This is a genomic window from Caproicibacterium amylolyticum, from assembly GCF_014467055.1.
GTDB lineage: Bacteria > Bacillota > Clostridia > Oscillospirales > Acutalibacteraceae > Caproicibacterium > Caproicibacterium amylolyticum.
Window position 1 is genome coordinate 919008 of the sequence record NZ_CP060696.1, and the last position, 57671, is coordinate 976678.

Sequence of the window (57671 nt, forward strand, 5' to 3'; positions counted from 1 at the left end):
ATTGAGCGTCTGCCGGTACTGCGTGTACGCTATGTAATCTTTGCACTGTCCGTGGCAATGTAGCCTGCGCCGCTGGCAGAGATAGCAGGGGTTATCTGACATAATCATTTGTTTGCCCTCCAAAAGGCTTCTGCAAAACCGGGTGGGGTAATGGCTCTGAAATCTGCATCGGTCTGTGGATGCGCCCATGCAAGCTGTGGAATAAGTGCTTGTGCGGATTTGTGCAGATATGCAAAATTGGGCTTGCCACGTCCGGGTCGCGTGTAGAGCGGTAACTTGTCCGGGACGCCGTCCCAGCTACTATATAGCTTTTTGGGTGGCACAAACCTGCCCCATATAGCTGTGCGCTTAGTCCACGGGTCGCTGTATTCCCACGGCTGGAATATTAACTGCGGTCTGCCCATGTAGTCTATCAAGTGGCCTACCGGGTTTTCCAACGCCCACCATTGCGGCTTGCACATTGCGATTATCCGTAAGCAGGCAACCACCGTAGTAAGTCCGACATCAAAATGTCTTTCACGATTTTCCGCTTTGCAATTAAGTAAGCTAAATTCCGTGCACGGCGGTGCCGCTAGTATACCGTAAACATTTTCCGGTGGCTCATATGTACACACGTCGTTATCAGGCAAGGTAATCAGCCGCACGTCGTAACCAGCCTCTTTGTATGGTCTACTCCATGAGCCTGTCCCGCCACACAGGTCAAGGATTATCTTGCCGCTGTTGTTCGGCGCGGTCATGGGGTAGGCTCCTGTGGATTGTCGAGTAGTGACCCGCAGAATGGGCAAATTTCAGCACCATCAAGTTCTGCAAGCATTTTGCTATATCCTTCAATCTCACCTAAGTCGTGTTCTTTATGCCCAGTTATGTCCCACACCATTCCGTCGCGCGAATCATCTCGGAATGTCCATCCGAGCGTTTGGTACAGAAAATTGCTCACAGCTTGAAAATCTTTTGCGTACCAACGCATGGTACGCGTATCTTTACAATCCTTTGCGGCCACGTACTTGCTCCATATGTCCGCAAGCCCGAACGCACACTGCTTTTTGATGTCCTCATCATCAAGGTTTTGCACATACTCAACTTTCATCATTTTCACCTTCTTCCGGCGGGCGGCGGTAAACTGCGCTATCTCCGTTAGTAATTGACGTTTCATAAATTGTACCGTCAACACCTGCCAGACTAATCGTTTCGCGGAACTGCGGCTCTACCCTGTACCAGCCATTAGGGCATAATACGTCTTTTGACTCTACCCATACCCACTGACCTATCATCTTCCGCAGCTCGTCCACCGTCAGCAGTTCATTTGGCTGCTGGGTGCGGCGGTTCCAGGCTTTTGCTGCTGAAATTTTCATGGATTTTTCTATTGCTACCGGGCCAGTAAAAACGGGTGCAGCTGCTCCACATTGTTCACAATCATATCCAACAAGTACGCATCCTTGCGATATCTGTTTTCTGTTATAACGTGCTTCTCCCCCGCAAAATGGGCACGGCTTCAATTCTTCACTCATTGCTTTCCTCCTTTTCGTCCATCTTTGCGCCGCACTGCGGGCAGTAATGCGAGCCTGTAAATGCCAAAGGATTTATTTTTGTGTTTGTTGGTAAATTATTGTTCCTTGCGTGGCAGTTTGAGCAAAGATAAGCACCGAGTCCCCAATCCATTCCGTCTTTGTCATACTCCCAGTGTGCGTGTACCGCTGTCACAGCATCGGCAGTGGGAGTTTGTTTAATAAGTTTCTGAATTTTCAGATGTGCCATCAAATTTGGGAGTGCCAATTCCGTTCCTTCCACTTTTTCAAGTGTATTATTGTAAGCTTCATTATCATTCGTTGCCATTTCATCTGCATCAACCAATCGCATTGTTTTCCTCCTTCTTATCCGCAAGGTCTATTAAAGTGTGCGCATATTTTCGCATCTTGTCACGCTGTGCTTCTGAAAACTTCGAGTTGTCGCATACCTGTTGCATAATGATGGTAGCTGCAAAAATCAGCGCTGTTTCTGTTTCTTTATTCATTATTTTTCCTCCTTCGGCGGTTCCGGCAGTGGCATCCAGTGAGTAAACTTAAATTCTTGAAAATATGATGTAGGTACAAATGCATCTTTGGATTCGTTAAAAAATATTAAATCACGGTGAGACACGTATTCCGTTCCAGTAGAAGCGTTAGCTACAATAATGTCCATTCCGTCTTCCGGCAGCCTGTCCTTAACGCTAATCCAGTGCGGCGCCTTTTCTGCCAACCGCGTATTTTCGGCCAGCGCGGCGGCAAGCTTGTCCTTCAGCACCGCGTTTTCCATGCGCAGGTCAGACAATTCATTGCAGTCTTCCCATTCCTGATTTGTCATTTCCCTGCCTCCATCAAATCAATAAAATCCCGCCGTCTGCGCTGCTTCGCCTGCCGCTGCTCACGCTCTGCGCGGTGCTGCCGTGCTTTGACGGCCTTGTGGATAACGATAACCGCATTGATAATTGCCGAGCCGATAAGGGCTGCTGTGGTGATGCAGCCTACTCCAAACATAAGGGTTTGTGCTAAGGTCATGATTTTGTCACTCCTTTTTAAATTCTTCCGGGATTAACGTGTTTCCGTCTGTACTGTGGCTGCGGCGGTTCCTGTTTGTGGTACGTTTGCCCGCTGTGCTGGTCTATGTACTGCTGCAAACCGGCGGCGGTCACTCGGTATCGTCTGCCGTCGCGGATAACGTCCCCGAACTCGCCTTTATGTATGCGGTCAGAAATCGTTTCGGGAGACAGTTTCAATTTTTCGGAAATCTCTGCAATCGTGTATGTTCCCTGCGCGTGGGGTTGGAACTTGTCCGCTAACCGGTCGGCAAGATACTGTAAATCGTTGTCAGTCAAGCTATGCAGCAGTTCCATGAGGCTGTCATGTGTTAGGCTCAATATGACTTCTGGCACAGGTACCAGTCCTTTCTTGTAAAATTTTCCTTTCTGATGTAGAATTGTGGCAGAAAGGAGGTGGATAAAATGGACATAGAGAAACAAATTTCCAAAGCGATAGGTGAACACGTTGTACACACTACCTGTCCAAATTGTGGTGCACCTATCAGTTACAAGCTGAATCAAGTTGGAACTACAATCGCTTGCCCCGGTTGTAAAGTACTTATCCAGCTTGAAAAGGGTTAGTCAGACGTAATTTTTATGTTTACGTCGTGGAGTGAGCCAATCAGGTTGTTTGCTTTTGCAAGAGCATCATCCAATTGGCTTGCTTTTTTAATGGCTGCGTCAACTTCCGACAAATCAATATGTATAGCAACGTCAGGTGCGCACGACTTTGTACTGTGTACTTTTGGCTGCATAAAGTTTCCTGCCACTCTCGCAATTTCCTTACTGTCAATAGTGATTTTGTGAGCCTGCTCTTCCTGCTGTCCCTGCATCTTCAGTGCGAGGGCGGCTATTTCTTTGGGACTGCCTGCGATTGTGATTTTCATTGTGGTACCTCCCTTATGCCGCTATCTGATACGCAACGTAATATTTTTTGCCAGTTTCGCCAACGATGGGGGACGGCCAGTTATGCTCTTCCAGCCATTGCAACACTTTTCCGCTGACTTTTTCGGAATACCGAACGTCTGGTACCGCTTTTCCGTGACCGTGCGCAGTAGTCTGTGTGATAAAGGTTTCGCTCGCTGGAATATCCAGCATTTTAATGATTGCTGTAATCGCCTGAGCGTGCGGCAATTTTGTTTTTGAAAACACGCCGATATTTCTTGCCATTTCTGTTGCGTCATATGTACGTTCTACGGCAATCGGAAGTTCCGGAACGCATAGGCCATACGGTGCGAGCGCATCCCTTGCAAGCCCCGTTTGCATGGAAGCAATATTTTTCGGGTCAACGCCTGCCGCTTTCCAACTGCGGGTAAGCATTTCAATCATGTGGTTGGATGAAGCGAGGGGGAGAGCTGATTTTTTAGGCTTGTCCTTTACACCGTAAGAACCAGTCTTGCGGATACTGGGTAAAACTTCGGATGTTACCCATTTGCGGAACGGCTTCGCTTCTGGCTTGTCCGAACGAAGAATCACGGCGTATAGGCCGGACTCGGTGACACAAGTCATATTTTGCTTACCGCCAAGGGTGTCCATCTGGCAGACACCCTTTTCATCATCTTCAAGTCGTGCTGCTGCATTACGCGGATTTGCAATATCCAAAATCTCGCATACATCTTTCAATACCCAAAGTGGCTTTTCTTTTGTACCGGTCATACGTACTTGCTGGCCTTTATAGTCCAGCGGAATAATGCTGTTGTTCATGTGTTGTACCTCCTTGTTATAAATTAGAAAATGTTGTAAAATACGGTTGCAAGCCTGTACCTCCGAAAGGAGGTGATAGGGAATAAGATACAAAGTCAAGTCACATAAGATTTTTACTTTTGACGCAACCAAAGCATCACTTTTGATTGCTAAAGGGTTTAAACTTGTGTCGGCAGCTTACTGGGCTGGAACTAACAATTCAGTAAGCTATGTACTAAAGAAATGATTCTAAATTGCAGAGATAAAGCAATTCGGGCTTGCAGTAGTCGTTCCTGTGCCATCAGGGGCGGCTATTTTAATTTGAAAAGAACGGTTACAAAGTTACGGCCATAACGTACTTTGTATCGAATCCGGTATTTACCTATAGAATGGAAAAGTAACTTTCTGCCGCTTTCTTGGCTATGCTGGAATCAATGTGCTATGCCTCCTTTTGGTTATGCTGTAACGCTTAAAGCGTTATTTGGCGATAAAAAAATAATATCGTCATATGGAATGTGATAGGCTGCTTCAATTTTTTGTAGCATTCCAGTACTTGGATATGATTTTTTACGCTCCCAACTACTGATAGTTTCTTTTGCTACACCAATTTCAGCCGCGGCTTGCTTTTGAGTAAGACCCGCGTTTACTCTTGCAGCTTTTAATGTAATTTTCAACTTTATCACCTCTTTTCGTGTGTAATGCTATTATATAACGCTTAAAGCGTAATGTCAAGACCTAAAATGTTATTAATCTTAAAAAAATATTGATTTTTTTCGCTAAAAGCGTATAATACGATTATGAAAAGTGATGGAGGAATACAAATGGCTAATGTAGGGAATAAAGAAGTGATGTCAAAAAATATTAAATTTTATGTTGAAAAAATTAATAAAGATAGAAGAGAAATTTGCAAAGATTTAAATGTTTCTTATTCAACTTTTTCTGATTGGTACAATGGGAACAAATACCCACGGATTGATAAAATCGAAGCTATGGCAAATTATTTTGGTGTCCAAAAGTCAGACCTTATTGAGGAACACAGTAACAGTAATGTCATCAATATCAGTGGCATGATTCCGATAGTGGGCAAGATTCCTGCAGGTTATCCGGTACTTGCACAGGAAAATATAGAAGGCTATATGCCTACTATGGTAAATAATCCTGATGAATACTTTTATTTGCGTGTTTCTGGCGTTTCTATGGTTAATGCAGGAATTCCAGACGGTTCACTTGTACTAATTCATAAACAGCCTTGTGCGGAAAATGGTGAAGTTGTGGCCTGCCGTGTCAATGGCGATGAAGCAACGTTAAAGCGTTTCAAACCGGTTAATAAAAACACAGTAGTGCTTATGCCTGAAAATCCTGATTTTCAGCCTATCATAGTTTCAACAAATGACTTTAATAGTGGATATGCTGAAATTATTGGCGTTGCAAAACAAGTTATTACAAATCTTTAAAGCAAGGGTTGACTGTTCTTTGCTGGAAGATTATAGTTAAAATATCTATAATATTTTAGGAGGAATGACTTATGAAAAAATCAGATAGCAAGCATGATAAGACCTTAATAGCTGTAATTTCTTTGCTTATTGTGGTTGTGGTGTCCAGCCTAATTGCTGGTGTTTGGGGATACTACAACAGTTCAGACTATAAGTTAAAAGAGTCAAACAAGCATCTTGCAGATGCTTATACTGATGTAATATCAGGAGCACAAAATTCCAGTAGTGCTGTAGACACGGGAGACAAAATTTCTGACTCGGAATTGCAGCAGTATATGACTGAATCTCAAAAAGAATTAGTGCAAAAAAGTAGTGAAACTGATAAGGAGCTTAAGGACACACAAAGCCAGATAGCAGAGACTGAAAATAATTCGTAATATTTTAGGAGGGATGACTTATGAAAAAAATAATTGCTATATTGGCTGCGTCTGCAATGGCTCTGTTTGCGCTTACAGGGTGTAGCAGCTCAACAGCAACAAACTCTGCAAACCCCAGTAGCACGGCAGTAAGTTCTGACGGCCTAGAACATGGGATACAAATTCCGGATGACTCTGGAAGCAGTTCAGCAGTTGTACAAACCGCCGGATATTCCGGCGGGTCTATGATGGATGCACAATACAAAGAATATATGGGGCATTGTACGAAGTATATTTCTTCTAATCTTTCTTTGACGGTCACTGGAAAAATTGAAAGCATACGTTCTCCGGACCCCGCAGGAGATATTGTCTTTGTCCTCGACATTTCTAGTGACGGAAAGGGAAACAGAGCAGAAGTATCTTGGACTATGAACGATGGAAATCAACAAGACACAAGCCGAATATTTGCATATAAGAAAGATGATGAAATAACTGCAACCGGAGCATTTACTGGCTCAACTGTAGAAAAGCCGCGTATTATGGCAATTGTAGCTGATACTATTTCAGCAAAATAAAAAAATCCCCGCCGCCGGCAGAAACCGGAAGCGGGGATTCCTTATAAGAGGAGGACTTAATTTATGGCAAAGTTAACGAAACGCGCAGACGGGCGCTATCAGCGCAAAGTTACGCTGCAAGACGGCACGAAAAAAATAGTGTATGGTAAATCCATCGCGGCATTAAAAGCTGCTGAGGACGCTCTCCGGGATGCTGACAGGCAAGGACTGACTGTTAACGACCATACTATGGTAGGGGAGTGGGCTAAGACATGGCTGGAAACGTACAAATGCGGGTTGAAAGGCTCGACTGCAAGGATGTACCGTACTTCCTACAACACACATGTTATGGATGCTATAGGCGATATAGATGTACGGGACGTTAAGCCGGTGCATATACAAAAAATTATGCATAGCTGTGCGGACAAGTCGGAAAGCTTACAGCGCAAGGTACTGCTTACTTGTTCGCAATTATTTGAATCGGCACGATTAAATCATATGATTATTAGTAATCCCTGCGACGGTATAAAAATCACAAAGCATAACACACCACCCAAAAAGAAAAATCTCACAGATGAAGAGCAGCGATTACTATTGTCCTCTCTTACTGGGAGGGCGCTTACATTTTGTGCGCTGGGGCTGTATGCTGGTCTACGTCGTGAGGAAATTCTCGGTTTGCAATGGGGTGACATTTCAGATAATAAATTGACAGTCAACCGGGCAATCACATTTCCGGACAATAACCAAGCTGACCCAGACCAATCCTTGAAAAGTAAATCAGCGCATCGTATGATACCAGTACCGCCGCAGCTGTCACAAATACTTTCGATGTCTACACGTAATAGCCTATATGTTGTGCCAGCAGCAGACGGGAGTATGATATCATTTATTAGCTTTCGCCATTTGTGGAGCAAAGTAACACTGTTAGTTCTGGGCATTCACGCGCATATGCTGCGGCATTCCTATGCCACTAGTTTATATCGTGCGGGTGTGGACTTAAAAACGGCGCAATATCTTTTAGGGCATTCCGACATACGTATGACCGCCGAAGTATATACGCATATTGCGGAGCAAGACGTTGCCAAAAGTGCGGATAAAATCACAGCCTATTTTAGTAGTCAAAAAAGCAAAGGTAGTCAAAAGGTAGTCAAAACCGAAAATGAGTAAAAAATAAACCGCATCAAACAACCGATAAATGGCTGTCTAATGCGGTTTTTAACTTGGAGCTACTGGGCGGACTCGAACCGCCGACCTGCTGATTACGAATCAGCTGCTCTACCAGCTGAGCCACAGTAGCAAACTGAACCCTATTATTATATCGTACAAGCTTCATTTCGTCAAGACTTTTTAGTCAATCCTTGTAGTTCGCGGTTACTTTGGTCCTGCTGCTTAGATTTGCTGTACAATTTGGTGGGGTGCATAATGTATGTCGAAAATTTTTAATCAAGTTCCGCGCTAGCCTCACGCTTGCTTTGGTAGATGTTTCACTCTTTCTCTGCCAATTTGTCTCAGTTTATTAAGTAGAGCAAGATAAAAAAACAAACCCCTGCAAGCGGTTTGCCTGCAGGGGTTTCGTGGTCGAGGTGACAGGACTCGAACCTGCGACATCATGGTCCCAAACCATGCGCGCTACCAACTGCGCTACACCTCGAAATAAACAACATTAGTAATTATATAAAATTGTAAAAAAAAAGTCAAGCCCCTGTGTTCACAAAGATTTCAGATAAAAAACTTATAAACTTTCCTTGAAAGGTGTTCACTGTAATGGTAAACTAAATATATATGCTATTCAGGGGAAAGGAAGTATTATGAAAGAAAAAATAAAGACTCTGTGGAAGTACTTTACTTCGCGGGAAATGATTCTGTACATTGTGTTTGGGGTAGCAACCTCTGTAATCAACATTGTTGCGCTGGAACTTTTCTGCAGACTTGGCGGAATGGAAACTGTGCCAGCCAATACGTTGGCATGGGTCGTGGCTGTTATTTTTGCTTTTGTTACAAATAAGATTTTTGTTTTTGGAAGCAAGGCGACGGGTGCTGCCGCACTGCTGCATGAAATCAGTACCTTTTTGGGTGGCCGCCTGCTGACGCTGGTGATTGAAAATTTTGGTATGTGGTTTTTTGTCGATTACATGCACCGCAACCGCCTTTTCTGGAAAATCATTCTGACCGTTGTGGTGGTCATCATTAATTGGCTGGTCAGCAAATTGGTTACTTTTAAAAAGAAAACAGCCTGATGGTGCTTACTTATGCCGCAAGCTTTTGGCGGTATTTTATAATTATATTCGGAGGAATTTAGAATGTTAGCAACTGAAAAAACCATGGATACGATTGTTTCGCTCTGTAAAAACCGCGGCTTCATTTATGGCGGCAGTGAGATTTACGGCGGCCTTTCCAATACATGGGACTACGGCCCGCTGGGTGTGGAGTTTAAAAACAACGTCAAAAAAGCATGGATGAAAAAATTTGTGCAGGAAAGCCCCTACAATGTAGGTTTGGATTCCGCTATCCTGATGAATCCGGAAGTGTGGGTCGCAACTGGCCATGTTGGCGGCTTTTCCGACCCACTCATGGACTGCAAGGACTGCAAGACCCGCCACCGTGCAGACAAGCTGATTGAGGACTTCACCGGCGAAAGTGCAGACGGCTGGAGCAACGAAAAAATGATGGCTTTCATTAAGGAAAACCATATTAAATGCCCGAACTGCGGCGGCGAAAACTTTACGGACATCCGCCAGTTCAACCTGATGTTCAAAACGTTTCAGGGTGTAACCGAGGATGCAAAAAATACAGTTTATCTGCGCCCGGAAACTGCGCAGGGCATTTTTGTGAACTTCCAGAATGTACAGCGCACCACCCGCAAGAAGTTGCCTTTCGGTATCTGCCAGGTCGGCAAAAGCTTCCGGAATGAAATCACTCCCGGCAACTTCACTTTCCGCACCCGTGAGTTTGAGCAGATGGAATGCGAATTTTTCTGCAAACCGGATACAGATTTGGATTGGTTCAAGTATTGGAAAGATTTCTGCGAAAACTGGCTGTATTCTCTCGGCATTACGAAAGAAAATCTGCGCCTGCGTGACCACCGCCCGGAGGAACTGGCTTTTTATTCCAAGGCAACAACGGACATTGAGTATCTGTTCCCGTTCGGCTGGGGCGAGCTTTGGGGCGTTGCGGACCGCACCAACTATGACCTTTCCCGCCATCAGGAGCACAGCGGCAAAGATTTGACCTACTTTGACCAGGAGGAAAACGAGCATTATCTGCCGTATGTTATCGAGCCGTCCCTCGGTGCTGACCGCGTGGTGCTGGCATTCCTGTGCGACGCTTACGACGAAGAAATCGTGGATGAAACTAAGAAAGACACCCGTGTGGTTCTGCATCTGCATCCGGCGCTGGCACCGTTTAAGGCGGCTGTTCTGCCGCTTTCCAAGAAACTGGGTGAGCAGGCACGCGAAGTTTACGCAAAGCTTTCCAAGCACTTCATGGTGGATTACGACGAAACCGGTTCAATCGGCAAGCGCTATCGCCGTCAGGATGAAATCGGCACACCGTTCTGCATCACCTATGATTTTGAGAGCGTGGACGACGGCTGCGTAACCGTTCGTGACCGCGATACTATGGGTCAGGAACGCATCAAAATTGATGAGCTGGACGCATGGCTGCAGGAGAAAGTGGAGTTCTAAAAAAGTTCTTTCAGTAAAAGTTCCGCCCGTCCTTTCAAGGGCAGTAGGGGTGTGGGGGGCGAAGTCCGCCACGACCTTGTCCTTATCCTAAGAAGCGCTCACGGGTTTGGGAGCCCACATGTCAGGCTCCCAAGGTCTTGCTTGTAAAACAAAAGGCACACTCTTTAACAATGTCAAATTGTAAAGGGTGTGCTTTTTTATGTTCTGATTTTGTACGCCTGTTTGCAATGCTCTGCAGAGCATTGCAAAGGCAGAAGATGAAAAACTCTTAACCCGGAATTGCATCTCGGACCTGCTTCTTAGAATGCTAAGAGCAAAGACCTTGGGGCTTTGCCCCAAACCTACAGCCTTGTGAATAAGGCTGGCGAAAACTTTGTTGAAAGGGCTGCTTTGTTAATTTCCTTTCTTGTCGTGCCGATACAGCAGATAGGCCAGGCCGCCGGTGACTGCTGCGGTTTTAATCAAAATCGGCAGCACCTGCTCCGGTGTAGCAGGGAATTTATCTAAAAACAAATCACGCATGGGGTGTGAAACTTTGTGGCCAAAAATATCATGGTAGCTGAGCAACTTTGTTTCATATTTGCGCGGGTTACTTTCATACAGCGTAAACATTCTGACAGCGCGGTCGGCACCTGGGCCGTAGGTGTTGAAGCCACAGCAGGGTGCATAGCCTGCATCGATTCCGTGCAGCGGGCCGGAAAAAGAGTTGCGGTGGTCATGACCAACGTACAGTCCCAGTACATCGCCGGCCTCTGTTAAAGCGTCCAATTCACCGGAATTGGATTCCGGAACGCAGGGTGCTTCCCCAAGTTCGCCACCGTAAACTTTTTCTTGATCCAGAAGGTAAAAATGTTCTTTGCGGCTGCCGAAAGCCGGAATTGCGTGCGGGGTGCCTTTTGGAACTTCTTTCAGAAATTCATAAAATTCCGGAACCGGAATGTGCTGAAACACCAGAGAGGGAAGATAGGTACCACCGTTTTCTTTTGCCAAACGTTCCCGTGTGCGGCGGTACCACTCAATCTGGTGCGGTTTTACCGGTGCAAAACGTTCCGAGTTGGAGTCCAGAATGTAAAGAGCAAAGGCATTTTTTCCATCTTTGCCAGCAATCGTCAGGCAGCTTGTGCCGCAATCCTCTACATCCTCAATCGGGTTGACACACTCAGGGTACTGCAGATAGTAGTACATTTGCTGGCGATTGGTAAGTCCGGCCTGTGCGTCGTGATTGCCAAATGTTATGACGAATGGGATGTGCTGCTCCGCAAAGGGTGCCAGAATTTTGTGCAGTGTTGTACCGGCTTTCAGTTTGCCGCCGGGCGTGTGGAAGAAGGGACTGTAGCCTTTGAGCTGGTCACCGGTAAAAATGACCAGGTCGGGTTTTTCGCGGCGCAGAGCTGCGTCCAGAAATGTAATGGAGTCACCGCACACCAGGGGGCTTTCCTGTATATCAGCCACCTGCATAATGCGGAATGTGCCGTCTTTTTTAAAGCAAAGCGGTGCAAGCTTTCTTTCCATAAAATTTGTTCCTCCCCTACGGGCTTCCCTGATTGAATTCTCTATCCAAATCTATAATTCACAAAATTTGATATACAATATTACTATGCCACAAAATTGGATTCTCTGCAAGCAAAAACAGGGAAAAAATGCGTGTGCGCAAAAATGAGAAAGCACATGATGTACAGACCAATTATGAAAATTCACGAAATTTGTATTGACATGTGCTTGCTTTAATGCTATATTATGCATAGAAAATCAAATAGACAGAATGGAATCGTAAACAATTTTTATTTTTCGGCTTTTTCCTGTGAGGACAGAACAAAAATGCAGCCTAATTTTTCACAATATGGCTGCTGTTGTCCGGTCAGGTTTTGTGTGGAAAAGTAAAAAAAGAAGGAGCGCTGTTATTTATGGCAGGATTAAAGCAGTATGAATTTTGGTTTGTTGTGGGCAGTCAGGACCTTTACGGGCCGGAAGTTCTGAAAACGGTTGACGAACACAGCCGCGAAATGGTTGACGAATGGAATAAGAGCGCAGCAATTCCCTGCACACTGATGTGGAAGCCGGTTGTTCGCAATGCCGAGGAGATTTACGACACCCTGACAGCGGCAAACGCTGACCCGAAGTGTGCCGGTGTCATTACTTGGATGCATACGTTTTCACCCAGCAAAATGTGGATTCCTGGTTTCAAAGCACTGCAGAAGCCGCTGCTGCATTTGAATACACAGTACAACCGCGATATTCCGTGGAACGAAATCGACATGGACTTCATGAACCTGAACCAGTCAGCACACGGTGACCGCGAGCACGGCTACATTGCTGCCCGTATGCGTCTGCAGCAGAAAGTTATTTCCGGCTGGTGGAAAGAAGAAAAGACCTGCAAGCGTATGGCAGGCTGGATGCGCGCGGCTGTCGGTGCATTTGAAAGCCACCGTACACGTGTACTGCGTATTGGTGACAATATGCGTAATGTTGCCGTTACAGACGGTGACAAGGTGGAAGCTGCTATTCGCCTTGGCTGGCGCGTGGACTATTATGGTGTCGGCGATGTGATTCGTGAGGTGGAAGCAGTTACCGAAGACGAAATCAATGCACAGATGGCTTCCTACGGCGAACTGTATGATATGGCTACCGACAATGTGGAATCCGTCCATTATCAGGCACGCGAAGAAGTTGCACTGAAAAAGTTTATGGATAAGCGCGGCTACACCGCTTTCCACACGAACTTTGAGGATCTGCAGCAGCTTCGCCAGCTGCCGGGCCTTGCCGCACAGGATCTGATGCGTCAGGGTTATGGTTTCTCCGCTGAGGGCGACTGGAAAACAGCTGCTTTGTGCCATATCATGAAAGCAATGACCGCGGACTGCAAGGGCGGCACAGCATTCATGGAAGATTACACTTACAACTTTGACCCGGCGTGCGGCATGAACATGGGCAGCCATATGCTGGAGGTTTGCCCGACTGTCGCCAGCACAAAGCCGAAAATCGAAGTGCACCCGCTGGGTATTGGTGGCCGTGAGGACCCGGCCCGCCTGACCTTTAAGGCAAAGAGCGGCCCGGCTGTTCTGGCAACGATTATTGACATGGGCGACCGTTTCCGCATGATTGTAAATGATTTGGACTGCCAGGAGCAGAAGCATGAAATGCCGAAGCTGCCGGTTGCCGCAGTTCTGTGGAAACCTCTGCCGGATCTGGAAACCAGCGCAGAAGCATGGATTTACGCGGGCGGCGCACATCACAGTGTGATCAGCTATGACCTGACTGCTGAAGACCTGCGTGACTTTGCTGAAATCATGGATATTGAGTATATTCATATCGGCGCGGAAACCAAAATTGACGAGCTGCGCAAGGAACTCACTTGGAACGACCTGGTCTGGAAGCTGAAAAAGTAAGAAACAGCCTACAGCCCAGCTGAACTGAAATTCTCCTATACCAAGCATTTGGCTTTTCTCTAAAATCAATTCAAACACAAAGCCACCCTGCACTTGCTGTCCGCCGCAGCAGATGCGGGGTGGCTTTGTTTCTGCCGGAATTTATGCTATAATAGCGCTGTAGTCCTGCGGCAGAACGCAGAAGTGGAGTGAAAAAGCTATGGCAAAAACGGAAAAAAAGCAGGAAGTACTTCCGTTGGCAGACTGCTTTTTGCAGCAAAGCAAAAGGGTACCGAAAACAGCGGTATTGCCCAAAAGGAAAGCAGAACAGGGTGCAAAGCTGGCGGTTCTCTTTCCGGGTACCGGATACAGCTGTGAGAGGCCGCTGCTGTATTTTGCGCGGCGTGTGGCGGAACAGAACGGCTGCGATGTGCTGCCGCTTTCCTATACAGTTTCGCTGGGGCGTGATGTAAAGAATCTGGGAAAAAATGTGGAACAGTGCCTGCCGCAAGCGCTTGCGTATACGGAAAGAGTGTTGGGGGAACTGCTTTGCCGGCAAACTTACAGTGAACTTTTATTTTTCAGCAAAAGCTTCGGCACAGTTGTGGCGGGAAAGCTGGAGCAGCAGCTTGGGCGGCGTGTGCATCAGTTCTTTTTAACACCGCTGGAGCCGACAATTCTGTATTTAAAGGCACATCCCTGCTATGTATCCTGTGGAACAGCCGACCCGTGGGTACCGGATGCTGTGCGCAGAGAGTTTGCTTCTGCCGCCGGTGTGCGGCTGGGGCTTTTCCCGGGTGCAAATCATTCACTGGAAATTCCGGGGGATGCAGCGGCAAGCATCCGAAATCTGCAGCTGGTGGCCGCTTCTTATGAAGAATTTCTGCGGGAGAAACCGTAAGGCGAAGGGTAGGAAATTTGTGACATTTCTTCTTTTATGTAATATTTTCAGACTGTATTTCAGCGTTGTCTAAGGACAAATGCGTGGTTCCTTTTATAATTTTTATAATAAAGTTTATAGGTATTATGAGACAGAATTTTTTGGAACAGGCAGAAGGAAAAAATAATATGAATTCAGTAATCGAGAAGTTTGGCCGCATTGTGGACGGGCAGATAGCCGACCATCCGGCACGTTCCCGCAGGCTGCTGACCACTGCTTACCGCCTGAACGGCTGGGCTGGCAAGCATATCTTTAAAAAAACAACACCATCGCGGTTGGCTCTTTCCGATGCCTGCAACGGTGTAATTATTCGGCCGTTAGAGCATCCACAGGAAAGCGCGATGGTCAGCTTGTTTACGCCATGCGAACTGCTGCAGACTTTCGGCATGGCACCGATGTTTCCGGAAGCTCTTTCTGCGTATCTTTCCGGTGCGGGCGCGGAGCGCGGCTTTATTGACGCGGTAGAAAGGCGCGGGATTCCGGAAACATTTTGCTCTTACCACAAAATTTTGCTGGGTGCGGCGGAAACCGGTGTGCTGCCAAAACCGCGGTTTATTTTTAACACAACCTTTGCGTGTGATGCCAACACGCTTTCATTTCGCAGACTCGCGGAATTTTACGGTGTGCCGCATTTTGTGCTGGATGTGCCGTTTGAACAGGATGAAACGGCAGTTTGCTACGTTGCAGATCAGTTAAAGGACTGCAGCAAAAAAATGAGTGCACTGCTCGATAAACCACTTCAGGAGGATGTTCTGCGGCAGACGGTGCAGCGCAGCGGACAGACACTTTCTGCATACCAAAAATACCTTGCTGTGCGGGCAGAAAAATCCATGCCGGATGAAATGACTTCTGAAATGTATGCAGCTTTTGCCCTGCACGTACTGCTCGGCACACCGGAGGCACTGCACTTTGCACAGGGTGTTTTAAAAGAAGCAGAAGCCGCACCCGCAAAGGGGGACGAGCTGCGGCTTTTGTGGGTGCATACACTGCCGCACCTTGATTCCGCAATGATTGATTTGCTGGATTTTAATGAAAAGTGCCAGATTATTGCCAATGACATCTGTTTTGATGCGCCGGCGCTTACAGCTGTGGATGACCCGTGGCGGGCAATGGCGCGGCGGCTGGTGGAAAACAACTTAAATGGTCCGGCACAGCGGCGGATTGACGCAGTCTTAGAAAAAGCGAAACAGCTGCAGCCGGACGGAATCGTCTGGTTCTGCCATTGGGGATGCCGCCAGACCGGCGGTGCGGCGCAGCTTGGGCGTGTACAGCTGGAGGCCGCCGGATTTCCGACACTGGTGCTGGACGGCGATGGATGTGACCGTTCCAACTGTCCGCCGGGGCAGATGACCACCCGCATGCAGGCTTTTTTGGAATTGCTGGAGGGAAAACATGATAGCGTACACCTGTAAATATGCTCCGGCAGAACTGTTTGCCGGTTTTGGGGAAGAAGCGGTGAAGCTGAATCCAACCGCCGAGCATTTTGAGGAAGCGGACCGTCTGAGCCACCGCAATCTTTGCAGCTATACCCGCGCATTGCTGCAAAGCTGCCGGGAACAGCAGATTGACAGCCTTGTGCTGACTACCTGCTGTGATTCCATGCGGCGTATCGGGGATGTGCTAGAGGCGGGCGGCACTTCTGTTTTTGTTCTGGATTTGCCGCGGGCAGACGGCCCCTGTGCGCGAAAACGCTATGCGTCTGAACTGCGCCGCTTTCTGGATGCTTACATGAAAGCACATGGCGTATCATTTGATTTACAAAAATGCAAAGCATCTTTCCAGAGGGAACCTGCTGCGGAACCGGAGCCGTATTTTGCACTGCTGGGTGCGCGCTCCAATGCGTCACTGCTGCAAATGCTGCAGCAGGAAATGCCGTTGCCGGTGCATGATCTGACCTGCGTTGGCAGCCGGGAACTGCCGGTGCCGCCGCAGACAGACAATTTGGATGAATTTTTAGACTGGTATGCCGGTGTGCTGCTGGGGCAGATGCCGTGTATGCGTATGACAGAAGTTGCACAGCGGCGCACTTTAACGGAAGATCCGCAGTTAAAAGGAATTTTGTATCACACCGTGAAATTCTGCGATTTTTACGGCTTTGAATACGCCAAGCTACAGCAGACTGCCCGCCTGCCAATGCTGAAACTGGAAACAGACGGTACCACGGGAGCCGAGGGACAGCTGCGTACCCGTGTGCAGGCTTTCGCAGAGGGCTTTACACCGGAAAAACCGCACAGCCGGTCTGCCGCAGCTGCAAAAAAACGTTACACAGCGGGAATTGACAGCGGCTCTACCAGCACTAATGTGGTGATTCTGGACAGCGACAGAAATATCATAGGCAGTTCCATTGTTGCAACCGGTGCGCGAGCGGCGCTGGGTGCGCACAACGCACTGGAACAGGCACTGCGGCAGGCACATCTGACGCGTGAACAGCTGGATGAGGTGGTTGCCACCGGTTACGGCCGCGCGTATATCGGCGCAGGGGGACGGGATGTAACGGAAATCACCTGCCACGCAAAGGGTGCTTATTTTCTGGATTCGTCGGTACGTACCATTATTGATATCGGCGGGCAGGACAGCAAGGCTATTCGGTTGGACGAAAACGGCAAAGTAAAAACATTTGTTATGAATGACAAATGCGCGGCGGGCACCGGCCGCTTTCTGGAAATGATGGCGCGGGTGTTGGAACTTTCCATGGAAGAAATGAGCGCCTGCGGTCTGCACTGGAAAGAGGAAATTTCCATCAGCAGCATGTGTACCGTTTTTGCGGAAAGCGAAGTGGTTTCGCTGGTTGCGCAGAATAAGCAGACGGCGGATATAGTGCATGGTTTAAATAACGCGGTTGCTGCAAAGGCGGCGGCGTTGGCGGCGCGCGTAGACCCACAGGCGCGTTTTATGATGACCGGAGGTGTCGCAGCGAACCGCGGCGTTGTGAAAGCGATTGAAGAAAAAATCGGCGCACCGCTTTTGGTTTTACCGGAGCACCAGTTGTGCGGGGCGCTGGGTGCGGCGCTGATTGCACTGGAAGAATAAAAAAGAGCGGCAGAAAATTTTTATGCTTTCTGCCGCTCTTTTTTGTAGTGGAACCTGATCGTAGTTGCTTTCTGCCGCTCCTTAGAAAGCGATCACCCGTGAGGGGCGTGTAGCCCCGACCTGCCCTTGTCGCTGGCGGATTGCCTGCCGGCAATTTTAAGGCTGCGTAAATCAGGCAGCTCTGTGCGGCGTGGCTTCGCTGCCGCAAATTAACATTGTTGTAAGCCGTTTTCCACAAAAAAGGCTTTACGAGCGAAGATAAGGCCGTGGGCTTCGCCCACACTCACCGCCTTTGAAAAGGCGGGCGAAACTTTTGCTGTAAGGGCTTGCACCTGCGGGGGTATGCGAGTGGCGGAAAGTAATTTTCTGCATTTTCACATAAACTGTACCGCTTCTGTCAGCAGGTCAACACATTTTTCAACTCCCCAGTATGCACTGTTTAGTGAAATGTCATAGTTGTCCTGAATGCCCCACTGTGTATCGGTATAATAGCTGTAATATGTACGGCGCTGCTTGTCACTTTGGCGAATCAGCAGCTCTGCTTCCTGTGCAGAAAGGCCGCGCAGCTTTTGAATACGCTCAATTCGCTTTCTCAGCGGTGCGTGGATGAACACACGCAGCAGCTGTACATCTTCTTCCAGAAGAATGACATCCGAGCAGCGGCCTACAATGATGCAGTTTTCATGCTGTGCCAGCCGACGGATGATTTTGGTCTGTGTAACAAAGAGTGTGTCACTTGTGGAAAGTGCCAGTGATGGGCGCTGCTCTCCGTTTTCAGGAATATTGTCGGAGTGTTCATCGGCTGATTCGAGTATTTCTGTGCTTAGGCCGCTTTCTTTTGCCGCACGTGAAATCAAGTCCTTGTCATAAAACGGAAAGGAAAGAGCACGCGAAAGTTTTTCGCTGATTTCATGGCCGCCGCTGCCGAACTGCCTGCTAATGGAAATAACACGATATGACATACTGAGAACCCCTTTCTGTATTCCTGACATTTGGAATTTCTTTAGTTTGATTATACAATAAAATTACAAAAAATGCACGCATGAAATATTGGCAGAATGAATAAAAAGTAGCCTTAAAATTAGCCGAATGTCCGTATCATGGTATATGTCAGACAGGAGTGGCACAGTAAAAACGAGCGGTATATGGATATTATCCATTACCGCTCGTTTTTACTGTGCCACTAGACAGGGTACTGCCCATAACGTGCAAAGTAGGTTCATTATAAAATGAACAAGAATGTTTTTTTGCTGTCTGACAGTCCATGCAGTGTAAAATACCACAAAAGGTAATTAATGTTGTAAAAGAAGCAACACAAAAGCAATCAAAAGATATTCACAACTTTTTTCCATGTAGTCTGTGCCAAGACAAATTGATTATAGTGTTTTTTTACATTTTTAGAATACTTGTCGAATTCCACCGCAATGTTAAAGAAGCGCTTATCTTGAAAATATTCTGCTAATTTTGGCAGGGTTTGATCCAATGCGGATTTTATTAACCGCATCCGCTGTTCGTATTCTCCCGGCGCAGTAATATAAGTCAGCAATGGCTTATAGCGAACCCAGCCAATGCACGCATTCAAAAATCTTAAATTGACAGTAGCCGAGTCTGTAGTAATTGCTGAAAGGTGTATTGGCAGTGCTCCATCCAGCAGATGCTGGTAAATCGAAAATCCGTCATGAAATGTATAACACGGTATCCTGCGCACAGTCTTGTCTGCCAGTAGAGTTGACAGGAAGGTATCTTCTCCTCTTGCACCCGGGGGATTAAAAAAAGGAAGCGTTTTTTGCGGATTCTTCAGATTGATGCAGAGATTTGCACCGGAAATAAACTTACAGCCGCCAATCAGTGGCACATCCGCCGCTTTGTTGGCAATCAGCACATCTGTCGACGCATATGTTACGCCGCCGGATTCCATAAGTGCTTTAATGCTTGCCCAGTTGATGATATCGTTACTGATTGCTTCAATAAAGCGCTTGAAATTTTCCTCATCCAACACCTTATTAAATCTAATCTGAGGGATTGGCGAGATATACCCGCAGTGAAAGCCGTTTGTGTAATCCGCATTACCAATTTCTTTCAAGTGGGCAAGTAAAACCTGCTGTCCGCTCCAAAGACATGTATCATGATTTTTTGTTACCGCCATTGGATATTCATCATCATCAAGGAAGAGAAAATAATCCATTTGGCTCTCTATTGCTGCAAACAACACGGCATTACGTTTTCCCGCATATCCCGCACCAAAAACGCTGGTCAGTTCGGCTTGTGTAAACTTTCTGCTGTCCCGCAGTTTTTCAAGGCTTCTCAGTGCATTTTTTGTTCCGACAAAAGTAATGCTTTCAAAAGCGTCAACAATTTCCTGAGGAAGATTGGTATAGTCTGTTGACTTTGTATTATGATAATTAACGTCGTAAGCGACGAAAAGATGAAGTTTGACATCTATGTCCGCAGGCAGATTATTTTTTGTTGCTTTCCACGTATGTATATAAGCTGATAAAACTTTCCGAAAATTCCGCCTACCCGTTGCGAATCCGATTCCCATGCGTATTTCCTTCAATGTAGCCGTCCTTCCTTTCGTTTTCTAATCGCAGTTTCAAGCCGCGCATCTGACATGTTGAAATGTTATTCTGTTTCAATTATACAAATTGTAAAGAAATTTGTCAAATTTTGAGTTTACAATGCCATTTGTTTGTTTTGTGAAAACGCGGGCCGTGCGACTTCCAATTCAGAATTATCTAATCACTGCTGCTGAGAGCATGAACAAAGTAAACTATCGTTCACTCTCTTCATGCTTTCTGTTTACGTTCTCCCTTTCCATGCAGTGCAGGAGGGCTTGCCAGAGAAATATGTTGCAATGAAAACTTTTTGTTGACAATTTAATCTTGTATGTTGTATACTCTACTGCGGAATGAATCTATCAAACAGAGTCTTCCACGCAATTTCTTTTGGACCACTCCTTTGGAGTTAAGGCCGGACGGACAGCCGGGTCCACTGCCGATTGACGGTGCGATACCGTCGTTATTGATTGAGTTTGAAGCTCAAATTTTATAAGTTGGTTACTTCATAACCAAAATGCGTAATTTACGTAGACTTGTGAAACGGTCAATAAAGAGTAGTAAAAGTATATTGCTATATAGACTCTGTAAAAACCTATCATTTACTTCAGATCTTTCCTATACCATTGGCAGGCGTACCGTATCGGGAGAAGGATACTCGGACTGTGGCCATATGTTAATAGACAAAGGCAGATTGTCTTTTTTAGGATCGAATGGATAATGACGCAAGTTGTGTAATTACAGCTTGCGTCATTTTTTGTTTTTAGGCGAGGTGCGGTATGGAAAAAATAAAGTTGGATCAAAACAAGGCTCCAATCTATGAGGCTTTGCAAAGGCTCAGAGAAATGCGGGTCGTTCCCTTTGATGTACCGGGACATAAGCGCGGCAGAGGCAACCCTGAATTGGCTGCGTTCCTGGGTGAGCAATGTGTCAGTATAGATGTCAACAGCATGAAACCATTGGACAACCTTTGCCATCCGGTATCCGTTATTCGTGAGGCAGAGCTTTTGGTGGCAGACGCATTCGGAGCAGCTCACGCGTTTTTAATGGTGGGAGGTACCACAAGTTCTGTGCAAAGCATGGTCTTATCCAGCTGTAAACGCGGGGACAAGATCATTATGCCCAGAAATGTTCACCGCAGTGTGATTAACGCCCTTGTTTTGTGCGGCGCTGTGCCGGCGTATGTCAATCCTGAGGTTGACCGCAGATTGGGTATTTCTCTGGGAATGCAGCGGGAACAGGTTGCCAAAGCCATTGCTGAAAATCCAGATGCGGTAGCGGTGTTGGTCAATAACCCGACCTATTACGGTATATGCAGTGATTTAAAAGCCATAGTAAACATGGCTCATGAGGCAGGGATGCTTTGCCTTGTAGATGAAGCCCACGGAACGCATTTTTATTTTGGGGAGAATATGCCCATTTCCGCTATGGCGGCGGGTGCGGATATGGCCTCAGTTTCCATGCACAAAAGCGGCGGAAGCCTTACGCAGTCCAGTTTGCTGCTTATCGGTGAACATATCAATCCCGGTCATGTCCGCCAGATCATCAATTTAACGCAGACCACTTCCGGAAGTTATCTTTTGATGTCCAGCCTGGACATCAGCCGCCGTAATCTCGCACTGCGCGGTAAGGAAGTGTTTGCCAAAGTTGTAGAAATGGCGGACTATGCCAGAGAAGAAATCAATGCGGTAGGAGGCTACTATGCCTTTGGGCGAGAACTGATAAACGGCAATTCAATCTTCGATTTTGATCCTACCAAACTGAGCATTCACACAAGAAATATTGGCCTTGCCGGCATTGAAGTTTACGATATTTTAAGAGATGAGTACGATATTCAAATAGAGTTCGGCGACATTGGCAATATTCTGGCCTACCTTTCTATGGGAGATAGGCCGCAGGAACTGGAGCGCCTTGTGAGTGCCCTTGCCGAAATACGCCGAAGATATCAAAAAGATCCCAGCGGTTTGCTCAGCCAGGAATATATCGATCCCGAAGTGGTGGCCAGCCCGCAGGACGCATTTTATGCGGAGAAAAAAAGTATTCCCCTTCCGGAAAGTGTTGGTTGTGTTTGCAGCGAATTCGTCATGTGCTATCCGCCGGGAATTCCAATTTTGGCGCCGGGAGAGCGAATCACGCAGGAAATTCTTAACTTCATTGAATACGCCAAAGTAAAAGGCTGTTCCATGACCGGGCCGGAAGATCCTGATATTTTGCGCATCAATGTCTTGGTATAAGGAGGAGTATGATGGAAATTTGGTTCAGCGAATTTCACACGCCGGATGTGAAACACAGTATTCGTATCAACCGTCACCTCTATTCGGAAAGAAGTGACTATCAGCAGATTGACATTTTTGACACCCCCGAATTTGGGCGGATGCTGACACTTGATGGAAATGTGGTTTTGACAGAGCGTGATGAGTTTATCTATGACGAAATGATTACCCACATTCCCATGGCAGTACATCCAAACGTTTGTGATGTTTTGGTGATTGGTGCAGGAGACGGCGGCGTTGTGCGCGAACTGGCAAGATATGACTGTATCCGGCGAATCGATCTTGTGGAAATGGATCCGAAAGTGCTTGAAGCATGCCGTGCGTATTTGCCCGAGAACGCAAGTCGTCTGGATGACAGCCGTGTGCATATTTTCTTTGACAATGCGCTGCGGTTTATTCGCCGCAAAAAAGACGAATATGATTTGATTATCGTGGATTCAACTGACCCGTTCGGGCCTTCAGAGGGATATTTCACCCGGGAGTTTTATGGTATTTGCTACAACGCATTGCATGAGGACGGCGTTATGGTCAATCAGCAGGGCAGTCCCTTTTTTAAGCATGATGCAGAGGTTTTGCAGAGAAGCCATCAACGCATCGCAAAGCTGTTTCCAATCAGCCGTGTGTACCAGGCGCATATCCCGACCTATGCTGCCGGGTACTGGCTTTTCGGCTTTTCCAGTAAAAAATATCATCCCATTGATGATCTGGATATCGAGCGTTGGAAGAGTTTAAACCTGGAGACAAAGTATTACACACCCAAGCTGCATATCGGCGCATTTTATCTGCCTGCGTTCCTGGAAAAATTGCTGATGGAGGTAGAAGAATGATGGAACGCAATATAGAAACTTTTATTGGCTGTGACAGCAGCTATGAAGAGGCTGATATCGCACTGTTTGGGGCTCCGTTTGATTCCACCACAAGTTTTCGCCCAGGGGCACGGTTCGGTTCGTCGGCAATCCGGCACGAAAGCGTTGGGCTGGAAACCTACAGCCCTTATCAGAATCAGGATTTAACCGACTTTCACACTTTTGACTGCGGTGACTTGGAACTTTGCTTTGGAAGTGCAGAAGCTGCTCTTTCCGACATCGAGGAAAAAACCGCGGAAATTCTTTCTGATGGCAAACTGCCTATCCTGGTTGGAGGCGAGCATTTGGTAACTCTTGGGGCAGTTCGTTCTGTGGCAAAACGATATCCAAATCTGCATATCATTCACCTTGATGCCCATGCAGATTTGCGCGACGATTACTTGGGAACGAAGCTAAGCCACGCTGCCGTCATGCGCCGCTGCCATGAGATTCTGGGAGACGGTAGAATTCACCAGTTCTGTATCCGAAGCGGGGAACGGTCAGAATTTGAATTCGCAAAAGCCCACACTGAATTGTACAAATTTGATTTAACGGGGCTTTCTGCATTGACTGAGCGGCTTGTGAAGGATGGCAGTCCTGTGTATTTTACCATTGATCTGGATTGCTTGGATCCCTCTGTGTTACCGGGAACAGGTACCCCAGAGGCTGGTGGTATTGGTTTTGTTCAGCTTTTGGATGCTATTCTATCCGTTTCAAAAACCAACATTGCGGGTGCCGATCTCAATGAGCTTGCACCCATGCTGGACGCCAGTGGTGCATCCACCGCGGTTGCCTGCAAGATCCTTCGGGAATTGCTTCTGGCACTGCATAGCAATATCAAGTCTGGGGAGGACAAATAATGGTCCTGAATTGTCTGCAAATTCGGCCGAAACTCTGTAGCTGATATCTATAAACTATAAAAAGAAAAGGAAAAATCAAAATGAGCAAAGTCTTAGTTATCGGTTGCGGCGGAGTTGCCGCAGTTGCCATTCGGAAGTGCTGTCAGGTCAGCGAGGTGTTTTCGGAGCTGTGCATTGCCAGCAGAACCCAGTCCAAGTGCGACACACTGGCCCGGGCGTTGGAGGGAAAGACCGCGACCAAAATCACTACGGCCCGGGTAGACGCTGACAATGTGCAGGAAGTAATCGATTTGATCAACAATTTCAAACCTGATCTTGTTATGAACATTGCGCTGCCTTACCAAGATCTGACCATTATGGATGCCTGCCTTGCCTGTGGTGTCAACTATATGGATACCGCCAACTACGAACCGGAAGATACGGACGATCCCGAATGGCGCGCAATCTACGAGAAGCGCTGTAAAGATGCCGGGTTCTCTGCGTATTTCGACTATAGCTGGCAGTGGGCTTATCGTGAGAAATTTGAAAAGGCAGGTCTGACCGCTTTGCTGGGCTGCGGCTTTGACCCCGGCGTGACTCAGGCGTACTGCGCCTATGCAAAGAAGCATGAGTTTGATACCATTGAGACCATTGATATTCTGGATTGCAACGGCGGCGATCACGGCTATCCCTTTGCTACCAACTTCAATCCCGAAGTCAATCTGCGTGAGGTGTCTGCTCCCGGCAGTTATTGGGAAAACGGCCATTGGGTAGAAATTCCTGCCATGAGCATAAAACGGGAATACAATTTTGACTGTGTGGGTAATAAGGATATGTATCTGCTCCACCATGAAGAGATTGAGTCTTTGGCGCAGAACATTCCTGAGGTCAAACGAATCCGTTTCTTTATGACCTTTGGACAGAGCTATCTGACCCACATGAAGTGCTTGGAAAATGTGGGTATGCTGTCGACCACCCCCATCCAGTTCGATGGACAGGCGATTGTACCCATCAAGTTTCTCAAGGCTTTGCTGCCGGATCCCGCCAGCCTGGGTCCCCGCACCCACGGAAAAACCAACATTGGCTGTATTTTCACTGGTAAAAAAGACGGTAAGGACAAATCCTACTACATCTACAATGTCTGCGACCACCAGGAGTGTTATCGAGAGGTGGAAAGTCAGGCTATCAGCTACACCACCGGTGTTCCCGCTATGTGCGGTGCGTTGATGCTGCTGACTGGCCAGTGGAGCAAGCCCGGTGTTTATACTGTGGAGGAGTTCAATCCGGATCCCTACCTGGATGCTTTGGACAAATATGGTCTGCCCCACAGGGAAAAGCAGAACCCTGTTTTGGTGGATTGATGAGCGGCGAAGTGAAAACCAGAGCTGCCTTTCGCTCCCTTAAAGGTAAATCCCCAAACGAACTGTTTGGGGATTTACCCACTCCCTGCTACATCATTGATGAGGCAGCTTTGCGCCGCAACGGGGAGATCCTTTCCTCGGTAATGCGCCGTACCGGGTGTAAAATTCTTCTGGCCCAAAAAGCATTTTGCAACTATGATTTATATCCGCTGCTTTCTCAATATTTGTCTGGAACAGAAGCTAGCGGGCTTTATGAAGCAAGGCTTGGAAAAGAAAATATGCCCCAAGGAGAAGTGCATGTTTTTTGCGGTGCATATCGGGATGATGAATTTGCGCAGCTGCTGGATTATACCGATCATATTGTGTTCAATTCACCTCGGCAACTGGAAAAGTTCGGTAAATGGGCAAAGGACTGCGGAAAGAGTGTCGGATTGCGTATCAATCCGGAATGCTCTACACAGGACGGCCGCGAGATTTACGATCCCTGTGCTCAAGGAAGCAGACTGGGAACAACCCGTTCTGTCTGGGACAAGCAAATGACAGATGGGCTGATTTCACTGTTGGACGGCCTGCATTTTCACACACTTTGTGAGCAGAATGCCGATGCGCTGGAAGCTAGCATTTTCGCAGTAGAGGAAAAGTTTGGCGACATTTTATCCCGTATGAAGTGGCTGAACATGGGCGGCGGACACCATATTACCAAAGAGGGTTATGATGTTTCGCGCCTGGAAAAATGGATTATTTACGCTCAAGAAAAATGGGGTCTGCAGGTCTATCTGGAGCCGGGTGAGGCGGTAGCACTCAATGCCGGTTATTTAGCTTGCCGTGTACTGGATATTGTGGAAAATGGTGCCGCCCGTATTGCAATTTTGGATGCAAGTGCCGCCTGCCATATGCCGGATGTGATTGAAATGCCCTACACACCGCCTTTATATGGAGCCATTTCTGATTCAACAGGTGAAAATCACTATCGGCTGGGCGGGCCGTCCTGTCTTTCAGGCGATGTGATTGGTGACTACAGCTTCAACCATGTGCTGCGTGAGGGGGACTTACTCCTTTTTGGCGATATGGCAATTTACACCACATGCAAAAACAACACTTTTAATGGAATGCCTCTGCCAAATATCTGGAGAAGATCTGAGAACGGTCAGCTTGAGATTCTCACGAATTTCGGATATGAAGATTTTAAAATGCGCCTAGGGAAAAATTCTTCGGTCATCAGGGAAAAGAATCTTTAAGATGCGGTAGGAGTACTTGAGCTCTGAAAATTATTTATTATACTTTGCTTCTAATGAGTGATAGACCCCGTAAGGACGCACTTCTATGCAATGGTATTGTGCGTCCTGTGCAAAACAGCCCGGACTGATGAAGTCCGGGCTGTTTTGCCGCCACCTGCCATTTCTCGGAGTTGCTTTTTATTGTATTGAGAGGAGAGTAATGAAAAAGAGTGTTATGAAAATCCCCAAGTCGGGGAACTTGTAGGCGCTTGCCGTGCAGGAAAGCACGGCGAAAAAGAGGAGAAAGATTATGAAAAAGAGTGTTATGAAAATCCCCAAGTCGGGGAACTTGTAGGCGCTTGCCGTGCGGGAGAGCACGGCGAAAAAGGGAGGAGAAAGATTATGAAAAAGAGTTAATATGAAATCCCCAAGTCGGGGAACTTGTAAGCGTTTGCCGTGCAGGAAAGCACGGCGAAAAAGGGAGGAGTTATTTATGAAAAGTCCTTATTCCAAGGAGCTTGCAGATTGTTTGTGCGCTTGCCGCTTCGGTAATCCGTCTGTACGGCGGTTGGCACAGGATTGTGATTCCTTCGGAACTCTTGTGTTCCTCTTGGAATGATTAAAGTATAGAAAAAGTTTATGTACGAAGTTTTAATGGGATCCGAAGATTCAGTAAAGCTTAAGTGAAGGGTTTGTGAAGTTTTGCTTCTTTATTTGCGGCTTTTGGAATTTTCTTTGCGCAGGTGTTTGAGAAGTTGTTATTTTCAATTTATTGCGGTATAATGGGAAAAAACATCTGACCCATAAAAGAAGTTAAAAACCCTTTGGAGGAAATCATGGGGAATTCTCACTTTAACAGAAAAATCGGCAGAGCTGTGCGGGATGCGGTACGCTCCGGCCGTTTTGAGGATATTGGCCGTGTTGTAGGGGATACCATGCATGAGGTTGCGGATGAGGTAAACGAAACCTTTGGCGGGCAGCAGCCCACAGGGCATCATCCGCCGCACCCTTATGCACCGGATGGGCAGCAGAATGGTGGATACTATGGTTACACAACGCAAACGCCGCCGCAGCAGGGGCAGCAGGCTCCGCCGCCAGAGGACCCAAACGGCTTCGTTCCACCGGAGGAACAGCCCGGCTATGTTCCGCCACAGGGACGGCCAATGTACCGTGACCCTGCTGCGTGGAAGCCAAGGCACAGCCGCAGCCGTACCCGGCACAACCCATCTGTGCGCGGACTGCCTGGCAGTGTTTCGGGTACGCTCTGCTCGGTACTTGGCACGATTATTGGTGTGCCGATGCTGATTGCAGATGTAGTGCTTGTGGCAACAGCCGCAGCCAGCGGAATCGCACTGCAGACCTTTATTATAGATGGGGCGCTTATGGCACCAATTACACTGGTATCCTTTGGCTGTGCGGGTTACGGAGGCCGTTTGCGCCGTCGGGTGCGCCGCTTTAGCCGCTATCAGGCAGCGCTGGGCGGTGCGGCGTTTGGCCGGGTTGCACAGCTGGCGGAAACTGCCGGTGAAACACCGGCCCGCACAGTGAAAGACCTGAAAAAAATGATAACGGTCGGGGTATATCCCAACGGCCATTTTAACCAGGATGAAACTTGCTTCATGATTGATGATGAAACTTATCAGGAATACTTGGATGCGGAAAAAAGCCATTTGGTGAAAGAGCAAGCTGCCCGTGCGGAGGAAGAAAAAAAGAAAGCAGACCCCAAAAGCGCAGAGTTGGAAGCAGTTCGCCGCGAGGGAAACGAGTATCTGCTGGAAATCCGTGCAGCAAATGATGAAATCCCCGATGAGGTTGTTTCCGGCAAGCTGTACCAGCTGGAAAATGTAACAGGACGTATTTTTCAGTGTGTAGAGCAGCATCCGGCAAAGTTGCCGGATATCCGTAAATTCATGCGGTATTACCTGCCGACTACCTTGAAATTGGTCAAATCTTATCAGGAATTTGACAAACAGCCAGTGCAGGGTGAAAACATCCGCAAGGCAAAAGACGAAATCGAGCACGCGCTGGATACCATTAATACAGCGTTCGCAAATTTGCTGGACAGTTTGTTTGCAGATGACGCATTTGATGTTTCTACAGATATTTCTACGTTGGAAACAATGCTTAAGCAGGAGGGTCTGACCGGCAGTGACTTCAAACAGCCGCCGGAGGAAGAAGCTCCCGAAATCAAACTGAGTTAACTTGGAAAGGTGCGCTTATGGAGTGCCGAATCTATTCTTTATATTTATGTGTGAAAGATATGGAGCGTGCGGTTGCTTTTTATGAAGACTTTTTTGAGCAGCCTGCGGCAGTGAAAGACTCGGTTTACAGTGTCTTTGATATCCACGGCTTTCGGCTTGGTCTGTTTGCTTATGAAAAAATGCATGAGCCGCATACATTCGGTACCAGCTGTCTGCCCAGCATTTCGGTGGAGAGCAAAGAAGTACTTCAGTATAAACTGGAACAGCTGAAAGTTGTATTTCCAATTACAAAAATCGGTTCTAACTGGGTAGCGGAGTTTGCCGACAGTGAGGGCAATTCGATTGAACTGACTGCACCGGCAGAAAATGAGAAGGAAGCAGCAAAAGTTGCCGTATCCTGCCCTTGCAAAAGGACGAAATGTGAGCGTCGCGGGGACTGTGAAGCGTGCAGAGCGCATCATGCTGAAAAACATATGCGTACAGCCTGTGAACGTCTGCAGGAGAAGGCAGAGCGAAAACAGAGAAACAAGAAAAAATTGTGAAATAAATATCAGGGAGGACCATCATGAACGAAAATGAAATGCCTACGCTGGAACTTACCCTAGACCCCACCCCTGCGCCTGCCGCGCCGACACTTCAGACCGCACCGGCAAAGCCGGAAATGAATGTGGCGCAGGAGCCGCAGCTGACTCCGGCAGAGCAGAAGATGGTGAACGACTTTGCCGCGAAAATTGACCTGACAAACAGCGCGCAGGTGCTGCAGTACGGTGCAGGCGCACAGAAAAAGATGGCAGACTTTTCAGAAAGTGCGCTGGACAATGTGCGTACAAAAGACCTCGGTGAAGTGGGGCAGATGCTTTCCGGCGTGGTAACGGAACTGAAAAGCTTTGATGTCAGCGAAGAGGATAAGGGCTTTTTTGCGCGCTTTAAGCGAGCGGGCAACAAACTGACCGCCATGAAAGCCCGTTATGCCACAGCAGAAGCAAACGTGGACAAAATCTGTGATGCACTGGAAGCACATCAAGTGCAGCTGCTCAAGGATATTTCTACATTGGATAAAATGTACGATGTCAACAAGACTTACTTTAAAGAACTTTCCATGTATCTGTTGGCGGGCAAGCAGAGGCTCGCGCAGGTGCGTGCGGAGGATTTGCCGGCTTTGCAGCAGAAAGCCCAGCAAAGCGGTTTGCCGGAGGATGCGCAGGCGGCAAATGACCTTTCCAGCATGTGCAACCGCTTTGAAAAGAAACTGCATGATTTGGAACTGACCCGCATGGTTTCCATTCAGATGGCACCGCAGCTTCGCTTGGTGCAGAACAATGACCTGTTGATGAGTGATAAGATTCAATCCACCATTGTCAATACCATTCCACTTTGGAAGAGCCAGATGGTGCTGGCTCTCGGCGTGGAACATTCCGCACAGGCAGCGAAGGCCCAGCGAGAGGTAACAGATATGACGAATGAACTGCTGCGTAAAAATGCGGATACGCTCAAAATGGCGACGATTGACACACAGCGCGAGTCCGAGCGCGGCATTGTTGATATTGAAACACTGCAGCATACCAATGAAACTTTGATTTCCACTTTGGATGAAGTCATGCAGATTCAACAGGAAGGCCGCGAGAAGCGCGCCCAGGCGGAGCAGGAGCTTGGCAAGCTGGAAAGCGACCTGAAGAACAAGCTGCTGCAGCTGCGCTGATGTTTTGCCCGTCAAGAATTGTCCTAACCCAGTCAGGAGGCGTTCTTTTTGCCCATTAAAATACCAGATACCTTGCCGGCACGCGCTGTGCTGGAAAAAGAACATATTTTTGTGATGACCCACCGCCGCGCGCTGCATCAGGACATCCGTCCCCTGCGTATTGCGCTGGTGAATTTGATGCCGACAAAAATCACAACGGAAACACAGATTCTGCGCTGCCTTGCCAATACACCGCTGCAGATTGAAGTGGATTTGATACAGACAGTCACGCATAAGTCCAAAAACACACCGGAAGATCATTTGCTCAATTTTTACGAGACATTTGATGATATTAAGAACCGCGTGTATGACGGCTGCATTATTACCGGTGCGCCGGTTGAACTCATGGACTATGAGCAGGTGGACTACTGGCCGGAACTGTGCCGCATTTTTGAGTGGACCAAAACGAATGTACACTCTACTTTTCACATCTGCTGGGCAGCACAGGCGGGGCTGTATTATCACTATGGTGTTCCAAAGTACATTCTGCCGCAGAAAGTTTTCGGCGTTTTTCCGCATCACGCACTGAAAAAAAAATCCCGGCTGTTCCGCGGTTTTGACGATGTTTACTGGGTACCGCATTCCCGCCAGACCGAGGTACGCGCTGAAGATATCGAAAAGGTTCCGCAGCTTCGGATTATGTCTGTTTCTCCGGAGGTCGGTGTACACATTGTCAGCGATCAGGAAGGCCGCCAGTACTTCGTAATGGGACATTCGGAGTATGATGTGGATACTTTGGGAACGGAGTACCGCAGAGATTTGGAAAAAGGTGTGCCGATTGCAATGCCAAAGCATTATTATCCCGGCAATGACCCTTCACGCGCGCCGGTCAACAACTGGCGTGCCACCGGACAGCTGCTGTATACGAACTGGCTTAATTACTTTGTATACCAGACAACACCGTTTGACTTGAGTGCGCTTGGCAACGATTCGCTGGACTGCGCTATGCTGTAAAGGAAAAAAGTTTTGATTATATTTGATGAAAATAAGAAATACACGAAAGAAGAACTACGCCGTTTATACGCAAGTGTGCAGTGGGAATCCGCACAGTATCCAGAGTCCCTCCAGAAAGCAATCGCTGGCTCTGATACGGCCTTTTCTGCACGGCAGGAGGATGGAACGCTTGTTGGTTTGGTAAATGTGCTGGATGACGGCGCAATGACTGCCTATATTCATTACCTGCTGGTTGATCCGTCAGTGCAGGGGCAGGGTGTTGGCCGCAGATTAATGCAGCTGGTGCTGGAAAAATACAAAGGCTATTATCGTGTTCTGCTGCTGGCTTACGCTGATAAGCGGCGCTTTTATGAGTCCTGCGGATTGACAGCGGAGGCCAATGAAGTCCCAATGTCCTGTATTCATGTGAACTTTGAGGAGGAGCATTCATGAAAGCAGCAGTTCTCTATTTCAGCAAGGGTGGCCATACAAAGAAGATGGCAGAAGCAGTTGCCGAAGGAATGCGCATGGTTGCGGGTGTACAGGCGGAGATTTTTCCACTGGACAGTATTGATGCGGAATTCTTGAAAGAAAGTAAGGCGGTAGTGTTTGGTACGCCGACTTATTATGCCAATACCTGCTGGCAGGTAAAAAAGTGGTTTGATGAGTCCTGGGAAACAGACCTTTCCGGCAAACTGGGCGGTGCCTTTGCTACTGCGGACTATGCGCAGGGTGGTGCGGATGTTGCCCTACAGACTGTGCTTTCTCATTTGCTGGTAAAAGGAATGCTGGTGTACTCCGGCGGTTCCGCACTGGGGCAGCCATACATTCATCTGGGGCCGGTTTGTAGCAAGGAAACCTTTGAGCAAAGCAGGCCGCTGTATGTAACTTTTGGGGAGCGAATTGCGCAAAAAGCGCAGGAACTTTTTGCTAAACAAAAAAGTTGAAAAAATTGTAGAAAACACTTGACAAAACAGAAGAGTGTCTGTATAATATATACTTGTCAGTCAGAGATAAGACAGAGCGTTAGGGTACATCTCAAGCGCTGTATAAGCTGGCATAGCTCAGTTGGTAGAGCAGCTGATTTGTAATCAGCAGGTCGTGAGTTCGAGTCTCTCTGCCAGCTCCAATCTGACTGAAAAATGCGGCCTGCGGGTCGCCATACGGAGGAGTTCCCGAGCGGTCAAAGGGGGCAGACTGTAAATCTGTTGCTTCGGCTTCGATGGTCCGAATCCATCCTCCTCCACCAAACGTTGATAATGAGGCGAGTTGCGGTTGCAACTGGCCTTGTTATCATAAACGGATATGCTTAACATTGTAAGATGCTAAACACATCCGTTTATGATAACCTTTGCGGTGCCGTTTACACCGCAAAGAAAATTATCATAAACTTTTAAGTCTTGCATACGAGCATGGCGAATGCTTGTCCATTGCCGGTGATCAGCCGGACAGTCCTTTCAGGGCGCACACAATGCGGTGATGCGTTCAATGTGCAAGTATCATTGTTCCTTCCGGGATTGTTGCCGCTGACAGCTAATGTCAGTTGGTGGGAGTTGTGGCTCGCTTCAATACAGGTCATGGCCGCCCACAGGCTCTGCGCTCTCACTGTCGTGTCCTCACGGTACACGTTGACGTTTGCGCGCCGGACAGGGATTAAGATACACAAGACTTTTGGGTTTTCAAGGTTCGGTTGATTTTGAAGCAAAAAAAGAAACGGCTTCCATTCTCCTACGCCAAAGGTTAGAATGAAAGTCGCTTGACAAATGTATGAAGTTAACGCTATAATACTAGCGAGTAACTGCATTTCACAAGTCATAACGGTTCTCTGTAAACCTTTATGGCGCATGGTTGCTGAACGTCTGGTAAACGTACAGTAGCCTATGGATTGCATATCCAATTTCTGCTTACTTCGCCATAATACCATATTATGGTGTAGAAATCAAGTAGGAATTTTCCAACCGCCTGAAAAGGCGGTTTTTTTCTGCTCATTTTCTTTTCGCTTACCTAATTTCTGTATTTATTATAGCATGAGTACCCACATTATTCAATTGATTATTCCTCCAAAAAACTGCTGGGAAATTTGTACAGTATATGAGTACCCACACTTTCAGAAAAGTGATATGCTTATATAAAAATGGGGGAATACTATGAAAATGAGCGAAGAACAACGTCTTGTATCTCAACGAAAAGCTGTGGACAAATATCACGCAAAGCTGGATGATGTGAAAGTACGCTTCAAGAAAGGCTCCAGGGATGCTGTGCGCGCCTATGCAGTTGCGCACGGCTACAATTCTTTGCAGGATTATATCAAGCAGTTGGTGAAGGCCGACTCCGGCATTGAGGTTTAAGTGCGACAATTTGTCGGACAGGATAAATTACCTTATTCTATTGTGATTGATTTGCCTTTATGATAAAATAGAATTCTGCAAAAGGGGGCATAATTTATGAAAAAAAATAAACTGGTAGCCCCTGTTTTAAAGTGGGCTGGCGGAAAGCGGCAATTATTAAGTACATTTCAGCCGTTGCTGCCCAAACGAATCACCGCATACTGCGAGCCTTTTGTAGGTGGCGGTGCATTGCTTTTCCATTTACAGCCCAATGTAGCGTATGTAAATGATATAAACAGTGACTTGATCGGTGTTTATACGGTTATCCAGAACAATGTTGAGCAATTAATTTCTATCCTTTCTGCTTTCAAAAATGAAGCGGAAGAATTTTATGCAGTCAGAGATTGGGACAGGGACAGGGACAAATACGATTCCCTTTCAGAAACCGAAAAGGCTGCACGAATTCTGTATCTGAACAAAACGTGTTACAATGGTCTGTATCGTGTAAACAATGCAGGCGAATTCAATTCTCCTTTTGGAAATTATCGTAATCCAAATATTGTAAACGCACCAGTGCTGCGTGCAGTTAGCAAATATTTAAATACCGCAGAGTTACATTTGTCTGCTCACGATTATGTGGAAACAGTGCAAGCACTTCCCAGAGGCGCGTTCGTTTATCTGGATCCACCATATGATCCGGTTTCTGTAACTTCAAACTTCACCGGATATGCCAAAGGAGGTTTTTCCCGTGAGGAGCAGATTCGGCTGCGTGAAACTTGTGATGCTTTAACCGCCCGTGGCATTAAATTCATGCTCTCAAATTCTGCTACTGAATTTATTCTAGACCAGTATGCCGATTATCATATTACGATTGTAAAAGCAAAGCGATCCATAAATTCCGTGGCTGCAAGGCGCGGTGACGTGGATGAAGTGGTGGTAAGGAATTATGAGTAAAAAACCGCAGGATAAAGGTTTGACAGAACTTGCATGGGAACGGCTTTTTGCAAAATACGAGATTCTGAAACGTATTGAAGGAAATGGGAAATTTCAGATTTCTGCTGCACAAATCAAAGAATTTCGTGAACCTCGACTGATGGCCAAATTTGATCATACTGTCAATTTGCCTAAGATTTTTGCAGAAAATGACTTAGCGATTCTTCCAATTACCCGTGGTGACTATGTAATTTCTCATTTTGACGCATATCATCGTTTTGAGCCGGATGTTGCCGAAATTACTAGGGCTTCTTTGCCTACATACGTCCAGAGTTTGGATTGCAACAATGTTTTGAGTGAAACAGTCGCCTTAAACTGTGCAGTTGCGGCGGGAATCGTTACAGAATTTTTAGAAGATGAAGCAATCCTCTCTACCGTATCAGGACGAATGGGCTCTGGAAATTTCACCTTCACTATTTCAAACACGTCGCAAAAGACAGCAAATAGAATTGAAGTACATAATTCGCAGATAGAAATTGATGCCGCTTTTGAGGGTATCAGCAGTTTATCGCTTTTTGAAGCAAAGCGGGATCTGTCTGAGGATTTCTTGGTCAGACAGCTTTACTATCCATTTCGAGTCTGGAAAAGCCGTGTTACAAAACCTGTTCGCCCAATTTTTTTAGTTTATTCTAATGGTATTTACAGACTGTATGAGTATTGCTTCGAGGAACCGACAAATTACAGTTCTTTAATGTTGTTAAAGCAAAAAAATTACAGTATTGAAGATACAGAATTGACCATTGCCGATATTCAATCTGTGCTGTACACAACTGCAACGGATCCAGCAGAACCAGCAATCGCATTTCCCCAGGCTGATTCATTTGAGCGCGTTATCAATTTATGCGAACTGCTTAGTGAGCAAGAAATGAGTCGCGGGAAAGTTACAGAAGAGTATGCCTTCAATGTAAGACAGACCAATTATTACACTGACGCGGGGCGTTATTTGGGGCTTCTTGGCAAGACAGTGAAAGAGGGAAGCCCACATTATAAGTTAACAGACAAAGGAAAGCAAATTTTGCAAATGCATTTCAAACAGCGGCAATTAGCTTTTTGCAAGTTGATTTTGTCACATCAAGTTTTCCACTTAACATTGGAACAATATTTTAAGAGCGGCGTAATGCCCTCAAAAAATCAAATCGTACTGATTATGAAACAATCTAATTTATACAACGTTCATAGCGATGTTACTTTTGAACGTCGTTCTTCCACTATTAGAGGATGGGTGAATTGGATTGTTGAACTTGCCAACGAGGAATGAGATGTCTCATTTTCAAGTATGCTACATTAATCCAGCCAGCAAATAAGGTACGACAAATTGTCGGACTTATCACCGCAGCTGTGAATTGTTGGGTAAAATCTGCATATAATAAATTAGTACAGCACTTATGCCATAAGTTAAAACACTTGACTTTTAGGATGTCTGTGGTATATTGTAGTTGTACAGATTTTATAAAGTGGTTTCCTGATTAACCTAAAGCAGGGCGATTAAAGCGGTTTCCTGTCCAGCCAAAACAGGAGTTATGGAGATGAAAATCTCTGTAATGAAAAGCGTTTCGCGGCTTTGACGGCGACTCATTTATGAAAAGCGTTTCGCGGCTTTGACGGCGACTCATTTATGAAAAGCGTTTCGCGGCTTTGACGGCGACTCATAATGTGGAGGGGGGCGAGCAATCGCTCCCCTTTCTTTTGAGGTGGAAGAATTAATATGACAACTTTAAGATTTTATACAATGGATTATCAGTATGTACAGTATCTTCAAAAAGCTGAACTGGAAAAGCGTGGCTTTTCTCATGTTCCAAATATGGATTATGGAAAAGACAGAAAAGATAAGTTCCTGTGCGGCATCGTGCTGCATATTAATAACACAGATTATTACGTTCCGGTTTCTTCTTACAAGCTGCAAAAGCCGGACAATCTGCTGATTCATGCTCAAAATGGAGCTGTGACAAGTTCACTACGCTTCAACTATATGTTTCCCATACCGAAAGAATATATCTTCCCATATGACTTCAACAATTTGAGTAACGGTACATATAAGCGTTTAGTAATGCAGGAATGGAATTTTTGTAATGCTCATCGGGAGAAGATTTATGCGTTAGCTGAACGTACATATCGACGGGTTTTGCTTGGCAAAGATAAAGGGCTTGTTGCCAATAGCTGTGATTTTTTGTATTTGGAGCAAAAATGCCGTGAATATGAGCAAGTAAAGCAGCTTCAGGAACCATTAACTTTGGATAGGGAACTGGCGGCGGCCAAAGAGCAGGCCGACCGGCAGAACGCAGGTCATACGCCACCGATGCAGAAGCAGGCACCGAGATTGGAAAAGTAAGTGCGACAATTTGTCGGACTGATTAACTCAAAAATAGTTGACATATTTACAGCTAAAGTGTATTATAATAGTAACAAGGCAGACACAGTCTGCTTGGTGGGCTGACACCTAAAATCCGAAAGTTTTGCCGGACGAATGTGCCGGACTGTTGGCAGGCAACGTAATAAACCTGAAGCTTTGCCGGACGAATGTGCCGGGCTGTTGGCGGACAACGTAATAAATCAGCCACAAAGGGAGAGTATGTTGCACTACGGTGCTTCTGCTCTCCCTTTAAATTTATGGGGGAAGCAATGGACAATAAATTCGTTTTAAATGCGATATACAAAAATGCAATCCAGTATCATAATAATCTCGAAGGTAAAAATATATTATTCGTTTTTGGCTCACGAGAAAATACAAATTTTATTGAAACATCATTTTTGAAAAAACATTTTTTACATTTAACCGGTGTCAAGTTGACAAACGGGATGAGTGCCACATTGTTTTATAAGCGCTGTCTAAGCAACCAGATAAGCCCTAATGATTTTCAAACGGATTTTAAGGTGAAGTTGAAACTGGATGTACTGCCGCAGGTAATGAAAATTTATAAGAATGCGAAAATGTGTGGCGATTTCGATGGTAACAGACTTAAACTACATACAGACAAAATTATTGGTAACGTAACAGCATCTATTGGCTTCGTAAAAGACGGTAATTACTATGTTCCAAACACTGTTCTTGAGGAAGACATACGAAAAGTGACGATACATCCGCAGCAGCGCATTCTTGCAATTTTTAGAAAGCCTGTAAAGCAGAAGACGTATACTGAATTGTGTTACCTAGCCAATAATATACCGAAGGAAGCACTGATACTGCCTAATGAAGTTACTGTTAAGCTTGATGTACCCGACCTGGGTGAAGCTACGCTTTATCAAGAACCTGAATCTCAGAAACTAAGTGATATGATAGATCAGGCAAAGAAGCAGGCTCAGCAGTATAATGCTGAACAGGAGAAAGGGCATACCCGGAACCATTCTGAACTGGAACGATAAGGTGCGACAAATTGTCGGACTTATAAATTTGACTCACATTTCAAGTTGTTGACATATTTTTGTGACAAGCGTATAATAATAATGCAAGAGGGGTAACCCTTAAAATGTTTACCGCTACCCGATATGCGGCGTAATAAAATGGTCGGGATCAAGATGTTTACCGCTACCCGATATGCGGCGTAATAAAATGGTCGGGACTAAAATTGTGGCGGGATTCTGCTTAAAAGCAGAGTCCCGTTTTTTATGAGGTGAGAAAAATGCTTGCTGGTGAGTTTTGCTTTATCAACAATCAATATTATAAGGACTTTCCAGATCAAAATTTAATGCGAAATAAAGAAGCAACAGACGGAAAATTACATAATCGCCCCTGCTTCTTTTGTTTTTCTGATTCTATCAATGCGGATATATATTGGCTTGTACCTGCATCATCTAGATATGATAAGTACAAGGGAATTTATGATAAGAAGGTTCAAAGATATGGTCATTGTAAAACCATAGTTCTTGGAGAATTGCTTGGTAAACCAGCAGCATTCCTTATCCAGAATATGTGCCCTATAACGCCGAAATATATTAGTGAAACATATTTTAATAAAAATCACATCCCGGTTAGAATGGATTACAAGTTTACATCCGCTATTATTAAAAATGCACATGATGTACTCAGAATGGTTTCACTTGGCAATCAACGCATTGTATTTCCTGATATAATGTCAATATACAAGGGGCTTGAACGACAATTGAAGCTAGAAAAATCTATTCAGCAAGAGTCGCAGTCGCTTACAGCCCGCTTGTTGACCGCAAAAAATCAAGCCGAATATTTGAATTCTGAACGTATGGGGAAGATTCATAGAGAGCATGATGAACCGGAAAAGTAAGGTGCGACAATTTGTCGCACTTGCAACGAAAGAGGCAGCAGTCTCACTCAATAATGAGTGGAACTGCTGCCTCTTTTATTCAAAATGGGTCGTGAATGTTGTCCAGCATATCCATCTGTTCTTGTAAAAACTTTGTGTCAGGGGAACAGTAACGCTGCATCGTGAATGCAACGCTTTCATGGCCAAGTATCCGTGACAAAGCTTTTACATTCATTCCATCTTCCAGCGCCCGAGTTGCAAACGTGTGTCGGTAAACATGGGTAGTCAAAAAATTAACGCCGGTTTCTCGCCGCAGTCGCAAATAGAGCTTATGAAGGACACTTGGAGTGATGGGTGTTCCATACCGCTCAGAGTGAAATATAGCATTGTCACGGCTGCTTTTTGGTTGAATCAAAATAATGCGCATTGCCTCTTTACGCAAAGGAACTTGCCGAATTCCAGCAGGCGTTTTGCTTTTGCGTATAAAAATTGTTCGTTCCTTGCGTTTAAAGTCAGGCCAATCTAAATTGCAGAGTTCTTCCGCTCTGAGACCGGTAAGTAAGAAAAAAAGCGCAATATATCCGAGATATGTATGCTGTGCTGCTTCTTCAACCACTTGTTGCTCGGTGCGTGTAAGTGCCCGTACTGTTTTTTGTGATGCACGTTCAGGAATACGGAGCTTTCCAATGGTCTGCGAATGAAAAGCAGGTACTTCGCTTGCAACCACGGAGGACTCATGGAAAATAGTTCGCAATGAGTTCAGAGTTGACTTGGAATACTTATCAGCAAGTTGATTGATGACTTTTTGTGCATAAAGGCCATTCATTTTTTGAAGAGGAAGCTGACTTAACTCTGGACAATCTCGTTTGAGAATGTTCAAAACGGCCCGGTACGACTGACAGGTCTTTTCCGCAAGGCTCGGCTGCACATAAGTTGTGAGCCACTGATCCATCCAGTCAAATGTAGTAATGTTTTCATCAATATTCATGTTCATACCTCCAAAAGTAGATTATTTCCACCATATGAAAATTAAATATACATGTCAACTAAAATCTTAAAAATGCTGTTCTATCTCAGAAAAAGAAAAAAGTGTCCTTCCAAACTGCTGATAATTTGGAAGGACACTTTTTCTGCGACAAATTGTCGCACTGATTTTTTATATTATCTGAATTTACCATTGTTATTTTCAAACGCTTGTTCTATAATATAATCATACGTTCAAATATAAGCACATTTATTCGGCGGTGATGATATGGAACGAGTAATCTTGCACAGTGACTGCAACTGCTTTTATGCTTCGGTGGAATGTCTGTACCATCCGGAACTGCGCGATAAGCCAGTAGCGGTTGGCGGCGATGTGGAGCACCGGCACGGAATCATCCTTACAAAGAATTACATTGCCAAAAAATATGGGGTCAAGACAGGAGAAGCACTGTGGCAGGCAAAACAAAAATGTCCTGACTTAGTGATTCTGCCGCCGAACTATTCACGTTATCTGCGCTTTTCGCAGATGGCCCGTAAAATTTATCTGGACTACACAGACCAGGTGGAACCTTTCGGTCTGGATGAATGCTGGCTGGATATCACCGGCAGCAGCCGCAAAGGCGATGGTATGGCGATTGCGCAGGAAATCAGTGGCCGTATCAAATCTGAACTTGGAATTACCGTCAGTATTGGTGTCAGTTACAACAAAATTTTTGCAAAACTCGGCAGTGACTATAAAAAACCCGACGCAATCACAAGGATTGGTCGGGATAATTTTAAAGAGATTGCCTGGCCGCTGGATGCCGGAGATTTGCTGTATGTGGGTCATGCAACGCAGCGCAAGCTGACAGCGTATGGTGTACACACAATAGGAGATATTGCAAGTACGCCGGAATATTTGCTTAAAAGTTGGTTTGGAAAGTGGGGCAGCGTCCTTTATTGTTTTGCGAATGGACACGATATTTCCCCAGTGGCAAAGTATGATGATACTGTGTCAATCAAAAGTATTGGAAACTCAACTACAACACCACGCGATCTGACCTGCGACGAGGATGCAAAGATTATCCTGTATGTTCTGGCAGATAGTGTGGCGCGCCGTCTGCGGCAGCAGGGGCTGAAAGGCCGGGTGGTCGGAATCAGCGTACGGGATAATGGCCTTTGCAGTTTTACACGGCAACATAAGCTGCAGAACTACACCAACATTACAAAGGAAATCGCACAGGCTGGATTGGAGCTGTTCCGCCAAAATTATCACTGGCAGCAGCCGGTGCGCAGCTTAGGCATCAGCATTTCTGATTTAACAGGCGATTCCGTATCCACACAAACAGATCTATTCTCTGATGAAACCCAGCGGGAGCGGAAAGAACATTTGGACAGCGCAATGGATTGGCTCAAACAACGATTTGGTACGCACGTAGTGCAGCCCGCCATATTACTCAAAGACCAGCAGCTTTCGGGCCTTGACCCGATTCATGATAACACGATTCACCCAGTAGGATACTTTTGATTGGAGGTACGGGAATGCCCTGTAAGCGTTATGTTGAAATGGTCGTCAAGTATACTGAAGAAGGCAAAATTGAGCCACTGGCGGTACACTGGGGGCCTGGACAACTGTTTGAAATCGACAGGATACTAGATGTACGCCCGGCAGCAAGCCTAAAAGCAGGCGGCGCAGGTATTCGCTATACCTGCCGGATACAAGGTCATGAAAAATACTTATGGCTGGAAGAAAACCGCTGGTTTGTCGAGGCAAAACAAGATATACTATGATCGGGTGATAAAAATGTGCGGAAGATATACGCTATTTGACAACACAAATTCCGAGGAAATTCGGCAGATTCTTAATATCCTGCAGAAGAAGCAGGGTGGGCTGATCCGGACCGGAGAAATTTTCCCGACAAATAAAGCTCCGGCACTTGTCCTTGAAAATAACAAGGTACAGCCGGAGCTTATCACTTGGGGATTCCCATCTTTTCAGGGCAAAGGCGTTATCATTAACGCCAGAGGAGAAACGTTGCAGGAAAAGAAAATGTTTCGTACCCCATTTATTTCAGGCCGGTGCGTTATTCCATCCACAGGCTTTTACGAGTGGTCACACGACAGCCAAAAGCAGAAGTATCTGTTCAACGTGCCTGCAACGTCAGCACTCTATATGGCAGGGCTGTACGCACGCTTTGACAGCGAATACCGGTTTGTGATTGTCACGGTTGCAGCCAATGCGGATATGCAGCCGATACACAACCGTATGCCGCTGGTATTGACGCACGACGGTGTTAGCCGATGGATACGGAATCAGGAACAGGCGGTTCGTTTGCTGACCGGCGCGCTGCCTGCACTGGTGAGGGCGGCTGCGGAATAATCGGATGCCAAGTTTAAACATAATGGGAAGTTCATTAGAATCATAAATGATTCATTTGCACTTATATGCAACGATAGTAACGGTGCCTTTTCCTCGATATTTTTTCATATCGTAATTCTGCGGATATGCTTCAATTAATTTTGGCAGCTTTGAATATCCATACGAGCGTACATCAAAATCAGGTTTTATTCTTTTAATATAAGTTCCAGCAGAACTAACATTTACATATTCATCATCATCTTGATATGTTTCCCACGCTTTTCGAAGAAGTGTGTGTACTATTTGTAAGTCAGTACTAGAATTTGCGTAGGTGTTCGCACTTTCTCCGCCATCATGAGAATCCATAGGTGCAGTAGCAATCATACCCGCAGGTTTCTCTGTCGATATACCTTGAGCAACGTTTTCATATTTGGATGATTGTGAAATATCTAAATTCTCTAAAAACACAAACTCATCACAGGAATTGCGAAAAGACTCTGGCGTTTTGTGTTCACCAACGCCGATTACGTATACTCCAGATTCATGCAACTTAATAGATAGGGGTGTATAATCACTGTCACTTGACACAATGACAAAGCCGTCATAAATTTTACTATTTAAAAGCTCTATGGCATCAATGACTAATGCCATATCAGTAGCATTTTTTCCGGCTACATAATCGAATTGTTGCTCAGCCTTTATTGCCAACCGTTTTATTTCATCTTCCCAGTTTTTGAGACTCTCCTTTTTCCAATTCCCATAGGCGCGTTTTACAACAATTCTGCCGTGCGTTGAAACATCCTGAAGTACTAATTCGAGCTTTTTTAACTGTGTGTTGTCCGCGTCAATTAGTACAACTATTTTTTCCAATGTAGTCATATTGCCCTCCTTTTAATTCATCGATTTATTATGTCACAATTTAGTTTCCAATTTTGTAATGATCAAGCATTTTTGTAACACAACTGTCTAAATTGATTCAATCCAAACCTTGCCTCATAGGGCGTTCGATAATCGTTGTACGAGTGTGGGCGAATCTGATTGTACCAAACATAAGCGTATTCTGAAACGGCATATGTCAATTCTTCATCGGTTCGGAAATTGAAGCGATTGATTAGTTCGGCCTTAAAAGTATTATAATAACGTTCCATCGGAGCATTGTCATAAGGACACCCCGCAGCGCTCATGCTCTGCACGATACCGTGTTTCTGACAATAACGGATAAATTGAATGGAAGTGAACTGGCTTCCCTGATCGGAATGCAATATCAAATTTTGGGGCTTCTTTTTCTGGGAATGAAGGGCTTTTTTGAGAGTCCTGATTGCTAAACCACTCGTAATCCATTTGCCGGTTTTACTTGCGACCACGCTGCGGTCGTATAAATCAATAATGGTACAGCTGTAACGCATGGAACCGTTCGTAAGAAAAACATATGTAAAGTCTGTACACCAGACTTGATTGGCTTTGTCGGCCACAAAGTTGCGGTTTAACAGGTTTGGAAAGATTTTGTGGGCGTGTCCTTTTTTGTACCCAGGCCGCTTACGGCGGCAGACACACTGCAGATGAAGCTCTTTGTTCATATATTTGTGAACCGTAGTTTTGCTCAAAAATATGTGTTCTCTTGCAAGAAAAACACGCATGCCCCTATGACCAAGGATTCCGCCAAATTCATGATAGATATCCTTTATTTTGCGGTAAATCTCGTTTTTTCTGGCATAATAGCTGGCTTTGGCTTGCTTTAAATAATTGTAGTATGCGTTTGGATAAATTCCCACTCGCTTTAACAGCCAACGAATCCCGAATTTTCTTTGATGTTTCTCGATAAATCGATATACCACTAATTGATTTCCTTCTCGAAGAATGCCGCTGCTTTTTTTAGAAAGTCATTTTCCTTTTCAGATTCTGCAAGCTTTTGGCGAAGTTGCCTGACTTCCTGCATTAATTCATTTTCGGTTTTTGTGGCATCATTTGTTTGGCATTCTTCACGGTAAGCACGAATCCAGTTTGAAACAGTGGCGTGACAGATTCCATATTCGGCAGCAAGACTGGTTATTGTGCGGCCATCCTGGATATGTAGTTTTACAACCTTCTTCTTTGTTTCCTCAGTAATCTTTTGCATAGCGTTCTCCTTTTCTAATAGATATTGTAATCCATTAGGCAGGAGTGTTACAAGTTCACTATACCACTACATAATGTTTATTTTAATAAATGCCCTGTTAGACTGCTATTTATAGACGACTTAATGTAAATATTCACTAACAATTTTAACAAATTCACTGATGTCCATAAAATAATTTGGATACGCAGCTTTTACGGTATTAAAGGAAGCTGTGCGAACAAGAACGACATCTATAGGTTTTCCTTCAGTTTCTTTCTCAAGATTGTTGTAAGCTAAGTTTGCTTGTTCTGCTTCGCTGGGTTTAAAGTAAGAAATTCTTAACCTTCGTATTTCGTAATTTAGGCGAAGTATGTAATAGCCCTTTTTGTCTAGTTTCTTTTCTGCTTCATGATCGATTGCTACACATATTGCACTTAGCATTTCCAATATATGAAAATCATCGTTTATTTGTTCAACTTCAGAAATTAGTTCTTTCTCATCTTCAATAGTTCCGGGAACAACTGGACAATGTTCTTTTATAGCAAATAATGACGAAATCAATACGAAAAATCTTTTTATATCATTAGATCCTTTTCCTGCCTTTAACGCTTGATGTGTAAATAAGCCCATCGTCTCCAATGCTGTGGCCCAAATATGTTGCAAATGTGTACGGAATTGCAATTCGATTAACATATTATTATTATAAATGTCCAGTCCACTAGTGTCGCTTTGAAATTTATAAATTAAATGAAGTGATCTGTAACCAGATGTTTTGGGGTTTCTAATATAATCATGTTCTCGCTTAAATATATGGCGAATTCGAGAATTCCTTAATTTTTCACTATAAGTATATACTTCGCTTAGCGTTGGAAATACAATTCTACACCCTCCAAGATCTTGCATCCTCGACAGCTTCATCCCTTGTTCTCTTTTAAGTTTATCAACAATTGAGTCCAACCGCTTCAAGCGTTCAGCAACAATTATATCATTACGTTTTTTTGCGATTCTACGTAGATTCATATAAAAGACATGAAGGGGGTACGCATGTGACGCGCGCCAATTGTCAATGATATCTGTGGCATTCGATATTTCGGCACTTGTTGCATCACTTTTTCGCATAATATCTCCAGCTGCATTGATTTCGCTTTTCTTATATAATGGTATTTTCCATCGAGGCTGACTAATATTCAATTGGGTTCTCCCTTCTCAAAAACCGCATACCGAGATTTTTGTTTTATGAAAAAATCATTATGATTTATATTATTTTGCATGTGGTGAACTTCCTGTTATTGCTATAAACCTGCTGCTGACCGAATTTCCTATAATTGCTATAATTTGAAATGCAGAGTCCAAAGCTCGGCATTGTGAAAAGCGCCACGAAGTGTCAAATAGTTCCTTGAAAAAACTATCTTCATTTATCATATACCGAAAGAAGTAAAAATGGAATATCTATACATAATAAACTTGTAAAAATTAACTGTAAATGTCGTACTATGTTCATACGGACATGTTTTTGCTTTTTGAAGCAAGAAAAACGCAACACAAATGTCATGAAAATTCATACTTTCCCATCGGTATTCAAAATTTTCGATAGCCAGTTGCGCCCTCTCTCAATAAACTTCGTTTTCCATTCAGGTTCTTTCTTTAAGGTTTTATTCTTTAGGGAAAGTGTTCTTGGGGTGACAACTGTGAAACCCTCCCCCGTGACAGAATCAGGTGAAATGGGGGAGTAGCATAGTGTGCGGTTTAACAAAAATGCAAACAGTAGCTTTGCTGCAGCAAGCTTCGGTCGACGAGCAAAGGGAAGGATTGTGTATAGATTGGATGCAGTGCCGTTGTCGCCGGTGATGGAATTGCGCGTCTGTGCCTGTATGCCCAGCAATCCCTTGTTGGCCAGCTTTTTTATGCAGCGATAAACTGTGGCTGTGCTGATTTCACAGCCAGCAGCGATTTCTCTTTTGGACAGAAAGCAGCTGCAGCCTTTTCCTGCACGGAGAGTTATGTAGTTGTACACTCTCAGTTCGCTGCCAGTAAGTTCAGAAAAATCAGCAGACTGCGCCCGGTACAGAATGTTTTTATCCACACAGCCTTTAGAGCCGTCTTTTGCTTCCTCACTAAAGTTACCCGCAGTAGTGCCGTTTGTTCCTTGTAGACTGATTTGCGGGTCGTCAATGACGGTGTACAGGTTTTCTTTTTGCCGGATAGCGTTGTCACCGACAAAGAACGCAAATTGAAACTTGCGTTTCAGTAGGCCCGCAGCGCATAGGTCATTGACAGCGCGGACAACGCTGCGCACGCTGATGCCGCATTTTACCGCAATCGTCTTGCGCTTTGGAAAGCAGGTGCGTGTTTTGTAGTCCGCGCAGGTCTGCAGATAGGACAGTACCTTGTAGGCCATGCTGCTGATGGTTACCTGGTAGGCGGCGGTAGAAGCTATGTAATATTTCTGCATAATAAATCCTCCATAATAATTTGAAATGATTGACAAATAGAGAAATACCGCCTATACTGAATTTGTTTAAGGGTTCAGTATGGGCGGTATTTCCGTTCAAACGAAAGCGCAGGTTTTACGGCCTGTGCTTTTTTATATTTCTGTGTAAAAAGGTGCTGCTCTTGCCTGGTAATAAAAAATCATTAGTTTCACTCCTTGCTCTGTGCCGGACGCACCAGCAGCCCTTCGTTTGTTCCAATTATTTCAACCAATGTGTTACTTCTCAGTTGAAACATTTTGCGAAACTCGGATGGGATTATCAATCGGCACTGCGTATCTAAATGCCGGGCGACACCGACAGCTTTTACGTGAATGACTCCTCCAATATCTGTACTTTCCATATTGTGATTCCTTTCATATTATAAAGACGGCCCGCCACGCTGCTGTGTGTGATGAATCACCGGTGCAGAGCGGGCGGGCTGCAGCTGCTGCGTAATGGCAGCAAGATTATTTCGGTAGTTTACCAGGACATCGTTCCAGTCGTTCAGGTTGGGCTTGTGGACGGATATGTGATACTTGCTTCCAAGTTCCTGACGAATACGGTCGGTTGCAAGCTGTCCGGCTGCAACATTGTGGCCATTTTCAGCAGTGTCCATATTCAATCCTGTGATGATGCTTTGTATTTGTGGGTGGTCTTGCAGAAATTGCTTGAGCGCATATGATGTACTGACCCCGCCGAGGGAAATCATCGGGCAGCTGACGCGCGGACTGTGCAGTTCCTTGCACATTGACCAATAACTCATGGCTTCAATCGGACTTTCAAAAACGCAGACAGTATTACTGTTTGCGTTTTCGTTTATCGTAAAGCCGTATTCTTTGTGTGAACCGGTTACGTCCACTTTATACTTGCCGGCCATGGCGCGCAGGGAAGCATAATAAGGCTGCTTTTGCGGGGTGTACCCAACCATAACTACATTCTGATAAGCAAGTGTCTGCTTGGAACGTACAAAATCATGCACAATGTGGGCTGGGATAGCAGAAACAATGTGTGCACCCTCCAGATTGCGGTTGTACAGCGTTATTTTCTGTAGCGGTACATCTTTGAACTTGTCTGCAAAGCGTTCCTTAACGGTGTACCAGGCTTGTCCGTGTCCGTCATAACCTGCAATGTCAAAATGAGCGTATGTAATGCCTTGATAGATTTTATTTTCTTTTTCCAGCTGACTGACCAGCTCATGGTCGATTCCCCGCGATTTCACTAAATAGGCGAACATTCGGCGGTAATTTGCTGCTTTCTCCGGCAGAATAAAAGGCTTCGGTTTTTCCAAGTCTTTTACTGACTGCTCGATTGCCTGACGCTTTGGTGCGGGCAGCTCCTGTGCACCGGCAAGCTCCAAAATTGCGTCCGTGTAGGAATAACCTTCGTACTCAATTAAAAAATCAAGTGCGCGGCCGCTTTTGCCCTGCGAGTTCCAGAACCAGGAGCCATCCGGTTTAAAAACCATGCTGTCATGTTCTTTCAGGTAATAGGAATTCCCAAGACGAACCAGGTTATAGTTATGTGAAAGCGCATATTCCAGCGCGTTGTTGTTTCGCAGTGCAGCTTCCTTTTCTTCATCCGTGTAGTACAATTTTCCGGTTTTTCGGCTGACAGCCATAGCGGTGTCCTCCTTTCAAAGTAGTGCGACAATTTGTCGCACCTAAAGCTTATTCATGCTGCAGAACGGACTAAATTAGTCCATTGGAACCATCTCCTATAAAAAAGTGGGGAACCCTTATTTGCTCTTTTTGCGGCTGAACAGAACACCAGCAGTGCCGCAGACTGCCATCAGAACAAGTACAATCGCGGGAATGATGCCGCTCTGGCCGGTCTTAGGTACTGTGTAATCACTGGGAACCGATGCAGAACTTTCCACAGGTGTTTCTGCTGTTGGCTGGTTATTATTGCTGGCGGCAGGTGCTTTTGTACCGCTGCCGCTTACAGTAGAAGCAGAAGCTGCAGGTTGCTTCGAACTGCTGGTGCTGATCGGTGTAGCTGTGACCGTTGCAGAAACAGTTGTACTTGGCACGATTGCAAGGGAAGAGTCCACCTTATATTCCGAGGAATCCTTCGCAATTAGGATATATTGACCAGCATCCAACTGCGGCAAAATGACATAGCCGTTTGCATCTGTGGTTACTTCGGCTACAACCTGGTTATTTTCAGAAGAAACGCTGTTGACTATCGTGCCGGATTTGCGTAATGGGATCATAGAACTATTTGCAGCGGGAGAATCAACACGCATTACGAGTAGAGTGAAATTTTTTAACGGCTGTTGATGGGTATCCACAACCAGCAGCTTTGCATTACCAGTCGGCACGCGGGAGCCTTTGAGCGTAACGCTGGTTGTCTGACCGTTTGTAATGGTAATGCTGCCCTCCAGCATAACACTGGAATCACCGGAAGAAATGGTGTAAGTGCCGTCCGGCAGATTGGGGACTGTAACCTTACCGTCGCTGTCTGTTGTGCCAGTGCCGACGGTCTTACCGGTACTGTCCTTAATGATAACCGGCACATTTGCAAGCGGCTTCCCGCTGTTGTCTGTGGCGGTGATGTTGGCACTCCCAGTTTTGCTTACGGTGGGGCTGGATGCGGGATGCTTTACCTCAATATCAATCGTTCCGGCAGTGTTGCCGGTGCCAATCGTGACTTTGCCGGTAATGCTAACAAAGCGCGGGTCATCTACTTTGTAGGTATAATCGCCCGCAGGGATGCCGCTAAAAGTCACATTGCCATTTTCATCTGTTTTTCCGGTGGCAACTACTTTTCTGTCCTTGTCAATCAGATTGACCGTGACGCCGGAAGCAGGCTTGCCGGTAGACGGATCGGTAATGTGCAGCGTAACATTGCCGAGAGAAATAACAGGAATGGATGCAGTCTGTTTGCTGCCGTCTGTGACCGTAACGGATTTTGTCTTGTCGCCGTCTAACTTGAAGCGCGGGTCATCGACCGCATAGGTGTATGTGCCGATTGGAACGTTGGTAAACGTCACGTTGCCGTCTTTATCCGTCTTGCCGGTGGCAGCAATGTTATCGTCCTTGTCGATCAGGTTCACCTTGACGTCAGCGGCAGACTTGCCGGTTGTCGGGTCAGTGATGTGCAAGGTAACATCACCTGCATACTGGCTGGACTTCATGACAACTTTCACTGCCTGTCCCTGCGTGGTAATAGAAACCGGATACTGTGTTGTATTTGCGTGATAATTAGTAATTGGTGTTTCTTCGGTCAGCGTGTAGGGGCTGGCCGGGCCGGTCAGGTTCGGAATTGTCAGGGACGTGCCGTTATCTGCAGGTGCGCCGCTATAAACCACCTTGCCGGATTTGTCTTTGAGCTGCACCTTGGCAACCGGCAGCGCTTTGTTGGACTGCGCATCAACATGCGTGATTTCCAGTGTACCGACAAGCATTGCCGCCTTGACCGGAGCCGGAGCAGTATTCTGCTGGTCTTTCACAGTCACGGCCACATTGCCGTTTTCATAACCGGGGAGCTGCACGGTATAGTCGCCGGTGAAAACATCTTTAAATGTAATTTTGCCGTTGGAATCTGTGGTGCCTGTGGCAACGACATTTCCGTCCTTATCAACTAAATTAACAGTTGCACCGACAATGGGCTTGCCGTCCTTGTCAGTAGCGGTATATGTAATATCGCCCATCATGGGGATGCTGTGCATTTCTACATTTGCGGTCTGGCCGTCAGCTGTCAGATTAGCGGTGTATGCTGCTGCATCGGTACGATAGTTTGCAAGAGCAGCCGTTTCTTTGACGGTAAACGGAGCGTCAGGAACACGCAGACTCGGCACAGTCAAAGAAGTGCTGGTAGAGCTGCCGGTGTACACAACCTTGCCGTTTCTGTCAGTGACAGAAATCGGTGCAATTGCAATCAGCTTGTTGCGCTTGGTGTCCAGATGTGTAATCGCTGCGCTGCCCTTAAATGGCCGTGCGGTAAATGCAACACTACTGGTTTTGCCAATTTCAACAGCAATACCGGTCTGTGCTGCAGAAGCTGAATAGCCGGTTGCCGGGGTAATAACCTGTGCGGAATAGGTGCCGGGTTTCAAGTTTGGCAGTAAAACAGTGCCGTCAGAACCAGTTGTAGCCCGTGCGTCTTCGTTACCAGTGGAATCCTTTGCAACAACGACCACACCGGAAACCGGCTGGCCGGTGTCGCTGTCAGTAACTTTTGCCCTGATTTTGCCGACCTGCGCCCACTGGGCATATAAAGTAACCGGATTCCAGCCGTCTGCAATTTCATCTGCATCCATTGCATTGCCGCTGTCGTCTTTCCAGCCGACAAGAACATAATTGGGGCGGGTAAGTTCCGGCAGAGAAGCACTGTACGGCTTTCCTGGTGTTACCCAGCAGTCCTCTTTTACCAAGTCATCACTGCTGCCATCATTGCGGTGAAGAATGACAGCGTACTGAACAATACCGGTTGTGCCGTTGCTGTTGGAAAGATTGTCAATCGTACCACTGCCGACCGTGCCAATCTGGCCTTTGTTGCGAATCGTACCGTTGTTGAGAATCTTGCCGTAAATATTTATCATTGCAGAAGTTGTCAGCTTGACGCCCTGTGCAACTTTGAATTCTTTGCCTTTTTCAACGGTCAGCGTGTTATTGGCAGGAAATTCAGTATCCTGTACAATCGTTGGTGTGCCATATACAAGCCCGGAACCATTTTGAAAAATAATGCCTTTGGGATTATCAGCTAGAATAGCACGCAGTCTGTCTGCATTCTTACTATCATTCATAATAACAACGGTATTTCCAGATACAGAAAGTGCTTTGCCAGATGCGGAGTTTCCGCTTCGTCCAGAACCGATTGAAGCGCCCTCATTACTGGATGTCACAACAGTACCACCTGTGATATTGACTGTTCCAATTGTACCGCCACTGCCACTACTTCCGTTGCCACCCCAACTTACACCAGGAGCACCGCCGCCGATTCCAGCTCCGATTGTGCCTGACGCATGAACTGTACCACCTGTAATGGTAATGTTTCCACCATTTCCGCCGCAGCTACCAGAACCATTATAAAAGCCAAGCCCATTTCCGCCGCCAATGCCTGTAGCACCAGTCGCAGTAACGTTGCCGCCATTTATTATAACTTTCCCGCAGCCACCACCTGGATAAAAAGAACTAACCGACTGTTTACCGCCGATACCTGTAGCACTTTTTGATATAACGGTACCATTGTTGATAGTTAGTGTACTTCCGTTAGGTACAGCAATTCCGGTACCCTGAGAAATTGTCAAATTAATTGTGCCACCATCAATTACAAGGCCAGAACTTGAACTCGGAACGGTTATTCCGCAAGGAAACCATAAATTATAGCCACTGTTGCCACCGCAAGGATCAGCTATTGTCAGAGTACCACCACTGATTCTGCCGGAATTTCCAATTGCAATGCCGTCGCCCTGTGTAGGCTTTGCTGACAAAACTCCACCGGCTAAAGAAAAATTAGTCGTTGAAATGCAATTCGCAAGGGTTCTATCTGGCACTCCTGAGTAGCTACCACTTGATACATTAAGTGTGCCATTTGCCATGTTAAAATTCTCACATTTGATAGCATTAACAAAGGTGGAACTCAACTCACTTGCTGTACCTACCGTTGCGGTACCACCAGTTATATTAACAGTGTTTGCAAGTATTCCGTCCATATTTGTGCATGCGGACGACGACTGCAATACACCACCATAAATATTTATTGTTCCTTTATTTGCAGCCATTCCGGAAGAATATGCACCCATCTGAATTCCAGAACTAACTACAGTACCACCTTTAATTGTAAGGTCAGAATATGTGTTTCGACTACAAATGCCTATACCTGTACCGCCCGCCCCAGTTTGTGTTTGACATTTCAAATTTCCTACTGTGCTACCGTCACCATTTATACTGGTAATGATAGTATTAGACTCTTCTTTAAGTTCTAAAGCTTCATACGCACCAGAGCCTTTCAATACACTTGACCCAGAAAGAATCAACGTAACAGTAGCTTGTTTACCAATCTGTAAGGGATTACTACTAATACCTGTGGCATCTATAGTCACATTATCAAGTGTAATAGAAGCCGCCACATCGTCGTTTACAATAATACTGTGTTTTGTAGTGGTGCCGGAAATATGATAATTACCATCGCTGTTAATGATAATGTCATTGCCACTGTCAGAAATCGTAAGATTTTTAACTCTGTCGGCAGCATATGCAGCGCTGCCGGACAGTGGGATGCTGCTGGCAGCTATCAGTGCCGACATGGATATTGCCGCGACACGCTGCCAGATTTTCTTTTTCATGAAATTAAACCTCCGTTCGAATTTTGTTGTTTTCCGATTACGATTGTCCGCCCGTTTCTCTGCTCATACGAGCAGGTAACGAGCATCATGATTTTGTCTTTTTCTGTGACGGTCACCCCCGTGTTGTAGATTGCCTTGCCCTGCAGGGCAGACAAAAACCGGGCAAAGTCCGCATCGTCTGCAAACTGCGTCCGGTTAAAAGAAAAGCTGTCAGGCGAAACATGCAGCACTGCGAAGATCTCACAACTGCATTTGCCGGAAGCATTTTCGTACAAAAATGTTTGATGTGCTTTCCAGAATGAATAATAGTTGTATTTGGTGAGTTCTGTGAGCATAGCGTCGTACAGCATGTGATGCCCATACACCACGGTGTTCCGTGACGTTTCGGGGCTGCAGTCATACTGCAGATAAATGCTACCCGCTTCCGCATACCGCTTTTTATAGCTGCGGTGCAGATAATAATCCGGCTCGGTTTTGCTGCTCTGCAGCACCGGGTAATCAATGTTGGTGCCGGGTACGGTCAGCCAGCCTTTAATATCTGCGTTCACCGCCTGAATACGTTGGAACGATGATGCCTGGTCTTCCTTTTTGATTGCTGCAGATGCGGAACTGCTGACCGAAACTGGTTCCGCCTTGATACTTTTCAGTTCCTGTACGTCAGCTGCAACCTGCGCAGGCTGTGCAACAAATACGTTTAGCAGATATCCGGCGCACAGGGCGACTACCAACCCAAGCGCAATCAAAATGGCACGGTGCTTGCCTTTTTTCATGAAATCAGCTCCTTGTACAGTAAAAAAGCGCTGTCATTTACAGTTGCGTAAATGCCAACGCTGCCGGTTTTTATTGCAGTTGTTTTGTAATAGTAAAATGCACCGCCGCCCATTGGTGACACGGAAACTAGCTTTGTGCCGATTATGCCGCCTGTGCCACCGTAGAAGTTGATTTTTGCGCCGCGCGGCGCGTACAGCCGCGTGACATAGGATTGTCCAACACGTTTTTGCAGGTCAGCGGTGGTGTCGGATTCGACCGGCGAACTAGCCAGTACAGCGTCGAACAGATGGTGCGTGGTGCCGCTGATGTCTGCATAGGTGCCGACCGTACCGGATGCGCCTAACCCACTTATCTGCCAAACAGACTGCTTCGTTTTTGAGTTCCACGGTACAAGGAGAGCAGTCTTGGCCGCCGCGTCATTTGTGGTGTGCACAGATGGTGCGGCAATGCTTGTTACAGTAAACTGCTTTATCTGCGTTGGGCTAAAGGAAATATTGCCGTTTACAGAACAGGCAGGGCGTACATTTGACACAGTGTAAGCCTTAATTGTGGCCGCGCCCGGCAGCGTTGTTTCAAATGGATAATCGCCCGCCTTTGCTTTGCTGAGGTCAAACCACCGGCCATTGATTTGTGCAAAGCTGACACCGGCCGGAACGTGTTCCCTGTAAACGAAGTGGGATGCAAGTTCCTGCAGCTGCCCATTTTGGTACAGCCCTGTAATCTCAACGGGAAGAAAATACTCACCATTCGGCTCCCGAATTGTTTCGCGGACTGCGAACCGCTGCCCGGCAGAAAGCAGAATTGGTTTGTCTAAATCAACCGTATGAAAGCCGCCAAACGGCAGTTTCACCTGCTGGGTAAAAACAAGTTTGCCATTTCCCAAGTCACTGCCATTATCCAGCAGCAGAACATCAACCGTAACGGTGGAGTTCGGTCGAGCAGACGTTACAGAAACAGCCCGCAGTGACTCTGCACTGTGGGCTGTAAAAACATTGGCGACGGTGGTTGGAGAACTTAGTGGTTTGTAATCTGATACATCATCCAGACCGAGCGCGTCATACTGATAAAGATTATCATACTTGTACTGCCCCTGGGGATTCGGAAGATCCGCGGCATAACTTGTGTAGCAGATAAGGGACGCGTCATAATACGACACATAGCCATATCCGTCGCTGCCAAAGGATGTTCCCCAACTGTTGTGAATGAGCCAAGCACCATCACCGGGTGCCTGCGTCGGAAAAGCATTTTTGTTGTAATTGTCATCCCAGCCGACAATGGTAACAGCGTGTGTAACAGGCCGTTTTACATTGAGATACTGGCGGTTTCCTTGAAATGCACTGCATAGTTCCACACCGACCGCACTGGTCTGCATGATTTTTTCTTTGATTGCCTGCACTGCGTCTTGATTCAGCGTACCGTCCGACTGCAGCGGTGCGGGCAGGATGTCTGCATTCTGTAAATGAATGTCGGAATCCTGCCGCTCCCGCTCCGCAATCGCATAGCTTTCATCCGTGAGTTGGAACTTTGCATCCGTGCAGGCACCGTTCCAACTGGAAAAGGCATTGATACCTTTATTGAGCGTTCCTGCCTGCAGGCCGGATGAACCCGGCAAATAACAGCCATTCCCGCGTGCATCCAGGTTCATACCGAACCAGGCAAGGTGCCGAGCAGAATAGGTTTGTCGCTGCTGCCCACCTGTCTGACGCAGGACATTTGTTTCCAACCCGGAAGTTGTTGCAAATGCCCAGCAGGATGGAACAGCGCCCTGGTCTTTGATTTGTCCATCCATACGGTTATCCGCAAGGCTGTACTTTACTGGCAGCGCACCGGCACTTTTTCGAAGCGCTGGCGCAGACTGTGCGGTAGCAGCATAATTGTACTGCTCCTGCACAAAGCCGGGGTCGATACCGCTTGCTTGTGGTTCGTATGGAGCTGTGACGGCTGATGCCGCGAAACAGGGGAGAGATAATGAGAAAATGCTTCCCACTAAAATGAATGGAATGATTTTTTGTAAAAATCTTTGCAAATTTCTACTTGATACCACCTTTCAGTAAATTCAGGTACGACAAATTGTCGCACCTGGGCATAAAAGAAGCGCTTTACATCCCTTTCATAAGATGTTTGACCAGCTGCCGCCGCCAACGGATATGAAGGGGTTCTTTTGCAGCAGCGGCTTTTAAGTCAATCATGCTAGTCTGTGAAATGAATTCACGGATGGCAGCGTCGTATGTATCAAAAGTCGGTATGGTACTGGATACTTCGCCTGAATCGTTTATGATATACACTGCGTAGCGTTCCTGACCGGTTTTTAGGTCAAAGAATGTAGTAAGCTGATTACCGCGATAGGTAATAACAATGTATTCTGCGTTTCCCTGACCAGCAGTCTGCAAATGCTGATTTGTGCGGACAAAGGAAACAATTCGCTGGAGCATATCGTATTTCTGTGTATCTTCACCGGAAATCATTTTGACCGTGAAATCTTGCAAAATAAAACCAATCGGCAAGCCATCTTTGAGTACAAGCAGAAAACGCTTGATTTTGCCCTGGTCTTCTACTTCGTATCCTAACTTTTCAAGATAAACAGCAATCTGGTCCATCGTTAAACGCCCCTTTCCTGTGATTGTACTTGCTGTGGTTGATTGCGGCTGTTGTTTATCTGCTGTGCTTCCCGTTTTGCAGAGTGCAACTGCTGGTCAAGCGAAGGTTGCTTTGCATAGTCACCGTGTACCAGCTTCTGCTGGAATTCCTGCGGGGACGCAGTGCCGTAGTTCTCAATCATGGTTTGTGTCAGACTGGCCGATTGAGGCGATTCAAAACCGGCCATTGTTTGCAGCAGTGTGTACGCTTTCTGGAAATCTGCTTGTATTTGCTGCTCTTGCGCAGTTAATTGCCGTGCCTGTGGTTGTGCAGCAGCTTGTACAGGCTGTTGCGGTGTAAGCTGCTGGGGTGCAGACTGCTGCTTTTCTGGCAGCTTGGATTCCTGCGGCTGTGCAGCTTCCTGCTGACTCAGCTTTTCAACCAGTCCGGTATCCAAATTTTCAAGCACATCACGGTTTTCGTACAGCATTGCGGCTAAAGTCTGCGCTTCGGCAGCAGTCAAAACAACTGCATCTGCGGCAGAAATTTCAGCCACCGGTTCTTCAACTGTTGTTTGTTGTATCTGCCGAGCTTCCTGTGTTTCTTCAACTTCGCGTTCAGCAGTGATGTCCTGCTGGTTTTCCTGCACTCTTTCAACTGTTTGTTCAGACTGTTGGACTACCTGCTGCACTGTTGGCTGCTCCACCTGCTGTGTTTCTGCGGAACGCTGCACTTCAGTCTGAAATGCAGAACGGAATTGTTCTTGCACCTGTGAAAGATGTTGACGGTCACCGGTGGTAGCCTGCTCGGTAAAGTGAATATCCTGATTTTCTCCAATGGATGCAACAGCGTGGTGCTGTGCATCCTGGATGTCTATCTGTTCGCCGGTACGGCTGAAAAACGTGCGTACAGAGTAACCGATATTCTGCAGCAACTGTCGCCAATGGGAAAGGCGCTGCGGTTCTGCGGCAACCTCCGGTGCAGCTGCTTTC

58 protein-coding genes and 4 tRNA genes (2 of these 62 cut by a window edge) are annotated in these 57671 nt (G+C 46.2%); 33 read left to right on the forward strand and 29 right to left on the reverse strand.

Annotated features, from left to right (window positions below; all coding sequences use genetic code 11):
* The 12 genes from H6X83_RS04165 to H6X83_RS04220 all read right to left on the reverse strand — a co-directional run.
* Window positions 1–108: the 5' portion of a hypothetical protein gene (locus H6X83_RS04165; RefSeq protein WP_212507903.1), read on the reverse strand. 87 nt of this gene lie to the left of the window's left edge; the window shows 108 of its 195 coding nt (coding positions 1–108); its start codon is at window positions 106–108; the stop codon falls past the left edge of the window.
* On the reverse strand, window positions 105–737 hold the full coding sequence (locus H6X83_RS04170) for a hypothetical protein (protein WP_212507904.1): 633 nt from the start codon (window positions 735–737) through the stop codon (window positions 105–107). Before H6X83_RS04170 ends, H6X83_RS04165 begins: the two co-directional genes overlap by 4 nt.
* Entirely contained in the window at window positions 734–1090 is a 357-nt protein-coding gene (locus H6X83_RS04175; RefSeq protein ID WP_212507905.1) for a hypothetical protein, read from the reverse strand. The genes H6X83_RS04170 and H6X83_RS04175 overlap by 4 nt, the downstream gene beginning before the upstream one ends.
* Window positions 1077–1508: a Lar family restriction alleviation protein gene (locus H6X83_RS04180; protein ID WP_212507906.1), complete on the reverse strand. Its 432-nt coding sequence runs from the start codon at window positions 1506–1508 to the stop codon at window positions 1077–1079. The genes H6X83_RS04175 and H6X83_RS04180 overlap by 14 nt, the downstream gene beginning before the upstream one ends.
* The gene (locus tag H6X83_RS04185) at window positions 1501–1857 is read right to left on the reverse strand and encodes a hypothetical protein (protein ID WP_212507907.1); all 357 of its coding nucleotides are present in this window, start codon (window positions 1855–1857) and stop codon (window positions 1501–1503) included. Before H6X83_RS04185 ends, H6X83_RS04180 begins: the two co-directional genes overlap by 8 nt.
* Window positions 1844–2011: a hypothetical protein gene (locus H6X83_RS04190; RefSeq protein WP_212507908.1), complete on the reverse strand. Its 168-nt coding sequence runs from the start codon at window positions 2009–2011 to the stop codon at window positions 1844–1846. The genes H6X83_RS04185 and H6X83_RS04190 overlap by 14 nt, the downstream gene beginning before the upstream one ends.
* Window positions 2011–2340: a DUF551 domain-containing protein gene (locus H6X83_RS04195; protein ID WP_212507909.1), complete on the reverse strand. Its 330-nt coding sequence runs from the start codon at window positions 2338–2340 to the stop codon at window positions 2011–2013. The genes H6X83_RS04190 and H6X83_RS04195 overlap by 1 nt, the downstream gene beginning before the upstream one ends.
* A complete protein-coding gene (locus H6X83_RS04200; RefSeq protein ID WP_212507910.1) occupies window positions 2337–2534 on the reverse strand; it encodes a hypothetical protein in 198 nt (65 codons plus the stop codon). Before H6X83_RS04200 ends, H6X83_RS04195 begins: the two co-directional genes overlap by 4 nt.
* 17 nt (window positions 2535–2551) lie before the next feature.
* Window positions 2552–2908: a helix-turn-helix domain-containing protein gene (locus H6X83_RS04205; RefSeq protein ID WP_212507911.1), complete on the reverse strand. Its 357-nt coding sequence runs from the start codon at window positions 2906–2908 to the stop codon at window positions 2552–2554.
* Between the two features lie 224 nt (window positions 2909–3132).
* Complete coding sequence (locus H6X83_RS04210; RefSeq protein WP_212507912.1) at window positions 3133–3441, reverse strand: hypothetical protein; 309 nt, start codon at window positions 3439–3441, stop codon at window positions 3133–3135.
* Between the two features lie 13 nt (window positions 3442–3454).
* Entirely contained in the window at window positions 3455–4258 is an 804-nt protein-coding gene (locus H6X83_RS04215; RefSeq protein ID WP_212507913.1) for a BRO-N domain-containing protein, read from the reverse strand.
* Between the two features lie 434 nt (window positions 4259–4692).
* The gene (locus H6X83_RS04220; RefSeq protein ID WP_212507914.1) at window positions 4693–4911 is read right to left on the reverse strand and encodes a helix-turn-helix transcriptional regulator; all 219 of its coding nucleotides are present in this window, start codon (window positions 4909–4911) and stop codon (window positions 4693–4695) included.
* Window positions 4912–5058: 147 nt separating this feature from the next.
* On the opposite strand from H6X83_RS04220, the gene H6X83_RS04225 reads away from it, so the two are divergent.
* The 4 genes from H6X83_RS04225 to H6X83_RS04240 all read left to right on the forward strand — a co-directional run bounded on the left by H6X83_RS04225 (window position 5059) and on the right by H6X83_RS04240 (window position 7807).
* Window positions 5059–5691, forward strand: coding sequence for a LexA family protein (locus tag H6X83_RS04225; protein WP_212507915.1), 633 nt, complete (start codon window positions 5059–5061; stop codon window positions 5689–5691).
* Between the two features lie 71 nt (window positions 5692–5762).
* On the forward strand, window positions 5763–6107 hold the full coding sequence (locus H6X83_RS04230) for a hypothetical protein (protein WP_212507916.1): 345 nt from the start codon (window positions 5763–5765) through the stop codon (window positions 6105–6107).
* A gap of 20 nt (window positions 6108–6127) precedes the next feature.
* Window positions 6128–6661, forward strand: a complete 534-nt coding sequence (locus H6X83_RS04235; protein ID WP_212507917.1) for a hypothetical protein — start codon at window positions 6128–6130, stop codon at window positions 6659–6661.
* A gap of 63 nt (window positions 6662–6724) precedes the next feature.
* The gene (locus tag H6X83_RS04240; RefSeq protein WP_212507918.1) at window positions 6725–7807 is read left to right on the forward strand and encodes a tyrosine-type recombinase/integrase; all 1083 of its coding nucleotides are present in this window, start codon (window positions 6725–6727) and stop codon (window positions 7805–7807) included.
* Window positions 7808–7861: 54 nt separating this feature from the next.
* On the opposite strand, the gene H6X83_RS04245 is transcribed toward H6X83_RS04240, so the two are convergent.
* Window positions 7862–7937 (reverse strand) — tRNA-Thr (locus H6X83_RS04245).
* A 278-nt stretch (window positions 7938–8215) separates the two neighbouring features.
* Window positions 8216–8291: transfer RNA gene (locus H6X83_RS04250), tRNA-Pro, on the reverse strand.
* A 157-nt stretch (window positions 8292–8448) separates the two neighbouring features.
* Here H6X83_RS04250 and H6X83_RS04255 point away from each other — a divergent pair.
* Complete coding sequence (locus H6X83_RS04255) at window positions 8449–8877, forward strand: GtrA family protein (RefSeq protein ID WP_212507919.1); 429 nt, start codon at window positions 8449–8451, stop codon at window positions 8875–8877.
* Between the two features lie 63 nt (window positions 8878–8940).
* Window positions 8941–10323, forward strand: a complete 1383-nt coding sequence (locus H6X83_RS04260) for a glycine--tRNA ligase (RefSeq protein WP_212507920.1) — start codon at window positions 8941–8943, stop codon at window positions 10321–10323.
* A gap of 393 nt (window positions 10324–10716) precedes the next feature.
* On the opposite strand, the gene H6X83_RS04265 is transcribed toward H6X83_RS04260, so the two are convergent.
* Window positions 10717–11835, reverse strand: coding sequence for a metallophosphoesterase family protein (locus tag H6X83_RS04265; protein ID WP_212507921.1), 1119 nt, complete (start codon window positions 11833–11835; stop codon window positions 10717–10719).
* Window positions 11836–12227: 392 nt separating this feature from the next.
* Between H6X83_RS04265 and araA the strand changes: the two genes are divergently transcribed.
* The 4 genes from araA to H6X83_RS04285 all read left to right on the forward strand — a co-directional run bounded on the left by araA (window position 12228) and on the right by H6X83_RS04285 (window position 17658).
* Window positions 12228–13709 carry an L-arabinose isomerase gene (gene araA, locus H6X83_RS04270; protein WP_212507922.1) on the forward strand — a complete coding sequence of 494 codons (1482 nt, stop codon included), beginning with the start codon at window positions 12228–12230 and terminating at the stop codon, window positions 13707–13709.
* Window positions 13710–13908: 199 nt separating this feature from the next.
* Window positions 13909–14589 carry a hypothetical protein gene (locus tag H6X83_RS04275; RefSeq protein WP_212507923.1) on the forward strand — a complete coding sequence of 227 codons (681 nt, stop codon included), beginning with the start codon at window positions 13909–13911 and terminating at the stop codon, window positions 14587–14589.
* Between the two features lie 167 nt (window positions 14590–14756).
* Window positions 14757–16040: a 2-hydroxyacyl-CoA dehydratase subunit D gene (locus H6X83_RS04280; protein ID WP_212507924.1), complete on the forward strand. Its 1284-nt coding sequence runs from the start codon at window positions 14757–14759 to the stop codon at window positions 16038–16040.
* The gene (locus H6X83_RS04285) at window positions 16021–17658 is read left to right on the forward strand and encodes an acyl-CoA dehydratase activase (protein ID WP_212507925.1); all 1638 of its coding nucleotides are present in this window, start codon (window positions 16021–16023) and stop codon (window positions 17656–17658) included. Before H6X83_RS04280 ends, H6X83_RS04285 begins: the two co-directional genes overlap by 20 nt.
* A 374-nt stretch (window positions 17659–18032) precedes the next feature.
* Here H6X83_RS04285 and H6X83_RS04290 read toward each other — a convergent pair whose 3' ends face one another.
* On the reverse strand, window positions 18033–18620 hold the full coding sequence (locus H6X83_RS04290) for a cytidylate kinase-like family protein (RefSeq protein ID WP_212507926.1): 588 nt from the start codon (window positions 18618–18620) through the stop codon (window positions 18033–18035).
* 362 nt (window positions 18621–18982) lie between these two features.
* The gene (locus H6X83_RS04295; protein ID WP_246419505.1) at window positions 18983–20215 is read right to left on the reverse strand and encodes a hypothetical protein; all 1233 of its coding nucleotides are present in this window, start codon (window positions 20213–20215) and stop codon (window positions 18983–18985) included.
* A 777-nt stretch (window positions 20216–20992) separates the two neighbouring features.
* On the opposite strand from H6X83_RS04295, the gene H6X83_RS04300 reads away from it, so the two are divergent.
* The 20 genes from H6X83_RS04300 (at window position 20993) to cptIN (ending at window position 39175) form a co-directional block, all read left to right on the forward strand.
* Window positions 20993–22447: an aminotransferase class I/II-fold pyridoxal phosphate-dependent enzyme gene (locus tag H6X83_RS04300; protein ID WP_212507927.1), complete on the forward strand. Its 1455-nt coding sequence runs from the start codon at window positions 20993–20995 to the stop codon at window positions 22445–22447.
* Window positions 22448–22458: 11 nt separating this feature from the next.
* A complete protein-coding gene (gene speE, locus H6X83_RS04305) occupies window positions 22459–23313 on the forward strand; it encodes a polyamine aminopropyltransferase (protein ID WP_212508487.1) in 855 nt (284 codons plus the stop codon).
* Window positions 23310–24191 (forward strand): agmatinase, encoded by an 882-nt coding sequence (gene speB, locus H6X83_RS04310; RefSeq protein WP_212507928.1) that lies wholly within the window; start codon window positions 23310–23312, stop codon window positions 24189–24191. The genes speE and speB overlap by 4 nt, the downstream gene beginning before the upstream one ends.
* An 80-nt stretch (window positions 24192–24271) precedes the next feature.
* A complete protein-coding gene (locus H6X83_RS04315; RefSeq protein ID WP_212507929.1) occupies window positions 24272–25531 on the forward strand; it encodes a saccharopine dehydrogenase family protein in 1260 nt (419 codons plus the stop codon).
* The gene (gene nspC, locus H6X83_RS04320) at window positions 25531–26769 is read left to right on the forward strand and encodes a carboxynorspermidine decarboxylase (protein WP_212507930.1); all 1239 of its coding nucleotides are present in this window, start codon (window positions 25531–25533) and stop codon (window positions 26767–26769) included. The genes H6X83_RS04315 and nspC overlap by 1 nt, the downstream gene beginning before the upstream one ends.
* 472 nt (window positions 26770–27241) lie before the next feature.
* Entirely contained in the window at window positions 27242–27367 is a 126-nt protein-coding gene (locus tag H6X83_RS14680) for a hypothetical protein (protein ID WP_281391052.1), read from the forward strand.
* A gap of 217 nt (window positions 27368–27584) precedes the next feature.
* Complete coding sequence (locus tag H6X83_RS04325; protein WP_212507931.1) at window positions 27585–28949, forward strand: 5-bromo-4-chloroindolyl phosphate hydrolysis family protein; 1365 nt, start codon at window positions 27585–27587, stop codon at window positions 28947–28949.
* Window positions 28950–28966: 17 nt separating this feature from the next.
* A complete protein-coding gene (locus H6X83_RS04330; protein ID WP_425489201.1) occupies window positions 28967–29491 on the forward strand; it encodes a VOC family protein in 525 nt (174 codons plus the stop codon).
* 23 nt (window positions 29492–29514) lie between these two features.
* Window positions 29515–30648 carry a toxic anion resistance protein gene (locus H6X83_RS04335; protein WP_212507932.1) on the forward strand — a complete coding sequence of 378 codons (1134 nt, stop codon included), beginning with the start codon at window positions 29515–29517 and terminating at the stop codon, window positions 30646–30648.
* Window positions 30649–30696: 48 nt separating this feature from the next.
* Window positions 30697–31641, forward strand: coding sequence for a homoserine O-acetyltransferase MetA (metA, locus tag H6X83_RS04340; protein WP_212507933.1), 945 nt, complete (start codon window positions 30697–30699; stop codon window positions 31639–31641).
* Between the two features lie 12 nt (window positions 31642–31653).
* Window positions 31654–32073 carry a GNAT family N-acetyltransferase gene (locus H6X83_RS04345; RefSeq protein WP_212507934.1) on the forward strand — a complete coding sequence of 140 codons (420 nt, stop codon included), beginning with the start codon at window positions 31654–31656 and terminating at the stop codon, window positions 32071–32073.
* Complete coding sequence (locus tag H6X83_RS04350) at window positions 32070–32567, forward strand: flavodoxin family protein (RefSeq protein ID WP_212507935.1); 498 nt, start codon at window positions 32070–32072, stop codon at window positions 32565–32567. Before H6X83_RS04345 ends, H6X83_RS04350 begins: the two co-directional genes overlap by 4 nt.
* Before the next feature lie 106 nt (window positions 32568–32673).
* A tRNA-Thr gene (locus H6X83_RS04355) sits at window positions 32674–32749 on the forward strand.
* Window positions 32750–32785: 36 nt separating this feature from the next.
* A tRNA-Tyr gene (locus tag H6X83_RS04360) sits at window positions 32786–32869 on the forward strand.
* A 904-nt stretch (window positions 32870–33773) separates the two neighbouring features.
* Window positions 33774–33968 (forward strand): hypothetical protein, encoded by a 195-nt coding sequence (locus H6X83_RS04365; RefSeq protein WP_212507936.1) that lies wholly within the window; start codon window positions 33774–33776, stop codon window positions 33966–33968.
* Between the two features lie 96 nt (window positions 33969–34064).
* Window positions 34065–34901: a DNA adenine methylase gene (locus H6X83_RS04370; protein WP_212507937.1), complete on the forward strand. Its 837-nt coding sequence runs from the start codon at window positions 34065–34067 to the stop codon at window positions 34899–34901.
* On the forward strand, window positions 34894–36198 hold the full coding sequence (locus H6X83_RS04375) for a type II restriction enzyme (protein WP_212507938.1): 1305 nt from the start codon (window positions 34894–34896) through the stop codon (window positions 36196–36198). The genes H6X83_RS04370 and H6X83_RS04375 overlap by 8 nt, the downstream gene beginning before the upstream one ends.
* 447 nt (window positions 36199–36645) lie before the next feature.
* Window positions 36646–37269: a type III toxin-antitoxin system ToxN/AbiQ family toxin gene (locus tag H6X83_RS04380; protein WP_212507939.1), complete on the forward strand. Its 624-nt coding sequence runs from the start codon at window positions 36646–36648 to the stop codon at window positions 37267–37269.
* A gap of 290 nt (window positions 37270–37559) precedes the next feature.
* Window positions 37560–38300, forward strand: a complete 741-nt coding sequence (locus tag H6X83_RS04385) for a PBECR4 domain-containing protein (RefSeq protein WP_212507940.1) — start codon at window positions 37560–37562, stop codon at window positions 38298–38300.
* A 257-nt stretch (window positions 38301–38557) separates the two neighbouring features.
* Window positions 38558–39175, forward strand: a complete 618-nt coding sequence (gene cptIN / locus H6X83_RS04390) for a type III toxin-antitoxin system CptIN family toxin (protein ID WP_212507941.1) — start codon at window positions 38558–38560, stop codon at window positions 39173–39175.
* A gap of 79 nt (window positions 39176–39254) precedes the next feature.
* Here the strand turns inward: cptIN and H6X83_RS04395 are convergent, their stop codons facing one another.
* Window positions 39255–40142, reverse strand: a complete 888-nt coding sequence (locus tag H6X83_RS04395; RefSeq protein ID WP_212507942.1) for a tyrosine-type recombinase/integrase — start codon at window positions 40140–40142, stop codon at window positions 39255–39257.
* 264 nt (window positions 40143–40406) lie between these two features.
* Here H6X83_RS04395 and dinB point away from each other — a divergent pair, with 264 nt between their 5' ends.
* Genes dinB through H6X83_RS04410 form a run of 3 tightly spaced genes read left to right on the forward strand, consistent with a single transcriptional unit; the run spans window position 40407 to window position 42497 of the window.
* The gene (dinB, locus tag H6X83_RS04400) at window positions 40407–41645 is read left to right on the forward strand and encodes a DNA polymerase IV (protein WP_212507943.1); all 1239 of its coding nucleotides are present in this window, start codon (window positions 40407–40409) and stop codon (window positions 41643–41645) included.
* A gap of 14 nt (window positions 41646–41659) precedes the next feature.
* A complete protein-coding gene (locus tag H6X83_RS04405) occupies window positions 41660–41908 on the forward strand; it encodes a hypothetical protein (RefSeq protein ID WP_212507944.1) in 249 nt (82 codons plus the stop codon).
* Window positions 41909–41921: 13 nt separating this feature from the next.
* The gene (locus tag H6X83_RS04410; RefSeq protein ID WP_212507945.1) at window positions 41922–42497 is read left to right on the forward strand and encodes an SOS response-associated peptidase; all 576 of its coding nucleotides are present in this window, start codon (window positions 41922–41924) and stop codon (window positions 42495–42497) included.
* A 51-nt stretch (window positions 42498–42548) separates the two neighbouring features.
* Here H6X83_RS04410 and H6X83_RS04415 read toward each other — a convergent pair whose 3' ends face one another.
* The 11 genes from H6X83_RS04415 to H6X83_RS04465 all read right to left on the reverse strand — a co-directional run.
* Window positions 42549–43355 carry an NYN domain-containing protein gene (locus tag H6X83_RS04415; protein ID WP_212507946.1) on the reverse strand — a complete coding sequence of 269 codons (807 nt, stop codon included), beginning with the start codon at window positions 43353–43355 and terminating at the stop codon, window positions 42549–42551.
* A gap of 62 nt (window positions 43356–43417) precedes the next feature.
* A protein-coding gene (locus H6X83_RS04420) for an IS3 family transposase (RefSeq protein WP_425489202.1) occupies window positions 43418–44592 on the reverse strand; the annotation gives its coding sequence in 2 pieces (ribosomal slippage) (window positions 43418–44350 and window positions 44353–44592; 1173 coding nt in all).
* 120 nt (window positions 44593–44712) lie between these two features.
* On the reverse strand, window positions 44713–45762 hold the full coding sequence (locus H6X83_RS04425; protein ID WP_246419510.1) for a RelA/SpoT domain-containing protein: 1050 nt from the start codon (window positions 45760–45762) through the stop codon (window positions 44713–44715).
* Between the two features lie 367 nt (window positions 45763–46129).
* Window positions 46130–47023, reverse strand: coding sequence for a helix-turn-helix domain-containing protein (locus H6X83_RS04430; RefSeq protein ID WP_212507948.1), 894 nt, complete (start codon window positions 47021–47023; stop codon window positions 46130–46132).
* 188 nt (window positions 47024–47211) lie between these two features.
* Window positions 47212–47403, reverse strand: a complete 192-nt coding sequence (locus tag H6X83_RS04435; RefSeq protein WP_212507949.1) for an AbrB/MazE/SpoVT family DNA-binding domain-containing protein — start codon at window positions 47401–47403, stop codon at window positions 47212–47214.
* An 18-nt stretch (window positions 47404–47421) separates the two neighbouring features.
* Window positions 47422–48660, reverse strand: a complete 1239-nt coding sequence (locus tag H6X83_RS04440) for a toprim domain-containing protein (protein ID WP_212507950.1) — start codon at window positions 48658–48660, stop codon at window positions 47422–47424.
* Window positions 48661–48777: 117 nt separating this feature from the next.
* Window positions 48778–53331 carry a SpaA isopeptide-forming pilin-related protein gene (locus tag H6X83_RS04445; RefSeq protein WP_212507951.1) on the reverse strand — a complete coding sequence of 1518 codons (4554 nt, stop codon included), beginning with the start codon at window positions 53329–53331 and terminating at the stop codon, window positions 48778–48780.
* Window positions 53328–54101: a class B sortase gene (srtB, locus tag H6X83_RS04450; RefSeq protein WP_212507952.1), complete on the reverse strand. Its 774-nt coding sequence runs from the start codon at window positions 54099–54101 to the stop codon at window positions 53328–53330. The genes H6X83_RS04445 and srtB overlap by 4 nt, the downstream gene beginning before the upstream one ends.
* Window positions 54098–56128, reverse strand: a complete 2031-nt coding sequence (locus H6X83_RS04455) for a lectin like domain-containing protein (protein ID WP_212507953.1) — start codon at window positions 56126–56128, stop codon at window positions 54098–54100. Before H6X83_RS04455 ends, srtB begins: the two co-directional genes overlap by 4 nt.
* A gap of 73 nt (window positions 56129–56201) precedes the next feature.
* Window positions 56202–56699 (reverse strand): hypothetical protein, encoded by a 498-nt coding sequence (locus tag H6X83_RS04460; protein ID WP_212507954.1) that lies wholly within the window; start codon window positions 56697–56699, stop codon window positions 56202–56204.
* 2 nt (window positions 56700–56701) lie between these two features.
* On the reverse strand, window positions 56702–57671 hold the 3' portion of the coding sequence (locus tag H6X83_RS04465; RefSeq protein WP_212507955.1) for a hypothetical protein. Its footprint extends 626 nt past the window's final position; 970 of the gene's 1596 nt are visible here — the last part of the coding sequence; its start codon lies off the right edge, out of view; it ends in the stop codon at window positions 56702–56704.

Bases quoted from the DNA above. Each gene is read 5' to 3' on its own strand.
- H6X83_RS04290 (WP_212507926.1), bottom strand. From the start codon at position 18,620: ATGTCATATCGTGTTATTTCCATTAGCAGGCAGTTCGGCAGCGGCGGC.
- H6X83_RS04180 (WP_212507906.1), bottom strand. From the start codon at position 1,508: ATGAGTGAAGAATTGAAGCCGTGCCCATTTTGCGGGGGAGAAGCACGT.
- H6X83_RS04230 (WP_212507916.1), top strand. From the start codon at position 5,763: ATGAAAAAATCAGATAGCAAGCATGATAAGACCTTAATAGCTGTAATT.
- H6X83_RS04395 (WP_212507942.1), bottom strand. From the start codon at position 40,142: ATGAATATTGATGAAAACATTACTACATTTGACTGGATGGATCAGTGG.
- H6X83_RS04170 (WP_212507904.1), bottom strand. From the start codon at position 737: ATGACCGCGCCGAACAACAGCGGCAAGATAATCCTTGACCTGTGTGGC.
- H6X83_RS04440 (WP_212507950.1), bottom strand. From the start codon at position 48,660: ATGGCTGTCAGCCGAAAAACCGGAAAATTGTACTACACGGATGAAGAA.
- H6X83_RS04240 (WP_212507918.1), top strand. From the start codon at position 6,725: ATGGCAAAGTTAACGAAACGCGCAGACGGGCGCTATCAGCGCAAAGTT.
- H6X83_RS04435 (WP_212507949.1), bottom strand. From the start codon at position 47,403: ATGGAAAGTACAGATATTGGAGGAGTCATTCACGTAAAAGCTGTCGGT.
- H6X83_RS04185 (WP_212507907.1), bottom strand. From the start codon at position 1,857: ATGCGATTGGTTGATGCAGATGAAATGGCAACGAATGATAATGAAGCT.
- araA (WP_212507922.1), top strand. From the start codon at position 12,228: ATGGCAGGATTAAAGCAGTATGAATTTTGGTTTGTTGTGGGCAGTCAG.
- H6X83_RS04330 (WP_425489201.1), top strand. From the start codon at position 28,967: ATGGAGTGCCGAATCTATTCTTTATATTTATGTGTGAAAGATATGGAG.
- H6X83_RS04300 (WP_212507927.1), top strand. From the start codon at position 20,993: ATGGAAAAAATAAAGTTGGATCAAAACAAGGCTCCAATCTATGAGGCT.
- speB (WP_212507928.1), top strand. From the start codon at position 23,310: ATGATGGAACGCAATATAGAAACTTTTATTGGCTGTGACAGCAGCTAT.
- H6X83_RS04210 (WP_212507912.1), bottom strand. From the start codon at position 3,441: ATGAAAATCACAATCGCAGGCAGTCCCAAAGAAATAGCCGCCCTCGCA.
- H6X83_RS04335 (WP_212507932.1), top strand. From the start codon at position 29,515: ATGAACGAAAATGAAATGCCTACGCTGGAACTTACCCTAGACCCCACC.
- speE (WP_212508487.1), top strand. From the start codon at position 22,459: ATGGAAATTTGGTTCAGCGAATTTCACACGCCGGATGTGAAACACAGT.
- srtB (WP_212507952.1), bottom strand. From the start codon at position 54,101: ATGAAAAAAGGCAAGCACCGTGCCATTTTGATTGCGCTTGGGTTGGTA.
- H6X83_RS04285 (WP_212507925.1), top strand. From the start codon at position 16,021: ATGATAGCGTACACCTGTAAATATGCTCCGGCAGAACTGTTTGCCGGT.
- H6X83_RS04325 (WP_212507931.1), top strand. From the start codon at position 27,585: ATGGGGAATTCTCACTTTAACAGAAAAATCGGCAGAGCTGTGCGGGAT.
- H6X83_RS04410 (WP_212507945.1), top strand. From the start codon at position 41,922: ATGTGCGGAAGATATACGCTATTTGACAACACAAATTCCGAGGAAATT.
- H6X83_RS04280 (WP_212507924.1), top strand. From the start codon at position 14,757: ATGAATTCAGTAATCGAGAAGTTTGGCCGCATTGTGGACGGGCAGATA.
- H6X83_RS04365 (WP_212507936.1), top strand. From the start codon at position 33,774: ATGAGCGAAGAACAACGTCTTGTATCTCAACGAAAAGCTGTGGACAAA.
- dinB (WP_212507943.1), top strand. From the start codon at position 40,407: ATGGAACGAGTAATCTTGCACAGTGACTGCAACTGCTTTTATGCTTCG.
- H6X83_RS04260 (WP_212507920.1), top strand. From the start codon at position 8,941: ATGTTAGCAACTGAAAAAACCATGGATACGATTGTTTCGCTCTGTAAA.
- H6X83_RS04405 (WP_212507944.1), top strand. From the start codon at position 41,660: ATGCCCTGTAAGCGTTATGTTGAAATGGTCGTCAAGTATACTGAAGAA.
- H6X83_RS04275 (WP_212507923.1), top strand. From the start codon at position 13,909: ATGGCAAAAACGGAAAAAAAGCAGGAAGTACTTCCGTTGGCAGACTGC.
- nspC (WP_212507930.1), top strand. From the start codon at position 25,531: ATGAGCGGCGAAGTGAAAACCAGAGCTGCCTTTCGCTCCCTTAAAGGT.
- H6X83_RS04255 (WP_212507919.1), top strand. From the start codon at position 8,449: ATGAAAGAAAAAATAAAGACTCTGTGGAAGTACTTTACTTCGCGGGAA.
- H6X83_RS04235 (WP_212507917.1), top strand. From the start codon at position 6,128: ATGAAAAAAATAATTGCTATATTGGCTGCGTCTGCAATGGCTCTGTTT.
- H6X83_RS04225 (WP_212507915.1), top strand. From the start codon at position 5,059: ATGGCTAATGTAGGGAATAAAGAAGTGATGTCAAAAAATATTAAATTT.
- H6X83_RS04265 (WP_212507921.1), bottom strand. From the start codon at position 11,835: ATGGAAAGAAAGCTTGCACCGCTTTGCTTTAAAAAAGACGGCACATTC.
- H6X83_RS04215 (WP_212507913.1), bottom strand. From the start codon at position 4,258: ATGAACAACAGCATTATTCCGCTGGACTATAAAGGCCAGCAAGTACGT.
- H6X83_RS04380 (WP_212507939.1), top strand. From the start codon at position 36,646: ATGACAACTTTAAGATTTTATACAATGGATTATCAGTATGTACAGTAT.
- H6X83_RS14680 (WP_281391052.1), top strand. From the start codon at position 27,242: ATGAAAAGTCCTTATTCCAAGGAGCTTGCAGATTGTTTGTGCGCTTGC.
- H6X83_RS04350 (WP_212507935.1), top strand. From the start codon at position 32,070: ATGAAAGCAGCAGTTCTCTATTTCAGCAAGGGTGGCCATACAAAGAAG.
- H6X83_RS04430 (WP_212507948.1), bottom strand. From the start codon at position 47,023: ATGCAGAAATATTACATAGCTTCTACCGCCGCCTACCAGGTAACCATC.
- H6X83_RS04200 (WP_212507910.1), bottom strand. From the start codon at position 2,534: ATGACCTTAGCACAAACCCTTATGTTTGGAGTAGGCTGCATCACCACA.
- H6X83_RS04190 (WP_212507908.1), bottom strand. From the start codon at position 2,011: ATGAATAAAGAAACAGAAACAGCGCTGATTTTTGCAGCTACCATCATT.
- H6X83_RS04195 (WP_212507909.1), bottom strand. From the start codon at position 2,340: ATGACAAATCAGGAATGGGAAGACTGCAATGAATTGTCTGACCTGCGC.
- H6X83_RS04415 (WP_212507946.1), bottom strand. From the start codon at position 43,355: ATGACTACATTGGAAAAAATAGTTGTACTAATTGACGCGGACAACACA.
- H6X83_RS04445 (WP_212507951.1), bottom strand. From the start codon at position 53,331: ATGAAAAAGAAAATCTGGCAGCGTGTCGCGGCAATATCCATGTCGGCA.
- cptIN (WP_212507941.1), top strand. From the start codon at position 38,558: ATGCTTGCTGGTGAGTTTTGCTTTATCAACAATCAATATTATAAGGAC.
- H6X83_RS04370 (WP_212507937.1), top strand. From the start codon at position 34,065: ATGAAAAAAAATAAACTGGTAGCCCCTGTTTTAAAGTGGGCTGGCGGA.
- H6X83_RS04315 (WP_212507929.1), top strand. From the start codon at position 24,272: ATGAGCAAAGTCTTAGTTATCGGTTGCGGCGGAGTTGCCGCAGTTGCC.
- H6X83_RS04460 (WP_212507954.1), bottom strand. From the start codon at position 56,699: ATGGACCAGATTGCTGTTTATCTTGAAAAGTTAGGATACGAAGTAGAA.
- H6X83_RS04175 (WP_212507905.1), bottom strand. From the start codon at position 1,090: ATGATGAAAGTTGAGTATGTGCAAAACCTTGATGATGAGGACATCAAA.
- H6X83_RS04375 (WP_212507938.1), top strand. From the start codon at position 34,894: ATGAGTAAAAAACCGCAGGATAAAGGTTTGACAGAACTTGCATGGGAA.
- H6X83_RS04385 (WP_212507940.1), top strand. From the start codon at position 37,560: ATGGACAATAAATTCGTTTTAAATGCGATATACAAAAATGCAATCCAG.